General features: G+C 70.5%; 48 protein-coding genes and 2 riboswitches (1 of these 50 running past the window's edge). Of the genes, 19 read left to right on the forward strand and 29 right to left on the reverse strand.

Going from position 1 to position 57,671, the window contains the following annotated elements:
* The 8 genes from E1161_RS21055 to E1161_RS21090 form a co-directional block, all read right to left on the reverse strand.
* A partial coding sequence (locus E1161_RS21055; protein WP_132625962.1) for an eCIS core domain-containing protein occupies positions 1–2,498 on the reverse strand: 2,498 nt, incomplete at its 3' end.
* The gene (locus E1161_RS21060; RefSeq protein WP_132625964.1) at positions 2,495–2,761 is read right to left on the reverse strand and encodes a hypothetical protein; all 267 of its coding nucleotides are present in this window, start codon (positions 2,759–2,761) and stop codon (positions 2,495–2,497) included. The genes E1161_RS21055 and E1161_RS21060, both read right to left, overlap by 4 nt.
* A complete protein-coding gene (locus E1161_RS21065; RefSeq protein ID WP_132625966.1) occupies positions 2,752–4,626 on the reverse strand; it encodes an ATP-binding protein in 1,875 nt (624 codons plus the stop codon). Before E1161_RS21065 ends, E1161_RS21060 begins: the two co-directional genes overlap by 10 nt.
* Positions 4,623–5,330, reverse strand: coding sequence for a DUF4255 domain-containing protein (locus E1161_RS21070; protein WP_132625968.1), 708 nt, complete (start codon positions 5,328–5,330; stop codon positions 4,623–4,625). The genes E1161_RS21065 and E1161_RS21070 overlap by 4 nt, the downstream gene beginning before the upstream one ends.
* The gene (locus tag E1161_RS21075; protein ID WP_132625970.1) at positions 5,327–5,977 is read right to left on the reverse strand and encodes a hypothetical protein; all 651 of its coding nucleotides are present in this window, start codon (positions 5,975–5,977) and stop codon (positions 5,327–5,329) included. The genes E1161_RS21070 and E1161_RS21075 overlap by 4 nt, the downstream gene beginning before the upstream one ends.
* Positions 5,970–6,698: a T4 family baseplate hub assembly chaperone gene (locus E1161_RS21080; RefSeq protein ID WP_132625972.1), complete on the reverse strand. Its 729-nt coding sequence runs from the start codon at positions 6,696–6,698 to the stop codon at positions 5,970–5,972. Before E1161_RS21080 ends, E1161_RS21075 begins: the two co-directional genes overlap by 8 nt.
* A 22-nt stretch (positions 6,699–6,720) precedes the next feature.
* Entirely contained in the window at positions 6,721–7,245 is a 525-nt protein-coding gene (locus E1161_RS21085) for a phage tail protein (protein ID WP_132625974.1), read from the reverse strand.
* Between the two features lies 1 nt (position 7,246).
* Complete coding sequence (locus tag E1161_RS21090; protein WP_132625976.1) at positions 7,247–9,094, reverse strand: phage tail sheath family protein; 1,848 nt, start codon at positions 9,092–9,094, stop codon at positions 7,247–7,249.
* 528 nt (positions 9,095–9,622) lie between these two features.
* A riboswitch (cobalamin riboswitch) is annotated at positions 9,623–9,870 on the forward strand.
* A 129-nt stretch (positions 9,871–9,999) separates the two neighbouring features.
* On the opposite strand from E1161_RS21090, the gene metE reads away from it, so the two are divergent.
* Entirely contained in the window at positions 10,000–12,273 is a 2,274-nt protein-coding gene (metE, locus tag E1161_RS21095) for a 5-methyltetrahydropteroyltriglutamate--homocysteine S-methyltransferase (protein WP_132625978.1), read from the forward strand.
* A 123-nt stretch (positions 12,274–12,396) separates the two neighbouring features.
* On the opposite strand, the gene E1161_RS21100 is transcribed toward metE, so the two are convergent.
* The 4 genes from E1161_RS21100 to E1161_RS21115 form a co-directional block, all read right to left on the reverse strand.
* On the reverse strand, positions 12,397–13,455 hold the full coding sequence (locus tag E1161_RS21100; protein ID WP_132625980.1) for a ribonucleotide-diphosphate reductase subunit beta: 1,059 nt from the start codon (positions 13,453–13,455) through the stop codon (positions 12,397–12,399).
* A gap of 20 nt (positions 13,456–13,475) precedes the next feature.
* The gene (locus E1161_RS21105; protein WP_235875186.1) at positions 13,476–15,869 is read right to left on the reverse strand and encodes a ribonucleoside-diphosphate reductase subunit alpha; all 2,394 of its coding nucleotides are present in this window, start codon (positions 15,867–15,869) and stop codon (positions 13,476–13,478) included.
* Positions 15,870–16,000: 131 nt separating this feature from the next.
* Positions 16,001–16,226: riboswitch (cobalamin riboswitch) on the reverse strand.
* 60 nt (positions 16,227–16,286) lie between these two features.
* A complete protein-coding gene (gene rox / locus E1161_RS21110; RefSeq protein WP_132625982.1) occupies positions 16,287–17,705 on the reverse strand; it encodes a rifampin monooxygenase in 1,419 nt (472 codons plus the stop codon).
* 148 nt (positions 17,706–17,853) lie between these two features.
* On the reverse strand, positions 17,854–18,240 hold the full coding sequence (locus E1161_RS21115; RefSeq protein ID WP_132625984.1) for a VOC family protein: 387 nt from the start codon (positions 18,238–18,240) through the stop codon (positions 17,854–17,856).
* A 75-nt stretch (positions 18,241–18,315) separates the two neighbouring features.
* Here E1161_RS21115 and sigJ point away from each other — a divergent pair, with 75 nt between their 5' ends.
* Complete coding sequence (gene sigJ / locus E1161_RS21120) at positions 18,316–19,272, forward strand: RNA polymerase sigma factor SigJ (protein ID WP_132625986.1); 957 nt, start codon at positions 18,316–18,318, stop codon at positions 19,270–19,272.
* Here sigJ and E1161_RS21125 read toward each other — a convergent pair.
* Positions 19,226–19,735 carry an AAA family ATPase gene (locus tag E1161_RS21125; protein WP_132625988.1) on the reverse strand — a complete coding sequence of 170 codons (510 nt, stop codon included), beginning with the start codon at positions 19,733–19,735 and terminating at the stop codon, positions 19,226–19,228. The two genes, sigJ and E1161_RS21125, sit on opposite strands and share 47 nt — an antisense overlap.
* Positions 19,732–20,166, reverse strand: a complete 435-nt coding sequence (locus tag E1161_RS21130; RefSeq protein WP_132625990.1) for a VOC family protein — start codon at positions 20,164–20,166, stop codon at positions 19,732–19,734. Before E1161_RS21130 ends, E1161_RS21125 begins: the two co-directional genes overlap by 4 nt.
* A 152-nt stretch (positions 20,167–20,318) precedes the next feature.
* Between E1161_RS21130 and E1161_RS21135 the strand changes: the two genes are divergently transcribed.
* On the forward strand, positions 20,319–20,717 hold the full coding sequence (locus E1161_RS21135) for an NUDIX hydrolase (protein WP_235875193.1): 399 nt from the start codon (positions 20,319–20,321) through the stop codon (positions 20,715–20,717).
* Between the two features lie 427 nt (positions 20,718–21,144).
* Here E1161_RS21135 and E1161_RS21140 read toward each other — a convergent pair whose 3' ends face one another.
* The 6 genes from E1161_RS21140 to E1161_RS21170 form a co-directional block, all read right to left on the reverse strand.
* The gene (locus E1161_RS21140) at positions 21,145–21,903 is read right to left on the reverse strand and encodes an SDR family NAD(P)-dependent oxidoreductase (protein ID WP_132625994.1); all 759 of its coding nucleotides are present in this window, start codon (positions 21,901–21,903) and stop codon (positions 21,145–21,147) included.
* 17 nt (positions 21,904–21,920) lie between these two features.
* Positions 21,921–22,910 carry a transketolase family protein gene (locus E1161_RS21145; RefSeq protein ID WP_132625996.1) on the reverse strand — a complete coding sequence of 330 codons (990 nt, stop codon included), beginning with the start codon at positions 22,908–22,910 and terminating at the stop codon, positions 21,921–21,923.
* The gene (locus E1161_RS21150; protein ID WP_132626036.1) at positions 22,907–23,716 is read right to left on the reverse strand and encodes a transketolase; all 810 of its coding nucleotides are present in this window, start codon (positions 23,714–23,716) and stop codon (positions 22,907–22,909) included. The genes E1161_RS21145 and E1161_RS21150 overlap by 4 nt, the downstream gene beginning before the upstream one ends.
* A 10-nt stretch (positions 23,717–23,726) precedes the next feature.
* Positions 23,727–25,067 carry an MFS transporter gene (locus tag E1161_RS21155; RefSeq protein WP_132625998.1) on the reverse strand — a complete coding sequence of 447 codons (1,341 nt, stop codon included), beginning with the start codon at positions 25,065–25,067 and terminating at the stop codon, positions 23,727–23,729.
* A gap of 115 nt (positions 25,068–25,182) precedes the next feature.
* Entirely contained in the window at positions 25,183–25,824 is a 642-nt protein-coding gene (locus E1161_RS21160; RefSeq protein WP_132626038.1) for a GntR family transcriptional regulator, read from the reverse strand.
* 322 nt (positions 25,825–26,146) lie between these two features.
* Positions 26,147–27,718 carry a GMC oxidoreductase gene (locus E1161_RS21170; protein ID WP_132626000.1) on the reverse strand — a complete coding sequence of 524 codons (1,572 nt, stop codon included), beginning with the start codon at positions 27,716–27,718 and terminating at the stop codon, positions 26,147–26,149.
* A gap of 134 nt (positions 27,719–27,852) precedes the next feature.
* On the opposite strand from E1161_RS21170, the gene E1161_RS21175 reads away from it, so the two are divergent.
* Positions 27,853–28,386, forward strand: coding sequence for a TetR/AcrR family transcriptional regulator (locus E1161_RS21175; protein ID WP_235875187.1), 534 nt, complete (start codon positions 27,853–27,855; stop codon positions 28,384–28,386).
* Here the strand turns inward: E1161_RS21175 and E1161_RS21180 are convergent, their stop codons facing one another.
* Complete coding sequence (locus E1161_RS21180; protein ID WP_408012006.1) at positions 28,387–29,928, reverse strand: helix-turn-helix domain-containing protein; 1,542 nt, start codon at positions 29,926–29,928, stop codon at positions 28,387–28,389.
* A gap of 155 nt (positions 29,929–30,083) precedes the next feature.
* Between E1161_RS21180 and adh the strand changes: the two genes are divergently transcribed.
* The 5 genes from adh to E1161_RS21205 all read left to right on the forward strand — a co-directional run bounded on the left by adh (position 30,084) and on the right by E1161_RS21205 (position 35,501).
* Entirely contained in the window at positions 30,084–31,607 is a 1,524-nt protein-coding gene (gene adh, locus E1161_RS21185; RefSeq protein WP_132626002.1) for an aldehyde dehydrogenase, read from the forward strand.
* The gene (locus E1161_RS21190; RefSeq protein ID WP_132626004.1) at positions 31,607–31,981 is read left to right on the forward strand and encodes a DUF779 domain-containing protein; all 375 of its coding nucleotides are present in this window, start codon (positions 31,607–31,609) and stop codon (positions 31,979–31,981) included. The genes adh and E1161_RS21190 overlap by 1 nt, the downstream gene beginning before the upstream one ends.
* A gap of 249 nt (positions 31,982–32,230) precedes the next feature.
* Positions 32,231–33,469, forward strand: coding sequence for an iron-containing alcohol dehydrogenase (locus tag E1161_RS21195; protein WP_132626006.1), 1,239 nt, complete (start codon positions 32,231–32,233; stop codon positions 33,467–33,469).
* The gene (locus E1161_RS21200; protein WP_235875188.1) at positions 33,466–34,836 is read left to right on the forward strand and encodes a MadS family sensor histidine kinase; all 1,371 of its coding nucleotides are present in this window, start codon (positions 33,466–33,468) and stop codon (positions 34,834–34,836) included. The genes E1161_RS21195 and E1161_RS21200 overlap by 4 nt, the downstream gene beginning before the upstream one ends.
* On the forward strand, positions 34,833–35,501 hold the full coding sequence (locus E1161_RS21205) for a MadR family response regulator transcription factor (RefSeq protein WP_207920329.1): 669 nt from the start codon (positions 34,833–34,835) through the stop codon (positions 35,499–35,501). Before E1161_RS21200 ends, E1161_RS21205 begins: the two co-directional genes overlap by 4 nt.
* A 433-nt stretch (positions 35,502–35,934) precedes the next feature.
* On the opposite strand, the gene mftM is transcribed toward E1161_RS21205, so the two are convergent.
* From mftM to mdo, 4 genes are all read right to left on the reverse strand, one after another.
* Entirely contained in the window at positions 35,935–36,840 is a 906-nt protein-coding gene (gene mftM / locus E1161_RS21210) for a mycofactocin oligosaccharide methyltransferase MftM (RefSeq protein WP_235875189.1), read from the reverse strand.
* Positions 36,837–38,357, reverse strand: a complete 1,521-nt coding sequence (locus E1161_RS21215; RefSeq protein ID WP_132626008.1) for a VWA domain-containing protein — start codon at positions 38,355–38,357, stop codon at positions 36,837–36,839. Before E1161_RS21215 ends, mftM begins: the two co-directional genes overlap by 4 nt.
* Before the next feature lie 10 nt (positions 38,358–38,367).
* Complete coding sequence (locus E1161_RS21220; RefSeq protein ID WP_235875190.1) at positions 38,368–39,537, reverse strand: AAA family ATPase; 1,170 nt, start codon at positions 39,535–39,537, stop codon at positions 38,368–38,370.
* 95 nt (positions 39,538–39,632) lie between these two features.
* Positions 39,633–40,925, reverse strand: a complete 1,293-nt coding sequence (gene mdo / locus E1161_RS21225) for an NDMA-dependent methanol dehydrogenase (protein WP_132626010.1) — start codon at positions 40,923–40,925, stop codon at positions 39,633–39,635.
* A 305-nt stretch (positions 40,926–41,230) separates the two neighbouring features.
* Between mdo and mftD the strand changes: the two genes are divergently transcribed.
* Positions 41,231–42,403 carry a pre-mycofactocin synthase MftD gene (gene mftD, locus E1161_RS21230; RefSeq protein WP_132626012.1) on the forward strand — a complete coding sequence of 391 codons (1,173 nt, stop codon included), beginning with the start codon at positions 41,231–41,233 and terminating at the stop codon, positions 42,401–42,403.
* A gap of 309 nt (positions 42,404–42,712) precedes the next feature.
* On the opposite strand, the gene E1161_RS21235 is transcribed toward mftD, so the two are convergent.
* Positions 42,713–43,996, reverse strand: coding sequence for a DUF1479 domain-containing protein (locus tag E1161_RS21235; protein ID WP_235875194.1), 1,284 nt, complete (start codon positions 43,994–43,996; stop codon positions 42,713–42,715).
* Positions 43,997–44,104: 108 nt separating this feature from the next.
* Between E1161_RS21235 and E1161_RS21240 the strand changes: the two genes are divergently transcribed.
* Positions 44,105–45,208, forward strand: coding sequence for an ROK family transcriptional regulator (locus tag E1161_RS21240; protein ID WP_132626016.1), 1,104 nt, complete (start codon positions 44,105–44,107; stop codon positions 45,206–45,208).
* A gap of 527 nt (positions 45,209–45,735) precedes the next feature.
* On the opposite strand, the gene E1161_RS21245 is transcribed toward E1161_RS21240, so the two are convergent.
* On the reverse strand, positions 45,736–45,900 hold the full coding sequence (locus E1161_RS21245; protein ID WP_328591294.1) for an SDR family oxidoreductase: 165 nt from the start codon (positions 45,898–45,900) through the stop codon (positions 45,736–45,738).
* Positions 45,901–46,004: 104 nt separating this feature from the next.
* Between E1161_RS21245 and lexA the strand changes: the two genes are divergently transcribed.
* Complete coding sequence (gene lexA, locus E1161_RS21250; RefSeq protein WP_132626018.1) at positions 46,005–46,664, forward strand: transcriptional repressor LexA; 660 nt, start codon at positions 46,005–46,007, stop codon at positions 46,662–46,664.
* Between the two features lie 26 nt (positions 46,665–46,690).
* Here lexA and E1161_RS21255 read toward each other — a convergent pair whose 3' ends face one another.
* Positions 46,691–47,599, reverse strand: a complete 909-nt coding sequence (locus tag E1161_RS21255; RefSeq protein WP_132626020.1) for a helix-turn-helix domain-containing protein — start codon at positions 47,597–47,599, stop codon at positions 46,691–46,693.
* Between the two features lie 122 nt (positions 47,600–47,721).
* Between E1161_RS21255 and E1161_RS21260 the strand changes: the two genes are divergently transcribed.
* Entirely contained in the window at positions 47,722–48,597 is an 876-nt protein-coding gene (locus E1161_RS21260) for an alpha/beta fold hydrolase (protein ID WP_235875191.1), read from the forward strand.
* A 45-nt stretch (positions 48,598–48,642) separates the two neighbouring features.
* Positions 48,643–48,843 carry a hypothetical protein gene (locus tag E1161_RS21265; RefSeq protein ID WP_132626022.1) on the forward strand — a complete coding sequence of 67 codons (201 nt, stop codon included), beginning with the start codon at positions 48,643–48,645 and terminating at the stop codon, positions 48,841–48,843.
* Between the two features lie 61 nt (positions 48,844–48,904).
* Here the strand turns inward: E1161_RS21265 and E1161_RS21270 are convergent, their stop codons facing one another.
* Entirely contained in the window at positions 48,905–49,594 is a 690-nt protein-coding gene (locus E1161_RS21270) for an HAD family hydrolase (RefSeq protein WP_132626024.1), read from the reverse strand.
* Between the two features lie 481 nt (positions 49,595–50,075).
* Here E1161_RS21270 and E1161_RS21275 point away from each other — a divergent pair, with 481 nt between their 5' ends.
* The 5 genes from E1161_RS21275 to E1161_RS21295 all read left to right on the forward strand — a co-directional run.
* On the forward strand, positions 50,076–51,269 hold the full coding sequence (locus E1161_RS21275; RefSeq protein WP_165939896.1) for an FAD-dependent oxidoreductase: 1,194 nt from the start codon (positions 50,076–50,078) through the stop codon (positions 51,267–51,269).
* A 45-nt stretch (positions 51,270–51,314) separates the two neighbouring features.
* Positions 51,315–52,589 carry a helix-turn-helix domain-containing protein gene (locus tag E1161_RS21280; RefSeq protein ID WP_235875192.1) on the forward strand — a complete coding sequence of 425 codons (1,275 nt, stop codon included), beginning with the start codon at positions 51,315–51,317 and terminating at the stop codon, positions 52,587–52,589.
* A gap of 113 nt (positions 52,590–52,702) precedes the next feature.
* Entirely contained in the window at positions 52,703–54,508 is a 1,806-nt protein-coding gene (locus tag E1161_RS21285; RefSeq protein ID WP_207920330.1) for an NAD(P)/FAD-dependent oxidoreductase, read from the forward strand.
* A 272-nt stretch (positions 54,509–54,780) separates the two neighbouring features.
* Positions 54,781–57,561 (forward strand): ATP-binding protein, encoded by a 2,781-nt coding sequence (locus E1161_RS21290; RefSeq protein WP_235875195.1) that lies wholly within the window; start codon positions 54,781–54,783, stop codon positions 57,559–57,561.
* Between the two features lie 56 nt (positions 57,562–57,617).
* On the forward strand, positions 57,618–57,671 hold the 5' end (the start) of the coding sequence (locus E1161_RS21295; protein ID WP_328591296.1) for an amidase. Its footprint extends 1,506 nt past the window's final position; 54 of the gene's 1,560 nt are visible here — the first part of the coding sequence; it begins with the start codon at positions 57,618–57,620; its stop codon lies beyond the right edge, outside the window.

Raw genomic sequence — 57,671 nt, forward strand, 5'->3', positions numbered from 1 at the left:
GACTTGGCGGGTTCGGGGGCGGGTGTGTCGTCTTCCTTCTTGGACGCCGGTTTCGGCTCTTCCGCCGGCTTGGGGACATCGGGCTTCGGCGGGTCCTTCTTCTCGGCAGCGGCCGGGGCCTTCGGAGACGGGTCGGCGGGCCGCGCGGGTTGTTCGGTCTTCCTGGGTTCGGGCGTCTCGGTCTTCGCCGATTCCTGCTTTTCCGGAGCGGGTTCCTGCGCCGGGGGATTCGGGCTGGAGTCGCCGCCTTGACCGGTCTGCTCGTTCTTGCCGCCGGAGACGTGGGAATTCTTCGAATCGGACGGCGAGCCGGTGTCGGCCGTGTCGGTCTTCCCGCTGTCCTGCTTCTCGGAGTCACCGGTGCTCTTCTCCGATTCCTTGGTCTCGGAACCGGACTCCTTCTTCTCGGCCTCGGCGTCCTTCTTGCCGTCGGCCTCCGGCTTCGTTCCGCGTGCGGTGTCCTTGGCGTCCTTGTCCCCGGTTGGCTTCTGCTTCTCCTCCTTGGCCGCGGACTCCTTGACCGCACCACCGGGTTCGTCCTTGGCGCCCTCGGTCTTGCCCGCTGCGTCCTGTGCAGCCCGCTGCGCTTCGACCGGGCCCTTCTCGGTGTCGTCCTGGGCCTTCGGGTCCTTCGGCTTGTCGCCCGGGGACGCGGCCTCGGTGGCCTTCTCGGTGGCCAGGTCGCTCGCCGTCTCGGTCAGCGGCGGTGTGTCGGTCTCGATCGACGGATCGGATTCCAGCGGCGGCTCCGTGTCCTCGTCGGGTTCCTGCTCGGCCGCCTCGTCCTCGGCGTCCTCGGCGTCGCGCTCGGCCTGGATCTGATCGGCCTTGGTCGGCGGCGGAGCAGCGGGCGAGGCGATGTTCGCGCTGGGCTGCGCCGCCCCGGGCTCGAGCTTGTCGGCGGTGGGCACGCCGGAGACGTCGAGGTCCTCCTTCGGCAGGAAGTCCTCGGGCCGGATCTTCTTGTCCCAGGCGCTCTCCTCACCGCCACCGACCTCGACCTCGGAGTCTCCGCCGTTGTCCGGTGACTCCGGTTTCTCCTGCGGCCCTTCGGCGTCCTGGTTGCGGACGCCGTCGAGGGTGCCGGGGGCGCCGGGCTGCGGTTCGTCCTTGCCCGACGGCTTCGCCGAACCGCGCAGGCCTTCTCGCGCCTCGTCCTGATCCTGCTTCCCCCCGACGAGCGGATCGACCGCACCTTCGCGGTTCTGCGCCTCGGACTCCTCCTCATCGGGCTCGGTCTTGCGCTCCTCGTCCTGGCCCTGCTGGTCCTCGCCCTTCTGGTCCTGCTTCTCGCCTTCGCCGCCTTCCTTCTTCTCTTCCTGCGCGGACTTCTCGTCCCCGGAAGCTTCCTGCTTATCGCCCTGCTCTTGCTGCTTCTCCCCGTCGGGCTGGTCCTGCTCTGGGGAGTCCTGGGGCTTCTCCTCGGACTTGTTCTCGGACGCGGCCTCGCCCGATTGCTCGGACTCCTCCTTCTCAGGAGCATCGCCGCCGGAAGGTTGCTCGGAGTCCTGCTCTCCTTCGGCGGGTGCGTTCGACTCGTCCTGCTCTGACGGGCCCTCGTTCTCCGGCGTGCTCCCGGGGGCTGCGCCGCTGTTCTCCTGGTCCTTGTCCGGCCCGGCGGCCTCTGCGGGGGCATCGCGCTCCTGCCGCCGCTGACCGGCCTCCTGCTGCCGCGTCTCGACGTCGAGCTTGCGCGCTGCCTCCAGATCGGGCTCGATCGCCGGAGTGGACATCGCGCTGCGCTCGACGTCGCCGTCGTTGTCCAGGTCCTCCACCAGGTCGACGAGCCGGTCCTGCTCGGAAGACAGCAGGCGGGATTCGAGCCGGTTGAGCACCAGTTCCCGCATCTCCGAGGACATGCGGGCCAGCTGCTGGCGGGAACGCTTGGAGCGGTCCTCCGGGTCGCCGCGCAACGAGCGGAGCAGGCCGTTGGCGAGCCGGTCGACCAGCGTCGCCGGGTTGAGGACCTCCAGTCGCGTCCGGTCGGCGTCGACCTTCGCGTAGCGGAGCCAGCCCGGCGTTGCCTGATGCGAGGTGACCTGCGGGTTCTGCTCGCGCGCCCCCGACTCCGCTTCGCGCTCGGCGGGCTGGTGCGGGAGGCTCACCTCACCGAGGTCGCGGCCGGCGCGCAGCGCGCCCAGGCCGTGCGGGTTCTGCACGGTGTGCAGGAGCTCGTGGGCGAGCAGCCGGGTGCCCTCGGCCGTGCCGGGGCGGAACTTGCCGGGGGCGAACAGGATGTCCTGGCCGACGGCCACGGCGTCGGCACCCAGCAGACCGGTGAGCTCACCGGCGTCGCGGTCGGTGTGCAGGCGGACTCGGCTGAAGTCGTGGCCGAGCCGTTCCTCCAGTTCCCGCCGCGTGCTGTGGTCGAGCGGCTGGCCGGCGCCGCTGATGATGTTCTTCGGTTCCGGGGCCCGGTTGCGGGCCGTGCGGTTCTTGCGCTTGCGCCGCTTGTCCTGCGACGAACGCGAACCGTGCTCCGGAACCGGGCCGCTCATCTCGAATTCCCCCTCCCGGTCAGCCCCGCGTGCACGGCACGCGCCAGCGCTTCGCCGAGCCGGGCGGGCGAGTTCGTGCGCGGCAGCTCGGGAAGCCCGGTGAGCTCGCCGACCTGCCGCGCTTCGGCGGGCACACCGCGCTCGCGGACCAGCCGCACCAGCTCAGACCGGAAAGCGGCGGCCAGCAGGTCCCGGTCAACGTGCTCGAAGCCGTCGAGGACCAGTTCGCCGACGTGCACCCGCACGTCCCGGTTCACGCCCATCCCCGCACCTCCGAAGGCGTCAGGGACCGCTCCAACTTGAGGTACTCGGTCTGCGCGGCGGCCTGCATGTGCCGCATCTGCAGCCGCTCGCCCTCCTCGGCGGCCAGGAACGCGCCGGACAGGGCGATGTTGCGGATCGACCCGCCCGAAACCGTCAGCTGCGCCAGCAGTTCCGGGTCGAGGTCCTTGACCGGCGCTTGCTCGGGCACCACGTGCCGCCAGATCTCGGCGCGCTCCCGCTCACCGGGGAACGGGAAGTCGACCACGAACCTGATGCGCCGCATGAACGCCGTGTCCAGGGCCTTCTTCATGTTGGTGGTGAGGATCGCCAGGCCCCGGTAGGCCTCCATGCGCATCAGCAGGTAGCTGACCTCGAGGTTGGCGTAGCGGTCGTGGCTGTCCTTGACCTCGCTGCGCTTGCCGAACAGCGCGTCGGCCTCGTCGAACAGCAGCAGCGCGCCGCCGCGCTCGGCGGCGTCGAAGACCTTGCGGAGGTTCTTCTCGGTCTCGCCGATGTACTTCGACACCACCTGCGAGAGGTCGATGATGAACAGGTCCAGGCCCAGCTCGTGGGCGATGACCTCGGCGGCGAGCGTCTTGCCGGTGCCGGACCCGCCCGCGAACAGCGCGGTGACGCCGAGACCACGTCGCAGCGTCGCCGAGAAGCCCCAGTCGTGGTGCACGGTGGCGCGCTGGCGGACGTGCGCGACGATCTCCCGCAGCACCCGCATCTGCCGTTCGGGCAGCACCAGGTCGTCCCAGCCCGCCTCGGGTTCGATGCGCCTGCCGAGCTCGTCGAGCCCCATGCGGGCCTCGTGCAGCCCGGCCCGCCACGCCAACCCGGCGGGGTCGTCACCGGGCTCGCGGCGAACGGAGGCGGCCGCCGCCGACACCACGTGCGGCGGCAGGGAGAACTGGGCGACCAGGTCGCCGATGTCAGTCTCGGAGACGTCCGGGACGTCGGCGAACGCCTCCCGCCACAGCTCCAGCTGCTCGTCGTCGCCGAGCACCGGCACCGAAACCCGGTGTCCGCGCACGCCGGACGACGGCTGCGGTTCCGGGCTGGAGAGCACCAGCGGCACGCCCGCGGACTCCACGAACGCCTCGGCCGCCGCGGCCTGCTCGCGGTCCGGCTCGTCGATGCGCAGCAGCAGCGCCGCCGGCAGCAGCACCGCCTCGCGCTGCCACAACCGGGCCAGCCGGTCGCGCTCGGCCGGATCGGAGGGCACGTCGGAGGCGTCCATCGCGTACAGCGCGAGATCGCACGCCGAGGCCGCGGCGGTGGCGATGTCGCTGCGGCTCCGGGCATCGCCGCCGACCAGCTCCACCCGCAGCGGGCTGTCCGCGTCACCGTCGGCCCACGACGAGGCGATGCGCTCGGCGGCCTGCTCGTAGGCAGGCGGCAACCGGTCCGGGGCCGGAGTGCGGCGCACCAGCCCGTGCAGCCTCACGTCCAGGTAGGGGGCGTTGAGCAGGAAGTGCAGGATGCGCTCGTCGATGCGCAGCCGGGCGCTCGTCAGCCCGGCCTGCTCGTCGAGCTCCACCAGCCGCCACCGCCGCAGCGGCGACACCGGCGCCAGCGCGCTCCAGTGCGGCTCGTGCAACGCCGCCAGGGCCAGCGAGAACGTCGGGTGGGCGAGACCGGAACCGCTCGCGGCCGCGCACCGGCTCGCGGTCGTGGCGTCGAGCTCCATCGCGGCGCACAGCAGCAGCACGTCGCGTTCGAAACCGCTGAGCCCGAAGCAGTCCCCGAGCGCCTCCAACGCCTCCGGGCAGGGCAGCGCCTCCTCGGCGGCCTGCCCCTCGGCGTGGCCGTCGAGCCGGTCCAGGACCGCCCGCACGGCCTGCGACATCACCTCGCTCATGCCGATCCCTTCCGGCGCCCGCTCGTGGATCGTCTGCGGGCGGCGGGTTTCGGCTTCGGAGGCTCGGGAGCCGGTGCAGGAGCGGGCGCGGGCTCGGCGCCGATCGGCGCGGCGGTCGGGTGCACCTGCTGCACCGGCGCGGACGGCCGCGGCTCCTCCCGGCCGTCGACGAACACCAGCGAACCCTGGTAGGTCACCGACACCGAGTACGGCGTCTGGTGCAGCATTCCCCACAACTTCGAGGTCTCGTCGATGTCCATCTGGATCGGCGTGAACCGCACCCGCTGCTCGGAGGCCGCGAGGTCGCTGCCGGCCAGGTGCGGGCGCTGCTGGGCCTGCTCGATGAGCTCGGTGGGCAGCATCGGAAGTTCCTGCAGCGTGCGCACGACGCAGCCGATCAGCCGCTGCCCGACCAGCTCGGTCTCCTCCCCGTAGGCGCTGATCAGGTAGTTGAGGTCCAGCGCCGCGGTCGGTCTGGTCCACAACCGCCCGTCCGGACCCCGACTCGGCAAACCGGTGTTGCGCATTGAGGGGTTCGGGGTGACCTGGTACAGGAACACCGTGATGGTCGGGTCGGTGGGCGGCTCGGCCGGTGGCTTGCGGGTCTCCACCGACACCGCCATGTCGATCTCGGGCCGCAGGTTGTTCTCGATCAGCAGCGCCAGCGCCTGCGTGACCGTGGCGATCGCGAGTGCGTTGCTCATCGGCTCGCTCGCTCACTGAGGTAGTCGGCCAGGTTCACGGCGGGCTCCCTGCGCTGGGCTGCGGGCGGGCGTGGCTGTTGCTGAGGCTGCGCGGAGGTGACCTCCAGGCGCCCGATCTCCACTCGCACTTCGGGTTCCGCGCGCTGCGGCGCCCGGGCGCGCGGCGTCGGTGCCGCGGCCGCGCGGGCGGCGGTGACCACCCGTGTGCGCGGCTGTTCCGCGGGAACCGGCGCGGCGGCCACCCGCAGCACGCCCACGGGATTCGGCGAAGGTGGCGCGACGGACTCGACCTGTTCGGGCGCAACGGGTTTCGGAGTTTCGGACGCCGGAACCCGCTGGGCAGGAGGGGGAGCCGCTGCGGGTTCCGGCGCCTCGACCCGCCGCACCGGCTCGGCCGGGCGCGCGGGCTCGGGTGGTGCCTTCTCGGTGTGCACGAAGGTGACGCGGTCGTGGGTGCGCACTTCGCGCTCGACCCGGACCACCTCGGTGGGCCGCACCGGCGGCGCAACGGGGGAGGGCGGGGCGAGCGGGTTGGCGTCCCCGGCGGGCGCGCGCAACGACTCGACGCGTTCGAACGGCCCCGGCAGGCGGGGCCGCAGGTGCGTGAGCGGAACCGAGCTCAGCAGCCGGTCGAAGTGGTCAGCCATCAGCGCACAACTCCAGGTAGTAGCGCCGCCGCAGCGGGCTGAGCGAGAGGATCGACGGCTCGGTCCAGCCGTAGGCGGAGGCCAGCAGGTGCACGTCCAGCAGCACGTCCCGGGCCCACGAGTCGAGCTCCGCCCACAGGTAGGAGGCGATGTCGAGCGCGCTGGGCGTGGTGCACCCGCATTCCGGGCACGACACGCTCAACGCCAGGTCCGCGGCCGGATCGGCGCGTTCGGCGGCCTCGGCCATCCGCCGCTGCACGCTCTCCGGCAGCACCTCGCACCCCACCGGCTCGCCGTGGTGCTCGGCGGCGACCGTGCAGCGCGACAGCAGCCGCAGTCGCCGTTCCTCGGCGCTCGAACCGGCCGCGGCGGCCTCCAGGTCGGCGACCGTGGGCAGCCGGAACTCCACCAGGTAACCGTCCGCGTCGATCTGGAGCTGATGTTCGGCCGGGCGTTCGGCGAGCCGCGCGACGTCGAGGTCGAACTCCATGTCGTCCCCGCACGACGCGCACGCCACGAGCACCTGCATCCGCTCGCCGAACAGCTCCCGGCGCAGCATCAGCAGGTCCGCTGCGCGCTCGCCCACCGGCAGCGCCCGCAGCTCGTCGTCGGACACCCCGGGACGGGCCGCGCGGTGCAGCAGCAGCGCGTGGCCCCCGGGTGTCCGCGGCAGGCCCGACTCCCACACCGCCAGCAGCTCAGCGGGTTCCGAGGTCACCATTGGCCCAGGCACCCCCGTCGTCTCAGGCGGGGTTGGTGAACGCCGGCTCGACCGGCTCGGCCACCTCGTAGTCGCGCTCCCAGCCCTCGCACTCGAGCTTGAGGCTCTGGATCGCGACCGCGTTGGCGTTGGCGTCCATCTCGCCGAGCACCTGGTACTCGCTGGGCCAGGTGCGGTAGAGCTTGTGCGCGACGGCGACCTGCCCGGCCTCGTTGAGGACCTGGACGACGATGTCCTTGCGGAAGTCGGCCAGCGACACCTCCGAGCCCAGCCCGGCCCCGACCTGCCAGACCTTGTTGGCCCAGCGATCGAACTCGTGGTCGTGGGTGACGCCGCGCTCCAGCGTGATGCCCTCGAACTCGGAACGGCCCGGGGCCTTGCGCGGCGAGCTCGGATCCCCGCCGTGGCGGTGCTTGACGACCTCGGTGGTGCGCTTGAGGGGGCTGATCTTGCTCACGCCCGCGACTGTCCGGCCGTCCCACAGCACCAGGAACTTGAAGTTCTTGTAGGGGTCGAAGCGGTGCGCGTTGATCTGGAACTCGGCCATGTCACACCTCCGGCTGTCCGGTCATCTGCTGGATCGTCACGACCACGAACTCGGCGGGTTTGACCGGCGCGATGCCGACCACGACGTTGACCACGCCGCGCTCCACGTCGGCCTCACCGGTGGTGTCGGAATCGCACTTGACGAAGTAGGCCTCGCGCGGAGTCCGGCCCTGGAACGCGCCGTGCTGGAACAGCCCGTGCAGGAATCCCGAGGCGTTGAGCCGGATCTGCTGCCACAGCTGGTCGTTGTTGGGTTCGAACACCGCCCACTGCAAGCCGCGCCGCAGGCTCTCCTCGACGTGCAGCGCCAACCGGCGCACCGGCAGGTACTTCCACTCGCTGTCGGCGGATTCGGCTCCGGCCAGCGTGCGCGAACCCCACACCAGCGGCCCGACGACCGGGAAGGTCCGCAGGCAGTTCACGCCCAGCGGGTTGAGCAGTCCGTTCTCCCGGTCGCTGAGTTGCACCGACAGCGAGCGCACGCCGAAGACCTTCGCCTCGGTCCCGGCCGGTGCCTTCCACACGCCGCGTTCGCCGTCGGTGCGCGCGATGACGCCGGCGACGGCCCCGCACGGCGGGAACGAGCGCAGCCGGCCGGTCAGCGGGTCGGGCAGTTGCAGGTGCGGGAAGTACAGGCCCGCGTGGTCGCTGCGCACCGGGTCGAACGCGGAGATCCCGGCGCGCACCGCATCCACCCCGCCCCACGCCGACGGCGCGTCGACGAGCTGGAAGATGCGCCGCTCGCGGCACAACCGATCCGCCGCCGAGACCACCGACACGATGTCTCCCGCGGACTCGTAATCGGCGAGTTCGGGCAGCGCCAGCAGGTTGACGTCGTGCATGTCGCGCAGGGCCTGGATACCGGTCTTGGCGGTCGGGTCGCCGATGAGATCGCGCGGGCCCGGCGGGTCGCCGTCCGCACCGCCCTCCAGCACGAACACCGGGGCGTTGACGGTCTCGTCCAGGCCGAGGTCACCGGCGCACTCGCCGGAGAAGCGGATCTCGTCGTCGGGGTCGGTGGACCCGGCCACGATCTGCAGCCGCCGCCCGAAGGCCACCACCTCGGCGTCGGCGAATCCGCGCTTGCCGGGCGCGTCGGGAGTCGCGCGCAGCTTGCGCTCCAGCAGCAGGGCCAGCTCGACGAGCGTGGTCGGCGCCGGGCCGTCCTGGTCGGGGTCGTGCAGGGTGAAGTCGCGTTCGACGTCGCCGATGCACGCGGTCAGCTCCACGTCCAGGTCCGGGAACTCCTCGCCGAACTCCTCCGACACCGTGCCGGAGGCGGCCGGGCGGCCCTCGTCGAGGATCTCCACGCGGATCAGCGCGGACCCGGAGTTGATGACGGTTTCGGCGCAGCGGCCGTGCTCGCGGTCCAGCGACAGGCCGGTGAACACCTCGTGCGCCCCGCCGCGGGAGTCCGAGACCCGCAGGTTGAAGGTCTGCTCCGGGTCGGCGGTGTCGTGGTCGACGGTCACGTGCAGCCCGTTGCCCCACACGCCGGGTTCCTTGGCGTGCACGGCCAGCACCGGGCAGTCCTCGCGCTCGTCCTCGGAGAGCAGCTTCACGCACGCCGCCTCGCCGGAACCGCGCTGGGCGGTGCGCACGACGACCGCGACCCGGCCACCGTTGGCGAAGAACTGGTGAACGGCGTAGCCGACGGCGCTCCGCCTGGTCAGACCGCCGAACCGCTGCTCGAAATCGGCGAAGCTCGTGATGCGGACGGGGGTGTTCAGCGGCCCCCGCTTGGTGTGCCCCACGAACGCGGTCACCGAGGTGGTGACGGTGGTGATGGTGCGCGCGCTGCTGGGGATCTCCTCGACGTAGACACCTGGATAGGTCGTGATCGTCGGCATGCCCTTCCCATCCCTCGAAGGCGGCCGCACCGGGTGCGGCGTCAAAAGGGGGGACGCGCGGAGACACCGCGGCTCGGCCCGGGCGGACGCCCAGGGTCGCGGTGAATGGATCGGTTCCCGTTCCCCCAGCTTCGCAGAAGCGTTGGCGCCCTGCGATTTTCCTGCGCGAGGAGCTGTTCCGGGATCCCCTTCCCGGCAGCGGAGCCGCTGAGCTCGGTGCGCGATGCTCAGTGTCATGAGTGGCATTCGCGAGGTCAAGGGAAATCCCCGAATGGACTAGCGAAACGGTAATTCCGGGAAAGGGCGGTAGAAGTCAGGCGAGATCATTCGAATTCGGCAGCAGATTAAGTGGTTCGAAATGTTCCCGCGCGCGATTCGAGAAATGATCACGGATAATCGCGCCTTCCTCGCACACGCGGCTCGAGCCGGTTGCGTGATCGGGATCTCCCGGAGCGTCGAACAGGTGCTCAGCGCACTCCCGAGACCCCGCAGCCGGGCATTCGGGGTTGTCAGGAGCGTGCTCGCGGCTAACCTGGAGGTGCTGGTGGTTCGTCCGGTCGAGCGGTGAGCGCGGTCGGGCGAGGCAAGAGGGAACCCGGTGGGAATCCGGGACTGCCCCGCAGCGGTGAGCGGGAACGACCGCCGTCATGAGCACTGGGTCGCACGACCTGGGAAGCGACGGCCAGTAGGGCCGGTTGGGCGAGGTGTCGACTGAGACTTCGCGACGCGACCGGACGCCCGCGAGTCCGAAGACCTGCCACCGGCGCGCGCACCGACGGTGCGCGCTGGTCCGAGGTCTCGCGGGAGGACCTGGCGGACGATCAGCGGGCGACGTGCGTCGCTGGTCGACGCGCGCCTGTCGCGAAGTCCTCGACCGACCACGTCGAGCTCGCGAGGAGAGAGCGTTGACCACCAGCAAGATCGGATCCACCGTACTCGGACATCCCCGGATCGGCCCGAACCGGGAGCTCAAGCGCGCCCTGGAGTCCTACTGGGCCGGCCGCAGCGACGAGGCGGCGCTGCGGGAGGTCGCGCGGCGGCTGCGCGCGGACACCTGGCGAGGTCTGGCCGATGCCGGCCTCGACTCGGTGCCGGGCAGCACGTTCTCCTACTACGACCACGTCCTGGACACCGCTGTCACCTTCGGCGCCGTCCCCCGCCGCTACGCCGAGCTGGGGCTCGGGTCGTTGGACACCTACTTCGCGATGGCGCGCGGCAACGACGCGGTGCCGCCGCTGGAGATGACGAAGTGGTTCGACACCAACTACCACTACCTGGTTCCGGAAATCGGCCCGGACACGCGTTTCTCGCTCAGCGACCGCACCGTCGTCGAGCAGTACCGGGAGGCGCGCGAGCTCGGTGTGCAAACCCGCCCGGTGCTGGTCGGGCCGCTGACCTTCCTGCTGCTGTCGAAGCCGGCGGAGGAGGGCTTCGACCCGCTGGACGAGCTCGCCGAACTCACCGACGCCTACGAGCAGCTGCTCGCCGAACTCCACCGCGAAGGGGTGCGGTGGGTGCAGCTCGACGAGCCTGCGCTGGCCGCTGACCGCACGCCGCGGGAGCTCGACGCGCTGCGCAACACCTACCGCCGTCTCGGTGACCTCGCCGAACGCCCGGCGATCCTCACCGCTTGCTACTTCGGCGACCCCGGTGAGGCCCTGGGCGTGCTCGCCGCCGCGCCGATCGAGGGCATCGCGCTGGACCTCGTCACCGATCCGTCCACACAGGACCGAATTTCGGGAACGCCGGGGCTGAGCGAGAAGACCCTGGTCGCCGGGGTGGTCGACGGGCGCAACGTCTGGCGCGCCGACCTCGATCGGTGCATGGCCACCGCGGCGACGCTGCTCGGCTCGGCCGGTGAGGTGGCCATCGGCACGTCCTGCTCGCTGCTGCACGTGCCCTACGACGTCGAGGCCGAGCCTAACTTGGACCCGCAGGTCAGGCCGTGGCTTTCGTTCGCAGCGCAGAAGGTCCGCGAGGTCGTCGCCCTGGGCCGCGCGTTGCGGGAGGGCCGCGACGTCGTCGACTCCGAGCTGTCCGAGGCGCGGATCGCCATCGCCGCCCGAACCGAGGCCGAGCGGGTGCGCAACCACCGCGTGCGCGCCCGGATCGACTCGCTGCGACCGGCTGACTCCGGCCGCGCGGACTACGCGGAACGGCGAGCCGCGCAGCAGGAGTCGCTCCGGCTTCCGCCGCTGCCGACGACCACGATCGGGTCGTTCCCGCAGACGACCGACGTCCGCAAGGCCCGCGCGGCGCTGCGGGCGGGGCGCATCGACCAAGCCACCTACCGGCAGCGGATGCGCGACGAGGTCGAGCGGGTCATCGCCCTGCAGGAGGACCTCGGCCTGGACGTGCTGGTGCACGGCGAGCCCGAGCGCAACGACATGGTGCAGTACTTCGCCGAGCAGCTGGAGGGGTTCGCCGCCACCGAGAACGGCTGGGTGCAGTCCTACGGTTCGCGCTGCGTGCGGCCGCCGATCCTGTTCGGCGACGTGTGGCGGCCACAGCCGATGACCGTCGAGTGGGCCGAGCACGCGCAGCGGCTCACGAGCAAACCGGTCAAGGGCATGCTGACCGGACCGGTGACGATGCTCGCCTGGTCGTTCGTCCGCGATGACCAGCCGCAGGCCGACACCGCGCGCCAGGTCGCGCTGGCCATCCGCGACGAGGTCCGCGACCTGGAGGCCGCCGGGATCCGCGTGGTGCAGGTCGACGAACCCGCGTTGCGCGAGCTCCTGCCGCTGCGGGCCGAGCAGCGGCAGGCGTACCTGGAGTGGGCGGTGGAGTCCTTCCGGCTGGCGACCTCCGGGGTGTCGGAGGCGACGCAGATCCACACCCACCTGTGCTATTCGGAGTTCGGTGACGTCATCGACGCGATCGTGGCGCTGGACGCCGACGTCACGAGCATCGAGGCGGCCCGCTCGCGCATGGAGGTGCTGGCCGACCTCAACGCGGTCGGCTTCGACCGGGGCGTCGGACCCGGCGTCTACGACATCCACTCACCGCGGGTTCCCGACGTGCAGGAGCTCGTCGATCTCCTCGAGGCCGCCGTCCACGCCGTCCCGCCCGAACGCCTGTGGGTCAACCCCGACTGCGGCCTCAAAACCCGCGACTACCCCCAGATCGAACCAGCCCTCCGCAACATGACCCGTGCAGCCCACCACCTCCGCGCCTAACCGCCACCACGGGGACCGGGGTCGAGCCCGATTCGATGCTCGACCCCGGCCCTTCGGGTGGCTCACGGTGACAACGGTCGTTGGCAGTGGGCGGTTTCAGCCATGTTCACCCGTGATCCAAGGTCAGTCCCAGCTCAACGCCGCGCCCGACTGGTACTCCGTCACGCGGGTTTCGAAGAAGTTCTTCTCCTTCTTCAGGTCCATCGTCTCCGACATCCACGGGAACGGGTTGTCGGTCTCCGGGAACACCGGTTCCAGACCGAGCTGGGCGCAGCGGCGGTTGGTGATGAACCGCATGTACTGCTCGCACACCCCGGAGTTCAACCCGAGCATCCCACGCGGCATGGTGTCCCGGCCGTAGGCGTTCTCCAGCTCGCACGCCTCGCGGAGCATCGTTCGCGCCTCCTGCTGGAACTCCGGGGTCCACAGGTGCGGGTTCTCCAACTTGATCTGGTTGATGCAGTCGATGCCGAAGTTCAGGTGGATCGACTCGTCCCGCAGGATGTACTGGTACTGCTCGGCGATCCCGACCATCTTGTTCCGCCTGCCCAGCGACAGGATCTGCGCGAACCCGGTGTAGAACCACATGCCCTCGAAGATCACGTAGAACGCGATGAGGTCCCGCAGGAAGGCCTGGTCGGCTCCCGGCGTACCGGTCGCGAACCCCGGGTCCTCCAGGTTCTGGGTGTAGCGCAGCGCCCACGCGTCCTTGTCGGCGATCGACGGAATCTCCCGGTAGGCGTTGAACAACTCGCCTTCGTCGAGGCCGAGGCTCTCGCAGATGTACTGGAAGGTGTGGGTGTGCACTGCCTCCTCGAAGGCCTGCCGCAGCAGGTACTGCCGGCACTCCGGGTTGGTGAGGTGCCGGTAGACCGCGAGCACGATGTTGTTGGCCACCAACGATTCCGCGGTCGCGAAGAACCCGAGGTTTCGCTTGAGCATGGTGCGCTCGTCCTCGGTGAGCCCGTCGCGCGACTTCCACAGCGCGATGTCGGCCTGCATCGACACCTCGGTGGGCATCCAGTGGTTGTTGCACCCCGCGAGGTACTTGTCCCAGGCCCAGCCGTACTTCAGCGGCAGCAGCTGGTTCACGTCCGCGCGAGAGTTGATCATCGCCTTCTCGGAGACGTCGACCCGCCCGCCGTCGCGGTCGATGCTGCCGAGTCCGGTGGTGGTGGTCATGAGCTCCTCCTCCTGGGCGATCACTGGCAGGCCTCGCATTCGGGTTCCCCGACCGAGCAGGCAGCCGCGGGAACGGCGTTGAGCTTGCCGTCGGTACCGCGCAGCGTGGACTTCTCCACGTGGGTCGCGCTGGACGAGCGCAGGTAGTAGGTCGTTTTGAGGCCCTTGCGCCAGGCCAGCCGGTAGAGCTCGTCGAGCTTGCGCCCGCTCGGCGTGGCCAGGTACAGGTTCAGCGACTGCGCCTGGTCGATCCACTTCTGCCTGCGGGCCGCGGCCTCGACCAGCCAGTGCGGTTCGATCTCGAACGCCGTGGCGTAGAGGGCTTTCAGCTCGCCCGGGACGCGGTCGATCGGCCCGAGCGACCCGTCGTAGAACTTCAGGTCCGCCACCATCGCCTCGTCCCACAGCCCGGCCCGCTTGAGGTCGGCGACCAGGCGCGGGTTGACGACCGTGAAGTCGCCGGACATGTTCGACTTGACGAACAGGTTGCGGTACAGCGGCTCGATGGACTGGCCGACGCCGCAGATGTTGGCGATGGTCGCGGTCGGCGCGATGGCCATCACGTTGGAGTTGCGCATCCCGCTGCCGCGAACACGATCCCGCAGCGACGACCAGTCCAGCGTCGAGCTCCGGTTCAGGTCCGCGCTCCCGCGGGCTTCCCGCACGAACTCCTGTGAATCGATGGGCAGGATTCCCCGGCTCCACAGCGAACCCTCGAACGAGGCGTAACGCCCACGTTCCTCGGCGAGTCGGCTGGACGCGTCGATGGCGTGGTAGCTGATCTCCTCCATGCTGCGGTCGGCGAACTCCACGGCGTCATCGGAGGACATCGGGATCCGCAGCTCCAGCAGGGCGTCGGAGAAGCCCATCAGCCCCAGCCCCACCGGCCGGTGCCGGCTGTTGGAGCGCTCGGCCTCGGGGATCGTGTAGAAGTTGATGTCGATGACGTTGTCCAGCATGCGCACGGCCGTGCGCACGGTTGCGGCGAGCCGGTCGCGGTCCAGGCCGTCGGCGGTGACGTGCCGGGCGAGGTTCACCGACCCCAGGTTGCACACCGCGACCTCGTCGGCGGCGGTGTTCAGGGTGATCTCGGTGCACAGGTTCGACGAGTGCACCACGCCGGTGTGCTGCTGCGGCGAGCGCAGGTTGCACGGGTCCTTGAAGGTGATCCACGGGTGCCCGGTCTCGAACAGCATGGTCAGCATCCGCCGCCACAGGTCCACCGCGCGCACCCGCCGGAACACCCGGATCTCGCCGCGATCGGCCGCGGCCTCGTAGGAGCGGTAGCGCTCGGCGAACTCCGCGCCGTAGAGGTCGTGCAGGTCAGGGGTCTCGTCGGGGGAGAACAGCGTCCAGGACTCGTCGGCCTCGACGCGGCGCAGGAACTCGTCGGGAACCCAGTTCGCCGTGTTCATGTCGTGGGTGCGCCTGCGGTCGTCACCGGTGTTCTTGCGCAGGTCCAGGAACTCCTCGACATCGATGTGCCAGGTCTCCAGGTACGCGCACACCGCGCCCTTGCGCTTGCCGCCCTGGTTGACCGCCACCGCCGTGTCGTTGGCGATCTTCAGGAACGGGACCACGCCCTGGGACTCGCCGTTGGTGCCGTGGATGTGGGCGCCGATGCCGCGCACCGGGGTCCAGTCGTTGCCCAGCCCGCCGGAGTACTTGGCCAGCAGCGCGTTGTTCCGGTACGAGCTGAAGATCGATTGGAGGTCGTCGTCCACAGTGGTCAGGAAGCACGACGACAGCTGCGGTCGGGTGGTACCGGAGTTGAACAGCGTCGGCGTGGAGCACATGAAGTCGAACGACGACAGCAGCCGGTAGAACTCGATGGCACGCGCGTCGCGGTCCTCCTCGCGCAGCGCCAGGCCCATCGCCACCCGCATGAAGAACGCCTGCGGCAGTTCGAAGCGGATGCCGTCGTGGTGCAGGAAGTACCTGGCGTAGAGCGTTTGCAGCCCCAGGAAGTCGAAGGCCAGATCACGCTCGGCGTCCAGCGCCGCGCCCAGCCGGGACAGGTCGAAGCGGGCCAGTTCCGGGTCCAGCCGGCCCAGCTCGATCCCCCGTCGCACGTAGTCGGTGAAGTAGGAGGCGTAGCGGTCGCGCATCTGCTCCTGGTCGGTCTGCTGCGGCGAATCGGCCAGGTAGCTCAGCGCTTCGGAGCGCAGCTCGTCCAGCAGCAGCCTCGCGGTGACCAGGGAGTAGTTCGGCTCGGACTCGACCAGCGTGCGCGCCGACATGATCAGCGCCTCGCCGAGTTCGGCGTCGCTGATGCCGGGGTAGACGTTGCGCTCGACCTCGGTGAGCACCGCCGACGGGTCCACGTCGGCGAGCCCCGCGCAGGACTGCTCGACCACAGTGGACACGCGGCCGCCGGCGAGCGGAATGGGTTCGGACAGTGCGGTGTCGGTCACCGGGACTCTCTCCTCGCGAGCTCGGAAGGCATGCCCGGAACCGGCGGCGACAGCACGCGAGGACGCGACGGAAGCGAAGACCGCCGCAAGTCCGCGTGGACCCTCCCGCGAGGTCCCGGACGGCGCGCACGGGCGTGCGCGCGCCGATGGCAGGTCTTCGGACTCACGGGCGTCCGGTCTCGGTGATCCTCCAGACCGGTCCTACTGGCCGTCGCTTCCCGGACGCGTGGCGTCCAGTGCGTGATGACGGCGGTCGTTCCCGTTCACCGCTGCGGGGCAGTCCCGGATTCGCACCGGGTTCCCTGTTGCCACACCGGACCCGCGCGGGCCCGGTGAACCACCAGCGAGCGACACTCTACATCTTGGGTCCGACTCGTCGACCAACACCAACATGGGCGTGTCGGAGGGAGAATTGAGTCACTTCCCGAACCACTTCGACAGGTGGGGGAGGAGGTCCTGCTGATCGTCGCCGACCCACGCCACGTGACCGTCCGGGCGCAGCAGGACGGCGGGCGCGTCGAGCTCCTCGCCGACGTCGACGACGTGATCGACCCGGTCGGCCCAGTCCTCGACCGAGAACTCCCCGGTCCGGTCGAGCAGCAGTCCGCGCCCGGTCCTCATCAGCTCGTAGAGCCGGCCGCGCTCGAGCTCGACATCGCGCATGCGCCTGCCGATCAGGTCGTGCTCCCCGCCGAAGTCGTAGCGCACGTCGAGCGCGATGATCTTCTCGGTCAGGTGCCGGTTGACCTCGTCGAAGTCCATCAGCTCAGACACCAGCCGCCGCACCGCCCGCGCGCCCGGATCGGTGGACATCAGCTGGACCTGCGCGCGCGTGTTGTCCAGGACGGCGGCGGCCACCGGATGCCGTTCGTCCTGGTAGCTGTCGAGCAGCTCCGCCGGTGCCCACCCGGCGATCTCCGCGGCGAGCTTCCAGCCGAGGTTGAACGCGTCCTGGAGGCCCAGGTTGAGCCCCTGGCCCCCGACCGGCGGGTGGATGTGCGCGGCATCGCCTGCGAGCAGCACGCGGCCCGAGCGGTAGCGCTCGGCCTGCCGGGTCGCGTCGCCGATGCGGGCGAGGCGGCGAGGGGAGTGCGCGCCGAAGTCGGTGCCCGCGATCGCTTCCAGCTGGCTGGTGATCTCCCCGAGGGTCGGCGGCGTCGAACGGTCCTCGGCCACACCGGCGGCGGGCACGACGACCCGGCACCACTTGCCGTCGAGAGGTCCGACGCCGAAGCGCTTCTGGGTCTTGCGGACCTCGTTGGTCACCGCGGCCATCGTCTCCGGTGACGCGGTCACCTCCACCTCGCCGAGCAGCGTGTCCACTCTGGACGGTTCGCCGGGGAACCCGATGCCGCACAGCTTGCGCACGGTGCTGCGACCGCCGTCGCAGCCCACGAGGTAGCGCGCCCGCAACCGGGTGCCATCCGCGAGCTCGGCGGTCACCCCGTCCTCGTCCTGGTCGAGCCCGACCAGCTCACAGCCCCGCCGGACCTCGACGTCGAGCTCAGAGGCTCGCTCGGCCAGCAGCCGCTCGGTCGTGGTCTGCGGGATGCCCAGCACGTAGCCGTGCGCGGTGTCCAGGCGCTCGGGCGCGGGCTTGGAGATGGCGGCGAAGAACCCTCCGAGCGGGTACTTCGTCCCTTCAGCCAGGAACCGCTCCAGCATGCCCCGCTGGTCCAGGACCTCGATGCTGCGCACGTGCAGCCCCAACGCTCGCACGAAGTCCGTGGGCTCCGCGGCCTTGTCCAGCACGACCACGCCCACCCCGTGCAGCCGCAGCTCCGCCGCCAGCATCAGACCAGTCGGACCGGCACCGGCGACAACAACGTCGATCATCTTCCACCCCCGGTCACACCGTTGCCGCGAAGTCAGACCTTCGCAGCTCACGGCTTCAGAACGGAGATCCTGCGGCATGCCCGGGGGCTTGCCGCAAGCCCCCGGGTGCGCTATACGTTGAACACGGCGGGGAAACGACGCCGAAGCGTCATCGGGCCTGGAACAGCTCCACCACGTTGCCCGACGGATCTCGCAGCAGGACCTGCTGACCGCCCGGACCGCTGATGACGTCATTGCGGAAATCAACACCTGCGGCGCGCAGCCGATCCACCTCGGCGGCGAGATCGTCGACGATGAGGTGGATCCGGTTCCACCCGCCGGGCCCGGGAATCGCGCCGTCCGGCATCGCCCGACCTGCAGAGCTGGTCGGACCGCTCAGCAGCAAGCGGAGGCCACCCCTGGTGACGTCGGCGAACGCCGGCGCGAAGTCGCTCCGGACGGTGAAGCCGAGATGGCCCGCGTAGAAGTCGACGGCCTCGTCGACGTCATCGACCATGTACCTGACGCTGACGAAATCACTGGCTTTGTCGGGCATGGTCCTCTCCTTCGTCACATCCTGCGGCTCGGTGGGTTCACAGTGATGAGCCCGGCCGAAGGGACGGTGTGACAGGTGGCGGAAGACGACCAGCTCGCTCAGCGGTTCGAGCGGCACCGCGGGCAACTGCGCGCGGTGGCCTACCGAATGCTCGGGTCCGTGACCGATGCCGAGGACGCGGTGCAGAACGCCTGGCTGCGCCTCAGCCGAGCCGAGCCCGACGACATCGACAACCTCGGCGGCTGGCTGACCACCGTCGTCGCTCGCGAAGCGCTGCACATGCTGCGGTCGCGGCGACGTCGCCGTGAGGAGCTCGTCGACACCGCCGCCACCCCGCTGCCCGACCCCGTGGTCTCCGCCGTCGAGGGTGAGGACCCGGAGCAGCAGGCGCTGCTCGCCGACTCGGTCAGCCTCGCGCTGCTCGTGGTGCTGGAGTCGCTCAGCCCGGCCGAGCGGTTGGCCTTCGTGCTGCACGACATGTTCGACTTGCCCTTCGACGAGGTCGCGCCGCTTGTGGACCGCACCCCGGTGGCGGCCCGGCAGCTCGCGAGCCGCGCGCGGCGACGTGTCCGAGGTGCCCAGCCGCCCGCTCCCGACCAGGACAGCGCCAGTCAGCGCGCGGTCGTGGACGCGTTCTTCACCGCCGCGAACGCCGGCGACTTCGACGCGCTGGTGCGATTGCTCGACCCCGACGTCGTCTTCCGCACCGACTACGGCGGCACAAGGCCGCCCGCGGTGCACCGAGGGGCGGACAAGATCGCCCGGCAGTCCCGCGCGAGCCGCGGTGCGGAGCTCCACCCGGTGCTCGTCAACGGCCTGCCCGGCGTGGTCACCGCCCGGTCCGGACGTCCGGTGTCGATCATGGCGTTCACCGTGGTCGACGGCCGCATCGTGGAGATCGACGGCATCCGTGACGCGGACCGCGTGAAGCGACTGACGGCCTCAGCCGTCCCATCCCGCGAAAGACCGCGCGAACCTGGAACCGCTAGAACACCTCTCGCTGAATCCGCCGAACGATTTCATCCAGGCTGAGCCTCTCGGAGACCGTGCGTTCCCCGACCGGATCGAGCCGACCCGCCTGGCCGAACCACTCGCTCATCTCCGTTGCCCCGAACTCGGCGGATTGCGGCCGTGTCGCGTGCCGCCGCAACGTCTCGGACCAGCTGATGTCGAAGTAGTAGAACAAGCTCCGGCCCGCGTGGTCGTCGTGGAGGGACCGCAGCATCGCGCCGTAGCGGGCAGCCGGCATGATCCCTTCGAGGATCACGTGAAATCCGCGATCCAGCGCGAACCGCACGGTGTTCGAGATCAACTCGATGTTCGCCGCACCAGGCAGATCGTGTTCTCGCAGCAGGATCCGACGCAGGTAGTCCTGCTCCACCAGGGCCACGCCGCGCCCGACGCGCCGACGCAATTCCCGCGCTGCAGTGGACTTCCCAGCACCGGAGGGACCGCGAAGAACCACCAGCCGAGTGCCGTCGTCACCGGTCCTCATGGGCGCGGACCGGGTCCCACGCAGAACTCGTTGCCCTCCGGATCCGCCATGACCACGTGGTGTCCGTCCGCTGTGTCCAAGGCGGTGGCTCCCGCGGCTCGCAGGCGGTCGGCTCCGGCCCGGGCCCTCGCCCCTCTCTCGACGTCGGTGCGGTGCCCGGGGACCCGGATGTCGATGTGCAGGCGGTTCTTCGCCGTCTTGGGTTCGGGCACCCTCAGGATCGACAGCCGTGGGCCGGTGCCGTCGGGCGACCGGAGCCATGCGCCGTCCGCTTCGGGGCCTTCGGGTTCGCCGAAGCTGGCCAGCCACTCCGCTCGGGTCTTGGACGGCGCGGGCGGTGGTTGGTCGACGTAGCCCAGCGCGGTCTTGCAGAACGCGGCCATGACCACGGCATTGGCGCAGTCGAGCGTCGGGTCGAGTGCGATGTCCATGCCGGAACCGTACTGGCGATGTCCGACACGTCCGCCGCGCCCGGCCGGGCGCGGATCTCAACAGAAGTCGGGACGTTCCCGCGTCCGTCTTGGGGGTGGTGCGGGAAGATCGGGTGGTGGTTCATCGGACGGTGGTCGATGCTCACGTGATCATGGTGCGGAGCGGGCGTGTGCTGCTCAGTCGCAGGCGCGGGAGTTTCGGGGATGGGATGTGGCACCTCCCGTCGGGGAAGGTCGATGCCGGGGAGTCGCTGGTCCAGGCCGCGGTTCGGGAGGCGCGGGAGGAGGTAGGGGTCCGAATCGACGGGAAAGATCTCCGGCACGTGCACACGCTGCACGCGACCGCGACCGGTGTCGAGCCGCGCCTCGGCGTGTTCTTCGAAGTCCTCACCTGGCACGGCGAACCGGAGAACCGGGAGCCCGAGAAGTGCTACGAGCTGGGCTGGTTCGCGCTCGACGCGCTGCCCGCCGACATCATCGGCTACCCAGCCGCCGGCCTGCGCGGCTACCTCGAATCGCGTCCCTTCGGGACCCTCGGGTGGGACGGGTGATCATCGGGTGCTGCGGGAGTTGTCGGCTGGGACGTGGAGGGTTTCTCCAGTGGTGACGGTGATCTCGACTGCGTCGGGGAGCCAGCTGACCTCGCGGAGGGCCGGAGGTTCGGAGCCGGAGGCGAGTTCGACGGGGTAGTAGTAGGACGCGGCGTCGGGACCCGATCGGAAATCGCAGCGGGTGTCGGTGACCGTGCGGACCTCGACCAGGTAGAGGTCGCTGGGCCAGCCCCCGAGTGCTCGTAGGTCACCGCGTCCCCGGAGGTCTCGTGGTGCAGCACCTGCGTGTGCAGCGTGATCGACGGCCCCACGAGGGAGGTCGCGGCCAGCAGCGCGGCCGACACCGCGACGACTGATAACGTCCTGCGCATCGGCAGAAGTGCGCCAGCGGTGGAGCCCGCGTCAACGCGCGGACCCCACCGGCCGGTCAGTGGATGTGCGAGCCGCCGTTGATGTCGTAGGTGACACCGGTGAGGTAGCCCGATTCCGGTCGGCACAGGAACGCGACGACGTCGGCGACGTCCTCGACCCGGCCGGCCCGGCGAGTCGGGATGTCGGCGATCATCGCCGCCTTGCGCTCCGGGTCGAGCTTGCCCGCCGTGATGTCGGTGTCGATCAGGCCCGGCGCCACCGAGTTCACCGTGACTCCCGACGGGCCCAGCTCGCGGGCCAGCGCGCGGGAGAACCCGAGCAGCCCGGCCTTGGCCGCTGAGTAGGCGACACCGCCGAACACCCCGCCGCCGCGCTCCGCCGACACCGACGAGAGGTTCACGACGCGGCCGAAACCCCGCTCGGCCATGCCCCCGACGACCCGCTTGGTCATCAGGTAGCTGCCCCGGACGTTGACCTCGAAGACGCGGTCCCACTCCTCGTCGGAGACCTCCAGGAACGGAACCGGCGAGGTGATCCCGGCGTTGTTGACCAGCGCGCCGATCTCCGGCAGCTCCGATTCCACCACGGAAACGGCGGCATCCACGGCCACCTTGTCGGTCACGTCGCAACCAGCGCTGACGGCGGTCACGCCGTGGGCATCGGCGACGGCGTGTGCGGTGTCCTTCGCGCTGGTCTCGTCGAGGTCGAGGACGGCGATGTTCCAGCCCTGCCGGGCCAGCGCGTGCGCGATGCCCTGCCCGATGCCGCGACGGGAACCGGCTCCCGTGACGATGGCTGTGCGGTTGCTGTTCATGCGATCTCCTAGGTGGGTCAGCCGAGCTCGGCGAGCACGCGCTTGCGGATCTGCGGCACCGAGAGCCCGTAGCGGTCGTGCAGCGTGGGCAGCGCGCCCGCGGCCAGGAACTCGTCGGGCAGGCCGATCGGCACGATGCGCTCGCCCACCCCGGCGAAGGCCAGGCAGGACGCGACGGACTCGGCCAGACCGCCGACGACCGTGTGGTTCTCCAGCGTCACCACCAGCCGATCTCGTCCAACAGCGGCCAGGATCGCTTCCTGGTCGAGGGGTTTGATGGTCGGCACGTGCAGCACCGCCACGTCGACGTGATCGGCGGCGAGCTCGGCGGCCGCCGACAGGGCGCGCATCGTCATCAGCCCGCTGGAGATCATCAGCACGTCCCTGCCGGTGCGCAGCTCAGCGGCTTTGCCCAGCTGGAAGCGGTAGTCGTGTTCGTCGAGCACCGTCGGCACCGCACCGCGCAGCAATCGCAAGTAGGTGGGACCGGGGGAGTCGGCCAGCTGCGGCACCGCCTGCTCGATGTCCACCGAGTCGCACGGGTCCACGATGGTCAGCCCTGGGATGCCGCGCAGGATCGCGACGTCCTCGGTGGCCTGGTGGCTCGGCCCGTAGCCGGTGGTCAGCCCCGGGAGTCCGCCGATGACGTTGACGTTGAGCCCCGGTTCGGCGATGTCCAGGCACAGGAAGTCGTAGGCGCGCCTGGTCGCGAACACCGAATAGGTCGAGGCGAAGGGCGTCAGGCCGACCTCGGCCATCCCCGCGGCCGCCGCCAGCAGCGACTGCTCGGCCATGCCCATCTGGAAGAACCGCTCCGGGTGGGCGTCGCGGAAGACGTGCATGTCGGTGTACTTGGCGAGGTCCGCTGAGAGCCCCACGACGTCCTGGCGCTGCTCGGCGAGTCCGGCGAGCGCGTGCCCGAACGGGGCCTTGGTGGTCTTCTGGCCCTCGTCGGCGAACGAGGCGATCATCGCCGACGTGGTGGCCTTCTTGGTCGCGGTCGTCATGCCCCGGCCTCCTGCAGGTGGTCGCGTGCCAGTTGCCACTCGTGCGGTTCGACCCGCATGAAGTGCGCCTTCTCCCGGGTCTCCAGGAACGGGACGCCTCGGCCGACCCGGGTGTCGCAGATCAGCACCGACGGCGAGCCCCGGTGCTCGCGCAGCTCGTCCAGAGCTGCGACCAGGGCGTCGATGTCGTTGCCGTCGACGCGGACGGCGTTCCAGCCGAAGGACTCCCACTTGGCCTGGACCGGCTCGGTGCGCAGCACGTCGACCGTCGGGCCGTCCGCCTGCAGCGCGTTGACGTCGACGATCGCGATGAGGTCGTCCAGCCCGTGGTGCGAGGCGGCCAGCGCCGCTTCCCACGTGGAACCCTCGTCGAGCTCGCCGTCGGAGAGCAGGTTGTAGACGCGGGCCGGATTCCCCCTGTGCCGCAACCCGAGCGCCATGCCCACGGCCACGCCGAGCCCGTGCCCGAGCGAGCCGCCGGAGATCTCCACACCGGGGGTGTAGCTGGCCATGGCTGACATCGGCAGCCGCGAGTCGTCGGAGGCGTAGGTCTGCAGCTCGTCGGTGTCGATCACCCCGGCCTCGGCCAGCGCCGCGTACAGCGCGATCGCGTAGTGACCGATGGACAGCAGGAACCGGTCGCGCTCCTCCCACTCCGGATCTTCGGGCCGGAACCGCAGCTGGTCGGAGTACATCACCGCCAGCACGTCGGCGACCCCGAGCGCCTGGGCGATGTAGCCCTGGCCCTGGAGCTCGCCCATGTCCAGGGCGTTCTTGCGGATGCGGCGCGCCGACTCCGCGATCATGCGCGTTCGATCAAACAACTGCTTCCTCCTTGCCGGTGGCGGCGCGCTCGACGGCCGCGACCTCCGCCTTCTGGACCGGGCCCCACGTCTCCCGGGTGAGCACCGCCGCGACCAGGCCCAGCACGCCGTAGCCGCTGAACAGCAGCGCCGGTCCGAGCCAGCCGGCCTGCGCGTACAGGGCGGTGGCGATCATCGGTGTGAAACCCGAGACGACCGCGGAGATCTGGTAGGCCAGCGACGCCCCGGCGGTGCGGGTCTTGGTCTCGAACAGCTCCGAGAACCAGGCGCCCTGAACCCCGGCCAGCGAGTTCTGGCAGATCGCGTAGCTGATCACGAAGGCGATCACGATCAGCACCGCGGAGCCGGTGTTGGCCATCAGGAACATCGGCACGCCCCACACCACGGCGGCCACGCATCCCAGCAGGTAGACCGGGCGCCTGCCGAACACGTCCGAGCAGTGACCCCACAGCGTGGTGGCGAGGATGCCGATCCCGGCCGCGGTGGTCAGCGCGAGCAGGCTCAAAGACCCTGAGGTGGGCGAGGTGTCGAGCTCCAAGTAGGACAGCATGAAGGTCACCGACACCGCGTAACCGGCGGTCTCGACCACGCGCAGGCAGAAGGTGCGCAGCACGTTGCGCCAGTCGTCGCGCAGCACCTCCATGATCGGGTTGCGTGCGACCTCACCGGAGTCCTTGAGCTCCTCGAACTCCGGCGACTCGTCGATCTTGAGGCGGATCAGGATGCCCACGACGATCAGCACCGCCGAGAGCAGGAACGGCACTCGCCACGTCAGCGTGCCGCCGAGTCCGGCGCTGAGCAGGAACGCCAGGTTCGCCAGCAGCAGCCCGACGGGGAACCCGGCCTGGGTGATGCCGGTGTAGAGACCTCGTTTGCGCCAGGGCGCGTGCTCGAAGGTCATCAGGATGGCGCCGCCCCACTCCGCGCCGAAGGCGAGGCCCTGCACGATGCGGACGGCCACCAGCAGCACCGGCGCCCAGACGCCGACCTGCTGGTAGGTGGGCAGGCAGCCGATGAGCACGGTGGCGATGCCCATCAGCAGCAGCGAGGACACCAGCACCGGCTTGCGGCCGATCCGGTCGCCCAAGTGGCCTGCGATGATTCCGCCCAGCGGACGCGCGGCGAAGCCGACGCCGAGGGTCGCGAAGGACATCAGCGAGGCCGACAGGGGGTCGGAGCCGGGAAAGAACGCGTCGCCGAAGTAGAGGGCGGCGGCGGTTCCGAAGCCGATGAAGTCGTAGGTCTCGATGGTCGCGCCGACCCCGCAGCCGACGGCGACTCTGAACTTCTCCGGGCTGCCGTGCACCGACGCCCGGGATGGGGAGCTTGCCATCGCGATCCTCCTTGACCGGCTGGCTGAATGTTGAGTGTCAACAGTCAATGTTGACAGTCATCATAGGTACGGTCGAGGGCGTGTCAAGGGCGGATCTTCCGCCCCGCGCTCGGGCTCAGCTCTTGCTGTTGAGCAGCTTGACCGCGGCCTGCATGTGCTCGCGGAGCACGCGCACGGCGGTGTCGGCGTCGCCGCGTTCGACGGCCTCGACTATCGGCCGGTGGTGGTCGGCGGACATGGGGAAGCGCCGGTTCTCGGTGGACGCGCTCATCACGACCACCCGGATCGGGCCCTCCAGGTGCCGCCAGGTGTCGAGCAGGATCGAGTTGCCCGACAGCTCGCACAGCTGGGCGTGGAAGGCGAGGTCGGCTTCCAGCTGCTCGCCGAGGTCGCCGGTGGCCGCCTCGAGCCTCTCCAGCGCCGAGTGCAGCTCGCCGACCACCTGCGCCAGCCGGTCGGATTCGACGATCTCGGCGACCGCCTGGCCCTCCAGCGCGCAGCGGACCCGGAACAGCTCGTCGATCTCGTTCGCCGACAGGCTGCGCACCCGCAGCATGCCGCGAACACCCGGCGTGACGAGACCTTCCTGCTGAAGGTGGCGCAGCGCCTCGCGCACCGTGCCGCGGCTGATCGACAGCTGCGAGGCGATCTCGACCTCGCCGAGGTGATCACCCGGCCCGTACCGCCCGGTCAGGATCGCCTCGCGCAGCGCCACCAGCGCGCGCTCCCGCAAGGTCAAGCGATCCAAACTGCGCAAAGCCTCTTCCACCACGCCGAGATGATAGCCGTCTGTCGACAGTCAACGCGTGCGACGCCCACGAGAGCCCTTCGGAATCCGGAGGTGACGGGCACCTAGGCCTGCAACGCTTCCGACGACGGGGTGCAGCCGTACCGGTCGCGATGGCCAGTCCTGCCGGGGGCTCAGCGCGTTCGTGTGCGGTCCGCCGGCCATGATCGAGGCGGCGCTCAAGCGCCGGCGGATGGCTCCTCGCGAGATCCACCGGGAGGAGTCCTCGACGCCTCCCACGTCGCGAGGTGAGAACTCGCCCCGCGCCACGCCGGTGACGCGAGGCGAGGAGTCAGAAGACGACGCCGGAGTCCTGGGCGAGGAGCTCGTCGGTGGCGCGTTCGGCCACGGCCGCGATGGTCATCGACGGGTTGCAGGCGGCGGTGTTGCCGGGCATGAGGGCGCCGTCGAGGACGTAGAGCCCGCGGTGGCCCTGCACCCGGCCGGCGAGGTCGCAGACCACGTTCATCGACGCGCCGCCCAGCGGGTGCCAGGTGTTGGGCACCAGCGAGGTGGTGTCGAGCCGGACCGAGCCGTTGCCCGCGACCGCGGCGACGCGTTCGTCGATGCGCTCGGCCAGCGCCGAATCCGCCTGCGACGGCCAGTCCAGCACGGCGTCGTCCTTCGCCGAGTCGTAGACGAACCGGCCGCGCCCGGAGCTGACGCCGTAGCCGACCAGCATCGTGGTGCGCAGGTTCGGCGTCGGCGGCAGCGACGCCTGGATGACCGTGTTGGCCAGCGTCGGGTCGTCCCACTCCTTGCTGCCGTAGATCACCGGTCCGCCCTGCGGCGCGCCGAAGTCCTCGGCGAAGTTGGTCCAGGTGTAGATCCGGTCACCGTTGGAGCCCCAGTTGGAGCCGAGCCCGTCTGGCATGTCCGGGATCTGGTCCTTGGCGGCGGCGCGCATCAGCAACCGGGTGGTGCCCGCCGTGCCCGCCGCCATCACCAGCGCACCGGTGGTGATGATCTTCTGCTCCAGCACGGTTCCGTCGGTGGCGATGCGGTCGACGTGGACCTGCCAGCGGCCGTCGCGGGTCTTGGCCACGTCGGTGACGTTGTGCTGCTCGGCCACGGTGACCTTGCCTGTGGCCTCGGCTTGGGCGATGTAGGTGACGTCGACGGAGTGCTTGCCGCCGTTGTTCACGCCGAACGCGCAATCGCCGTTGGTGTAGGAGGGCTTCATCTCGCCGCGGAGCTCGCGCAGCGCGTAGTCCCAGTCGATCGGCATCGGGATCTTCTCCACCGAGCAACCGGCCCGCTCGACGTTGCGGGCGAAGATCCGCGAGGCGGCGTAGGTCTCGCTGTTGATCAACTCGTCCGGGGCGGTCGCGATCTTGAGCACCTCGGCCACCCGCCGGTAGTAGACGCCGTCCATCCGGGCGTAGTCGAGCCGCTCGGGCATGGTGGCGTTGAAGACCTCTTCGGTCGGTTGCAGCGTCATGCCCTGGTAGAGCAGGGATCCGCCGCCGACCCCGGCCGCGCACATGATGTCCATGCCGTTGCCCGTCACGCGCTCCAGCAGACCGGTGTAGCGCTCGAACGGCGGTGGGGAGATCCCGAACAACGACGGTCCCGAACCCAGCCAGAAGAACCGCTCGTCCGGTGCGGCCAGGGTGGGGAAGGTGTCGGCGTTCGGGCCGGTCGGCCAGCGCTTGCCCCGTTCCAGCACGAGCACCGGCACCCCGGCCTGGGCGAACCGCAGCGCCGTCACGCCACCCCCGAACCCGGATCCGATGACGACCACCCGGTGCTCCTCGCGGGTGAGGGGAACGCGGCCGGCCGCGTTCGCGTACGGGCCCAGCAGGGACAGGCCTGCCGCCGCGGCTGTTCCGGCGAGCAGGGTGCGGCGGCTGAGTTCGGGCATGCGGTACCTCCACGGCGCGCGTCCTCGTTGACTGAGCCGCGAGCCTAAGGAGCCAAAACGAGACATTGAACTGGTCGACGATCTCACTACTGGCGAGTAGGTTGGGGTTCCGTGTGGTCATGTGGAGGTAGTCGGTGCTGAGCTCTCGCCGTACTGACGCGCGCCGCAATCGCGAGGTCATCCTGCGGGCCGCCGACGAGGCGTTCGCCGAGGACGTCGACCTCGTGCCGCTGTCGGAGATCGCCCGCCGCTCCGGCCTGGGCCGGGCCACGGTCTACCGGCACTTCTCGGACCGCTACGCCCTCGGGATCGCGGTGGCCGAGAGCAAGCTGCACCTGCTGCGCGAGCTCGTCGCCGAGTGCGACTTCATCGAGGTGCTGGAGGAGCTGTTCGACGAGCAGATCTCGCGGCGTCCGCTGGTGCGGCTGTTCCGCGAGCTCCCGCCCGCCGACCAGCGCCGATACGCCGGTCAGCTGGTCTCGGTCCTGGCTCCGGGACTGCGCGAGGCGCAGGAGGCCGGTGCCATCCGCGGCGATGTCGGCCCGGACGACCTGGCACTCATCTGCGAGATGGTCGAGGGTGCGCTGTCGTCGCACCTGCCGGTCCCCGGCGGCGTGGAGTCGGTCCAGCGGGTCGTGGAGGTCATGCTCGCCGGTCTGCGGGCCTGATCAGGACTCGCCGGCGAGGACCTGCTGCATCCGGGCGGTGACAAGCGGCCGGCGGGAGTCGTGGTGGGGGAGCCGGTGCGCGAGCTGCCCCAGGACCTCCAGGTCGTCGGTCGGGTGGTCGCGGAACAGCGCCCAGAGCGCCGCCACGTCCCCGCGGTCGAGGACCGCGTTGCGCAGCGACGCGAACAGCTCCTCCCGCTCGTCGCGGATCGCCGGTGCCTCGCTGGCCTCCAGCAGCGGTCCCCGGTAGGTCTCCGAGGCGGTGCGGATGTCGCCGTCGTGCAGCGCGCGGCGCACGGTGAGGAAGTCCGCGTCGACCGCCGCCTGCAACCGGTAGGGCTTGGTGGCGATGACGTGCTCGCCCAGGTGCGTGCGCAACCGGTGGATCTCCGCGCGGGCGGTCACCGGGTTCCCGCGCTCGCCGTAGAGCTGGAAGGCCAACCGGTCGGCGGTCAGGCCCGCCGGACGCATCGCCAGCAGCGTCAGGATCTCCGCGTGCCGCAGCGACAGCGGGACCTCGCGCCCGTCGAGGACCGCGCGCGGCCCGGCGGAGTCCAGGAAGGACAACGACAGCACGGGCCGGGGACGCGTCCGCGCCGCCGGCGAATCGGGCAGCCGCAGCAAGTATCCCTCGGCGAGGCGTTCCAGCACCGCCTCGCGGCCGTCGGCGAGCGTGACCCGGCCGTCGGTGACGTCGACGCGCTCGGGCAGCAGCGACGCGCCCGGTTCCACCGCCAGCACCCGCCCGGTGCGGGTCAGCAGCGCGCCGGCCTCGCCCCGCAGCGCCCGCAGGTGCGGCATGTTGCGAGCCCGGAGCTGCTCGTCGCGTGCGGCCATCCGCGCGCGCAGGTGGCTCTCGGCAAGCTGCGCGGCGGCGCTGACCAGCGACACCATCGCCGGGTGCACGGTGCGCAGCGGGCCGCTGATGTCCACCGATCCCAGCACGTCACCGGTGTCGGGGTCGTGGATGGGGCTCGCCGCGCAGGTCCAGTCGTGGTAGGTGCGCACCAGGTGCTCGGCGGAGTAGATCTGCACCGGCTTCCCCACCGCGAGGGTGGTTCCCATGGCGTTGGTGCCGATGGCCTCCTCGGCCCACCGCGTTCCCTCGCTCAGCCGCACCTGGTCGGCGCGCCGCTGCACCGCGGAGTTGCCCTCGCGCCAGAGGATCAGCCCGTCGCGGTCGGTCACGATCATCACGTGCATCGCCTCGTCGGCGACGTCGAGCACGGTCTGCCGCAGCACCGGAATCGCTGCGGCCAGCGGATGTTCGGTGCGCATGTCGCGGACTTCGTCGCGCTCGCAGACCACCGGTGCCTCGCAGGAGTCGGGGTTGATCTCGGCGGCCAGCGAACGCTGCCAGGACTCCGAGACCAGCGTCCGAGGTGAGCGGGGCGCGCGGTCACCGCGCAACACCGCGTCCCACACGCGTCCCAGCAGCGAGGCGTACTCCAGCGGGTCGGCGAGCATCGTCGCGGTGGTGGGTTCCTCCTCGGTGCGCACCCTGCCTCCAGTCCCGACGTCGGCGTCGACGCGTGGGGTCATGATGACCACGCGCAGCACCGGGGACAAGAGCGCTGCCCGCCATCAGGACCAAAACCGTCCGTTCGGTCAGGCGTCCGGTGGGTGCAACCTCGTTGCAACGTGAGGCGCGACACGATTCCGCGCGACAACGGAAATTCTCGTGCAGGAGGCAACGCATGACCAAGTACGCAGCGCCGGGTACGCAGGGCAGCGTCGTGGCCTACGAATCCCGCTACGACCACTACATCGGCGGTGAGTACGTGGCCCCGGCCAAGGGCGGGTACTTCGCGAACCCGACGCCGGTGACCGGTGCGGACTTCACCGAGATCGCCCGGGGCACCGCCGACGACGTCGAACGCGCGCTGGACGCCGCGCACGGCGCGGCCCCGGCATGGGGCCGCACCTCGGTCGCCGAGCGGGCCAACGTGCTCAACCGGATCGCCGACCGCATGGAGGCGAACCTGGAGAAGCTGGCCGTGGCCGAGAGCTGGGAGAACGGCAAGCCGGTCCGCGAGACCCTGGCCGCCGACATCCCGCTGGCCATCGACCACTTCCGCTACTTCGCCGGAGCGATCCGCGCGCAGGAGGGCAGCCTCGGCGAGGTCGACGACGACACGGTGGCCTACCACTTCCACGAACCGCTGGGCGTGGTCGGCCAGATCATCCCGTGGAACTTCCCGATCTTGATGGCCGTCTGGAAGCTGGCGCCCGCGCTGGCCGCCGGCAACGCCGTGGTGCTCAAGCCGGCCGAGCAGACCCCGGCCTCGATCCACGTGCTGGTCAGCATCATCGGTGACCTGCTGCCCGCGGGCGTGCTCAACGTGGTCAACGGCTTCGGCGTGGAGGCGGGCAAGCCGCTGGCCTCCAGCAACCGGATCGGCAAGATCGCCTTCACCGGTGAGACCACAACCGGGCGGCTGATCATGCAGTACGCCAGCGAGAACATCATCCCGGTGACGCTGGAGCTGGGCGGCAAGAGCCCGAACATCTTCTTCGACGACGTGGCCGCGGCCAACGACGCCTTCTACGACAAGGCGCTCGAAGGCTTCACGATGTTCGCGCTCAACCAGGGCGAGGTGTGCACCTGCCCATCGCGGGCGCTGATCCAGAGCGGCATCTACGAGGAGTTCCTCGGCGAGGCCGTGGAGCGCACCAAGGCGGTCAAGCAGGGCAACCCGCTGGACACCGACACCATGATCGGCGCGCAGGCCAGCAACGACCAGCTGGAGAAGATCCTGTCGTACTTCGACATCGGCAAGCAGGAGGGCGCCAAGGTCCTCACCGGTGGGGAGCGGGCCGACCTCGGCGGCGAGCTCTCGGGCGGCTACTACGTGCAGCCGACGGTGTTCGAGGGCCACAACAAGATGCGGATCTTCCAGGAGGAGATCTTCGGCCCCGTCGTCTCGGTCGCTCGCTTCGACGACTACGCCGACGCGATCAAGACCGCCAACGACACCCTCTACGGCCTGGGCGCCGGGGTGTGGTCGCGCGACACCAACACCGCTTACCGCGCCGGTCGCGAGATCCAGGCCGGCCGGGTGTGGGTGAACAACTACCACGCCTACCCGGCGCACGCGGCCTTTGGCGGCTACAAGCAGTCCGGCATCGGCCGCGAGAACCACAAGATGATGCTGGAGCACTACCAGCAGACCAAGAACCTGCTGGTCAGCTACTCGCCGGACAAGCTGGGCTTCTTCTGATGGAGCTCGCCAGGGTCGCCGTGACACCGGAGGCGGCGCAGCTGCTGCGCCGCCTCCGGGCCGACCACGGTCCGCTGATGTTCCACCAGTCCGGCGGGTGCTGCGACGGCAGCGCCCCGATGTGCTACCCGGCGGGGGAGTTCCGCACCGGCGGCTCGGACGTGCACCTCGGAGATCTGGAGGTGGACGGGGATGCGGTTCCGGTGTGGATGTCGGCGGCGCAGCACGAGTACTGGAAGCACACGCACCTGACCATCGACGTCGTGCGCGGCCGGGGCAGCGGGTTCTCGCTGGAAGCCCCCGAGGGTGTCCGGTTCCTGATCCGCTCCCGGCTGCTCACCGACGACGAGCTGGAGGCGTTCGGCCTCGCCTGATCGGCGGCGTCGTTCGAGGGGGGCGATGGACGGGGCCCGCCCCACCGGGTGGGCCCCGCTCACTCCCACCTCATTCCCCCGCCACGCGGACCGCCCGACCCCGGTCAGTGGGATCTGGTCGACGGCGGTCGAGGTGTGGTTCAGGTCACTCCTCGGGCTAGGATGGGTCGGGGTTCGGCCCGTCGGCCGATCGGTGATCGTCGAGGTCCGCGCCGCGCACACCCCGCTCCGGTGCCTGGAGGATGCCTGATGACAGTGCGAAGCCGGGTGCCCAGCTCGCGTGAACCAGCGGTCGCCGAGCTGGCCGGGCCGCAGATCGCGCCGCCGAACGGCGACTCGCCGGGGCTGGCGAAGTTCCACGTCCCGGAGGTCGTGTTCGGGCCCGGCGCGCTGGCCGAGCTCGGGCACTGCGCGCGTCGGCTGGGCGCGCGCCGGCCCTTCCTCGTCACCGACGGCGGCATCACCGAAGCCCGGTGGGCCGCCGAAGCCGCCGGACATCTCGACGCGGTCGGGTTGAGCGCGGTCGTGTGGGACGCCGTCACGCCCAATCCCAAGGATCACGAGGTCGAGGCCGCGCACCAGCGCTACGCCGAGTCCGGTGCCGACGTGATCATCGGCGTCGGCGGTGGTTCGGTGATCGACGCGGCCAAGGGCGTGGCGATCCTGTCCGGCAACGGTGGCCGGATCCTCGACTACGAAGGCGTGGACCAGGTGGTGAACCCGATCCCGCCGCTGGTCATGGCGCCGTCGACGTCGGGGACCGGTGCTGATGTCTCGCAGTTCGCGATCATCACCGACACCGCGAACGCCACCAAGATCACCATCCTCAGCCGCGCCCTCGTCCCGGAGATCTCGGTGGTCGACCCTCGGCTGCTGACCAGCATGCCGGACTGGCTCAACGCCGCGACCGGCCTGGACGCGCTCACCCACGCCATCGAGTCCTACGTCTCACGCGCGCACAACACCCTCACCGAGCAGCACTCGCTGCACGCCGCGAAGCTCATCACCGGCAACCTCGCCCGCACCCTGTTCCGCCCCACCGAGGCCGAACCGCGCGTGGCCATGGCGCAGGGCGCGCTGGAAGCCGGGATGGCCTTCACCAATGCCATCCTCGGCGCCACCCACGCCATGAGCCACCAGGTCGGCGGTCTGCTCGACGCCCCGCACGGGGTCATCAACGGGGTGCTGCTGCCGCACGTGATCCGCTTCAACGCCGAGGCCGACCCCTCGCGCTACGTGCCGGTGGCCGCGGCGATCGGGATCGACACGGCAGGAGTTCCCCCTGTCGAGGTGGCCTTCACCCTCGCCGACCGGGTGCGGGAACTGGCCGACGTCGTCGGTGTCCCGCAGACGCTGCGCTCGCTCGGGGTGTCCGATGTGGACATACCGGTGCTCACTCGCAACACGCTCAAAGACGCCTGCCTGACGACGAATCCGCGCGAAGCGCGGGCGACCGACATCGCTGGACTGTTCCGGGCGGCGCTGTGAGCGGTGGTGCCGGCACCTCAGGCGGCGACTTCGGCGACGACCTCGGCGTCCTGACCGGGCTGCGGTCCGGCAAACGCTCGTTCTACCCGGAGTACGTGCGCTCCGCCGAACGCCTCGAATGCGCGGTGCAGGCGCTCGACCGCATCTCCAGGGCACTGGTGCGCACCGTCGAAGGCCCCCGCACGCTCGTCGAGGCCGTGGTGCGCGCCGCCGCCGAACACCTGCAGGCCGACCGGCTGCTGCTGGGAATCGCCGACGGAGCCCTGCGCGCGGCCCGGCCCCGGTTCCTGCTGCTGGACCACGGCGAACTCGTCGACGACGAGGACCGGCTGCCGGCGGAAGCGCAAGATCAGCTCGACGTGATCCGAACTCGGCCGTGGGAGGTCGAACTCGCTCCCGACGGCCCCGGCTGGGTGCGGGCGCCGATGACCCTGGACGACGAGCCCGTCGGCGGCATCGTCGGCTGGCCGGGCGACGTGCAGGTCGCCGACACCGACCTGGCGATCATGCGGGTGCTGGCCAACCAGGCCGCCGTCGCCGTGCACAACTCGTTCCTGTTCCACGCCGCCGCCCAGTTGCGCGGGCGCACCGAACAGCTCTCCGAGGCCGCCGCACAGCAGGCCAGGGACCTCGCCGCCCGCAACGCCGAACTGCAGGAGACCCAGCGACGTCTCGTGGAGGCGATGCAGCGCCAGGCCCTCGACGACGAACGCCACCGCATCGCCCGCGAGCTGCACGACACCGTCACCCAGTACGTCCTCAGCGCCGGCATGACCGTCGAGGTGTGCCGCTCCGAACTCGCCGAGATGGGTCCTGAAGCCCAGCACGTCGCGGAGAAGCTCGCACCTGCCAAGGGACTCACCCAGCAGGCCGTGGAACGCCTGCGCGCGGCGATCTACGCGCTGCACCACGGCGCCGAAGAACCCCCGGGCTCGCTGCCGATCCTGCTCAAGCAGCTGTCCACCGTGCACCTGTCCAGCGAGTTGAAGGTGGAGGTGCGGGTAGCGGGCAGCCCCGCTCCGCTGCGACCGGAGGACGAGAGCTCGATCTTGCGGCTCACCGGTGAGGCGCTGTTCAACGTCGTCTCGCACGCGGGAGCCACCCGTGCCGTCGTGCAACTCGTCTACCAGCCCGAGCAGCTGCGGCTGACGATCTCCGACGACGGGACGGGCGATCCCGCGCAGCTGCGGCGATCGCTGAAGCTGTCCTCGGCGACCGATCTGGCGGGCCGGCACCGCGGCCTGGCCAACATGGCCGCCCGCGCGCAGGAGCTCGGCGGGACGCTGGGCATCCGTCGTTCGCGGATGGGCGGAGTGGCGTTGCAGCTGCGGGTGCCGCTGTCATCGACCCGGGAGGTCATGCCGTGAACCCACCGGGCTCAGGCCAGCGCACGCCGAGCGAGCAGGTGCGGATCGTGCTCGTCGACGACCACGCGATCGTCCGGCACGGGCTGCGCTCTGTGCTCGAACGCGAGGAGGACCTGCACGTGGTCGGCGAGGCCGCCACCGCTGCCGAGGCGGTGGACGTGGTCGCCGCCACCGGCCCGCACGTCGTCCTGCTGGACCTCAAGCTCTCCACCGGCGACAACACCGAGGGACTGCACCTGTGCGGGCAGCTCACCGAGCTGCACCCGGGACTCGGGGTGCTGGTGCTGACGACCTTCCTCGACGGCGGACTGGTCGTCGAGGCCATCCACCGCGGTGCGCGGGGTTACGTCGTCAAGGACGTCGACACTACCGAGCTCGTCGGCTCCATCCGCGCAGTGGCCCGCCGGGAGAGCTCCTTCGACTCCCGCTCGGCCGCGGCCATGGTCGAGACGTTGAACTCGCCGTCCAGCGACCCGCGCCTGACCGAACGGGAGCTCATCGTCCTGCGCCAACTGGCCCACGGGCTCAGCAACCGCGACATCGGAGCGAAGCTGTTCATCTCCGAGACCACGGTCAAGTTCCACGTCCGCAACATCATGCGCAAGCTCACCGCCACCAGTCGTGCCGAAGCCGTCTACGAGGCCAGCAAGCTCCACCTCATCTAGCGCCGCCCTTCGCGAGGGGGACGCGGACGTGTGGACGGTCGTGGTGCGCTGTGCCGGATCAGTTTTCGAGTGTGGCCGGTGATGTGGTGCTCGTGAGCGGCCCGCCGGGGGCGGGGAAGGCACCGCGGGCGGCTCGTTGGCGGCCGGGAGCCGGTGCGACGGTGCACCTGGCGACGGACTTCTCCTCCCGGTCCAGCCGCAGCGGTTGCGTGGCCCCGTTCCTGCCCGAGTCGCAGCGGCACGACGAGGTGATCATCGAGTCGATCGCGCCGCGTCCGCGACGGCGTTCGCGCGGCGGAACCGGGTCGTGTTCACGGCATCGTGGCTCCCTGGTTCCTCGACCCGTTCCGGGAAGCCGCGGAGCCCGCTGTCCCACGTGGTGCTGCGGCCTCCCGCGGCCGGTTCCGCCTCATCTGGGATTCGCCGGAGCGGATCAGGGGGCCGTGCGGATCTCGAGCCAGCCGCCGTGGTGGTCGGTCACTTCGTAGGCGAATCCCGTGCTGTCGCCGAGGTGGTGGAGGTCGGTCGGGGTGAAGGTCCGGACGTGGCCGAACGCCGCGGTGGGCTCGTCCTCGTAGGGGACGGCGATGATCACTCGGCGTCGGGCGAGGCGGAGGGCTTCGGCGAGGACCGCGTCTCCCCGGCCGGGGTCGAGGTGTTCGAGCAGGTGCACGGCCGTCACCGTGTCCACGGTGCCGTCGGGCAGCGGAACCTGGGCGGCATCGCAGACCAGCGTGTGCATGCGATGACCTCGGGTGGCCGCGACGGTCTCCAGCAGGCGCATGCTGCCCGGGGCCAGGTCGGAGGCGATGACCGAGTGCTCGCCGCGTTCGGCGAGCAGCAGCGGCAGGAACCCGAAGCACGAGCCCAGGTCCAGCACCCGCCCGGGCGGGGCGAGCCGCAGGACGCGCCGGTACAGCGGGGCGAAGTCGGCGATGGAGGAGTGCGGCGCGCATCCCGCCGGAGTCGACCAGCGCTCCCGGATGCGCGACAAGGTGTTGTCGTAGAACGTCGTCCACGCTCGCAGCGGGTCGTCGATCACCGACTGCACCACTTCGGTGAAGACCCGCTCGAAGACCTCGACCCCGCTGAGCCAGCCGGGGGCGAACAGCTCGTCGGCGAGGATGCCAGCCAGGTTGTTGTCCAGCTGATCGGGCCGCAACCAGTGGCTGATCTCCATGTGGTGATCGCGTCGGTGCAGGCAGAAGTGCCCGGTGCGGGTCACCTGCACGCGCGCGTCGCACGGCGATTCGTGCCGCGAGACGGTGACCAGCGGGTCGTGGCCGTGCGGGGCCAGCGGATCGATGTGGTGCAGCGCCGAGCGCTCTCCGGCGCTCACCGCCCGGTCACCTCCGTCGCGATGGACTCGGCCGCCTTCGCCAGCCCCGACAGGTCGCGCACCACCTGCACCCGGTCGCAGTGGTCGGCGTAGTCCGGCAGGTCGCAGCGCCCCAACCGCCACGAGTAGCGCGGTTCCGGGGTGAGCCAGATGGTTTCCCGCGCCCGGCGCGCGATCTCGGCCAGCGCTTCGACGTTCGGGTCGTTGCCGTTGCCGCGTCCGTCACCGAGGACCAGCACGGTGGTCCGCCGGTTGAGGCTGTTGCCGAACTCGTCGAGGAACGTCGCGAAAGTGGCTCCGTAGTCGGAGTTCCCGTCCACGTCGAGGATCCCGCCCTGCGGCAGCCCGTCGAAGACCAGTCCGAGCGCGCGTTCCAAGGGGTGGTCGGTGAACAGCTCCGAGATCTCAACCGGGTCGTCGACGAACGCGAACGTGCGGACCTGCGTGAACAGCGACTGCAACCCGTGCACCAGGTGCAGCGTGAAGCGCGCGGTGGAACGCACCGACAGCGACACGTCGGCCAGCACGATCAACCGCGGCTTGTCCTCCGCCCGCGTCACGGTGACCGGCCGGAACGGGACGCCGTCGTAGCGCATGTTGCGCCGCATCGTGCGAGCCGGGTGCACCCTGCCGCGCGGGGTGTTGCGGCGCTTGCTGATCGGCGCGCCGCGCAGGCTGTGCACGATCCGGCGCAGCGACTCCTCCAGCTGCTGGCGCTCGCCCTCGTCGACGCGGTCGAGCCGGCCGGTGGTGACCTCTCGGGACTCCTTGGCCGTGCGCTCCAGCTCGGCGAGCTTGGCCAGGTGCTGCTTGAGCAGTTCGGGCAGGTTCTCCAGCACCCCGGTGAGCTGCCCGCGCGGCGTGGAGTCGTCCGCTCCCTCGTCGTCGGCGAGCCAGTCCAGCAGCGTCTGCTCCTCGGCGATGCTCAGCCGGGTGTCGATGCGGTGACCGGTGTGCTCGGCCAGCGATCCGGGCGTGCCCGCGTTGTGCAGGTGCTCGGTCTCCAGCTGCACCGACGGCACCGATCCACCGCCCGCACTGCTGTTGTCGCTGGAGAACACCACTTCGTCGGTCATCGACGCCAGGTCGATCTTGTTGCTCTCCTGGTGCAGGTTGTACTGCTGGGCCAGGTCCTCGGGGTCGAAGTAGTCCCGGATGTCGGCGGGTTTGGCGTGGGTGTGGCCCTCCTGCGGTGTGTCGGCCGGCTCCTCGGAGACGGTGAACGACTGGAGCTCGCCGGTGTCGGAGAGGTCGTCGTGCTCGTGGGTGTGCTCCTGCTCGTGGTCGTCGGGAACCACCGGTCGCAGCGTGAAGAAGGTGTCGAAGACCTCGTCGAAGACCTCCTCGTCGCGCCGGTCCTTGATCATCGCGACCTTCAGGGCGTCGCGCAGCGCGTTGCGGTCGTCGAGCATCCCGGGCTGGGCGGCGCAGCGCATCGCGTCGGTGGCCTCGGACACCGAGATGCGAATGCCGAACAGGCGCAGCAGGCGGACGAACCGGTGCAGAGCTGATTCCACGGCCCGCTCCTCACGACTTGCGCCGGGTCACCGATGAGAACGAGCGATGTCCCTGACCGCCCGTCGGCCGCTGGCCGGAACCGCTCGATCCCGGTGCGCCGTAGTAGGATTCGTCGTGCCGACCGGGTGCGTCCTTGGCCGCGCGGACCTCCCGGCCGTCGGCCTCGCCGTGGTCATGCCCGTGACCGTGCCCATGTCCGTGCCCGTGGGCCGGCAGCTGCTGCGGGATCTCGCGGTTCGGGTCGGCCATGTGCCCGATGACGTCGAGCGCCTGGTGCAGGTCGCGCTCGTACTTCACGACCACGTTCACCGTCTCGGCCAGCACGTCCGAGCCGAGCTCGTCGGCGCCGAGGACCGCCAGCGTGCGGGCCCAGTCGATGGTCTCCGAGATCGACGGGGCCTTGCGCAGCTTCAGCGCCCGCAGCTGCCGCACCACCGCGACCAGCTGCTCGGCCAGGTTCTCCGGCAGTCCGGTGTTCTTGGAGCGGACGATCTCCAGCTCGCGGTCGTGATCCGGGTAGTCCAGGAAGAGGTGCAGGCAGCGGCGTTTCAGCGCCGCCGACAGGTCGCGCGTGTTGTTGGAGGTCAGCACCACGTACGGCGGAGTCGTCGCGGTGTAGGTGCCCACCTCGGGAACCGACACCTGGAACTCCGCCAGGCATTCCAGCAGCACCGCTTCGAGTGCTTCGTCGGCCCGGTCCACCTCGTCGACCAGCAGGACAGCCGGCTGATCGCCGCGGATGGCCTCCAGCAGCGGTCGCGCGGCCAGGAATCGGTCGGAGAAGAACAGGCTGTCCTGCGCGCCGATCCGGTCGATCGCGGTGGACAGGTCCGGCGCGTCGGCGATGATCTCGCCGATCTTGTCCCGCAGCATCTGGGTGTAGAGCAGCTGCTTGCCGTAGTCCCACTCGTAGAGCGCCTTGCTCTCGTCCTGACCCTCGTAGCACTGCAGCCGCAGCAACTTCCGGCCGGTGGCCTCGGCCAGCGTCTTGGCCAGTTCGGTCTTGCCCACGCCGGCCGGGCCTTCCAGCAGCAGCGGTTTGTCCAGCCTGGACTGGAGGTAGACGGTGGTGGCCAACCTGCGGTCGGCGATGTACCCGTGCTCGCCGAAGCGGCTGATCACCTCCTCCACCGACTCGAAGGGCTTGTCGCCGGGCTGATCCGCGATGTCGTCGAGCACTGCGATACCTCCGGAGTTCGAGCGGTGCGGTGGTGGGAAGGCCGTGGTGCCGCGCGGTCGGAGGGCGCGGCACCACGGCCGGTCCGGGGGAGGGATCAGGTCAGCAGATCGTCCAGATCCCCGGTCATGCAGTGCTCGACCACCGGGCGCACGGTGTCGAAGGTGCACTCCTTGGCGTTGCCCGGGGTGCAGGCGTCGCCGAGGACGTGGTTGGTGATGCGGTCGACGTCGCCGGAGTCGCCCTTGATCTCCTTGGCCTGCTCGTAGAACTTCGTCGGGCCCTGGCCGAGCCGGTTCTTCGAGTAGCTGTCGGCGTTGACGTCGACGAACCGCTCCGGGATGCCCACGTCGCGCAGCAGCCGGATCGCGGCGTTGAGCGCGGCGTCGGCCGCCTGCGGGTCGGTCATGCCGTGGGTGTCGATGCCCATCGCCTCGGCGATGTCGGCGAAGCGCCTGTAGGCCACCGGCATGTTGAACGCCCACACGCGCGGCAGCGCGACGGCGTTGTTGAGCCCGTGGTGGGTGTCGTAGAAGGCGCTCACGGCGTGCGAGATCGAGTGGATGATGCCCAGACCGCCCGAGTTGAACGCCTGGGCGGCGATGTACTGCGCGTACATCATGCCCTCGCGGCCGGGCAGGTCCTGGCCGTTCCACACCGCCTGGCGCAGGTTCTGGGCGGTCAGCTTGATCGCGTGCAACGCGTTGCCCAGCGACGGCGGGAAGTTCAGCCGCGACACGTAGGGCTCGGAGGCGTGCGCGAGCACGTCGAAACCGCACTGCGCGGTGTAGTCGACCGGGCAGTCGTAGTAGAGCACCGGGTCGTCGACGGCCAGCGAGGCCACCGAGTTGTCGTCGAAGGCGACGTACTTGTGCGGGTTGCCGGGGTCGGTGGTGGTGTCGGTGATGACGTAGGCCCAGGACGTCTCCGAACCCGTGCCCGCCGTGGTGGACACCGCGATGTGCGGCGGGTTCTTCGGGTTCTCGGACTTGTTGAAGCCCTCGAACTCGTTGACGTTGCGGCCGTCGTGGGCCACCGAGATGCGCGCGCCCTTGCAGGCGTCGTGCGAGGAGCCGCCACCGATCGACACGAACGAGTCGCAGTGGTTCTCCTGGTACATCGCGACGGAGTCCATCACGTTGTAGTCCTTGGGATTGGACTCGACCTGGTCGTAGACCACCACTTCCAGGCCGTGGTAGCGCATCGACTCGACGATCTTGTGGACGATGTCGGTGCCGCGCAGGCCGGAGGTCATCACCAGCGTCTTCTTGAAGCCCAGCTTCAGCGCCTCCGGGCCGATCATCTCGTGCGAACCGGGTCCCAGCAGTGCGCGGGGGAACGGGTGGAACTCCTTGATCGGGAACGGCTTGAGCAGCTCATCGACCTGCATGTCGCTGTCCTTTCCACGCGCGTCGTTGCACGTTGCTCTCCGGCCGGGGGAGGGGAGCGCCCGGCCGTTTCCGGGGGACGTCGGCGTCGAACCCGGCCATGCCCGGGAAGCTAGTGCCCGAGATCGCGCGGGGAGAACGGCTGCGACCCAGAACCCCTCGTCCGAGAACCCATGTCCGGACTGTCGGGGAGGGACGCACCCGTCCGAACGGTCAGGTACCCGCGCTGACCCGTTCGATCGGACGGGTGTGAGTGGACCCGGTCGCACGGTGCTCTCGCTGGCACTTGGCCCTAGCGTGGTGCGGCATGGCGGAGTGGTTCGAAACAGTGGCGGAGGCGCACCGGCGCGCCCGCAGACGACTGCCCAGGTCGGTGTACCTGGCGCTGGTGGCGGGCAGCGAGCGCGGCGCCACGCTCAACGACAACATCAGTGCCTTCGGCGAGCTCGGCTTCGCGCCGCGCGTGGCGGACCTGCCGGCCGAGCGCGAGATGTCCACGACTGTGATGGGGCAGGAGCTGTCGCTACCGGTGCTGGTGTCGCCGACCGGTGTGCAGGCCGTGCACCCGGAGGGCGAGGTAGCGGTCGCGCGGGCGGCGGCCGAGGTCGGCACGGCGATCGGTTTGTCCTCGTTCGCCAGCCGATCCGTCGAGGACGTGGCCGATGCCAACCCGAAGACGTTGTTCCAGGTCTACTGGGTCGGCGACCGGGAGAAGGTGCTGGCTCGCGCCGAGCGCGCCCGAGCGGCCGGAGCGAAGGGCCTCATCGTCACGCTCGACTGGTGCTTCGCCACCGGGCGCGACTGGGGGAGTCCCCCGATCCCGGAGAAGCTGGACCTGCGCACGAAGCTGAGCTTCGCCCCGCAAGGACTGCTGCGGCCCCGGTGGCTGCGCGGGTTCCTGCGGCACGGGCTGCCGGACCTGACCACCCCGAACATGGTGCCGCGCGGGGAGCCCGCGCCGACCTTCTTCGGCGCCTACGGCGAGTGGATGTTCACCCCGCCTCCGACCTGGGAGGACATCGCCTGGTTGCGGGAGCGCTGGGGCGGACCGTTCATGATCAAGGGCATCACGCATCCCGACGACGCCCGCCGCGCCCGGGACATCGGCGCCACGGCGATCTCGGTGTCCAACCACGGCGGTAACAACCTCGACTCCACGCCGGCCACCATCCGTCTCCTCCCGGCGATCGCCGACGCCGTCGGCGACGACGTGGAAGTCCTGCTGGACGGCGGGATCCGGCGAGGCAGCGATGTCATCAAGGCGCTCGCGCTGGGCGCCCGGGCCGTCCTCATCGGCCGCGCCTACCTGTGGGGCCTCGCGGCCGAGGGGCAAGCCGGAGTCCGCAACGTCTTCGACATCCTCCGGTCCGGCATCGACTCCTCCCTGCTGGCCCTCGGCCGTCCCTCGATCGACGACCTCACCCTCGACGACCTCATCATCCCGAGGGATTTCACCCGGCACCCCGTCTCCGAGCACTGATCTCGCACGGTCCCCGACACGGCCCACCGCGTCACCTCCCCGGGTGGAGTTCCCGATTCCAGTGGAAATCAGAACCCCGAGTTCCATTGAAATCCGGTGCTCATGACGGGACCACGTCGAGGGGAGAGGGGTGACTGCGGTGCCCGGTCCTCGGGAGGACGGGGCACCGCAGTCGGTCGGGGAGGTGGAGCAGGTTTCGCCGCCCTCGCGGTGGCGGTCGCGATCACGTTGCACCAGCTCATCCGAAACCCCTTGCCCGAGTACCGGACTCGTGCGAACGTGGCTAGTCAGCCGTGACCGGACGCTTGCTCAGGGCTCGGTGAAACCCATCCCCCGGCGGCCGGTCTCGTTGAGCTGGTCGTAGGTGAAGCGGCCTTCCCAGTCGCGTTCGTAGTGCTCGGCGGGGAAGTCGGTCGGGCTGGACCCGGTCAGGAAGGCCTGGCGGACGCGCGCTGCGTACTCCTCGTTGCGCGGGCACCACGGCGCTGCCGGGATGTACATGACGTTGCCCCACCCCCGCTGGTCGGCGACCGGCGCAACGCTGTGGACCATGTCGCAGTGCCACCACACCGAGTCGCCCGCCTCGACGTCGGGAATCCCGACCAGGCCGTCGAGGAGGTCGGAGTGCCACTTGTGGTCGGCGGGGAAGACCTGGTTGGTGGTCACCCCGCACATGTCGTCCTCGGGGACGTCGGGCAGCAGCGGGCGCAGCATGAGGTAGGCCATGGCCTCCGGTATCGGCACGGTGTGCAGCACGCCCTGGTCGTGGTCCATGTCCGACAGCGCTGTCCAGCCCTGGAACGTGCGGAACGCCGAGCACATCGTCGATCCCGGGTACTGGCCTGCCGAGGTGCGGTGCGCGGCGTCCCACGGGTCGTACTCCTCGACGCTGCCGTCGAAGAGGTGCCGGAACGCCCGCTGGTAGGACGCGGTCATCCACAGGTCCAGGGTGCCCGGGTCGCTGTGGGTGCCCAGGCCCGCCGAGTCGGCGCCCTCCGGTCGGCGTCGGATCCGGTCGGGGTACAGCGCGTCGCGGTCCGGATCGAACCAGCGCACGCCGTGCGACTCGTGCTTCCAGAAGGAGTTCAGGAACGACTGCACCCGAGCCATCCGGTCGCTCTGCCGTGCCCGCATCTGGGCCTGAGACCAGTAGATCGGGTAAATCTCGGGTTCCGAGCCGACGCTGCCGAAGAAGTCGTCGCCCGGGCCGCGGTAGTTCTCGAAGAACGCGTTGCGCTCGACGTAGTGGACGATGCTCTCGTCCCAGAGCAGCGCTTGCGCGCGCTCGAAGTGCCCGCGCACCACCGCGCAACCGCGCCTGCGCACCGCCTCGACCTGCTCGGGCGGCACGGTGCCCGCTGCGATGTCGGCGTAGTCGATCACCGGCCAGACCCCTTCGCCGCGTTCCCGCAGCTCCCGGACCTCGGCCACTCGCGTGCGGACCCGGTCCTCCACGACGGCGAAGACCTCTTCGACGCTGCGTCCGGACGACTCGATGCGAGCGCGCAGCCCGGCTTTGACCTCCCGGATCGCGCCCGTGAGATCGGCGGGTGGAGTCTCCCAGTGCGGTAGCGACGGCAGTGTCCTGGGCATGGTGGTCACCCCTGAACTCCTTTGGTCAGGAACCCTTACTAAAGAAGTGGTGGGCCGAAGGTAGTCGGCGTCGAGCATTTCGGCAAGACTCCTGACTAAACTGGCTCGATGCCGACCTCCAAGCCCTCGCTGGAGCTGCTGCGCTCCATGACCGATGAGCACGTCCTGCGGGCGATCATGGACAGCGAGCGGCTGACCCGCACCGAGATCGCCGCGCTGACCGGGATCTCGAAACCCACGATCTCCGACAGCGTCCGCAGGCTCACCAAGTCCGGCGTGCTCGCCGACACCGGGGAGCGCACCACCGGCAGGGGCAGGGCTGGCTCCTACTACTCGCTGGCCCCCGAGTCGGGTGCAGCACTGGTCGCCGAGATCACCCCGCGCGGTGTGCGGGCCGAGGCCGTCGACGCCTTCGGCGCCGTCGTGGCCGGTGCTCGGGCCGCGCTGGGGCGCGCGGTGGGCCAGGAGGAGGCGGCGGCAGCGCTGGGCGATGTTGCCGGGCAGCTCGCGGGCAGCGTGCCGCTGCGCTGCGCGGTGATCAGCGCAGCGGACCCGGTCGATCGCGAGACCGGCCGACTGGTCCGACTGCCCGAGGAGCCGTTCCTCGTCGGTGACCTCGACCCGGTCGCCGTGCTGGCCCCCTTCGTCTCCGGCGACGTCCTGGTCGACAACGACGTGAACTGGTCGGCTCGCGCCGAGCGGGAGGACGGCTCCGCGTGCGGTGTCGACAACTTCGTCTACCTGCACCTCGGCGAGGGGCTCGGTGCAGCGGTGGTCGCCGACGGCGAGGTCCGCCGCGGCGGCAGCGGACTGATCGGCGAGATCGCCCACGTGATCACGACCGGTCCGGACGGCTCGGCCATCCACTTCACCGAGTTCTTCCGCGAGACCAGCCTCCGCCAGTCCGCCACGGCAGCCATCGACGTCGACGCGCTCCGCGCCCGCTACGGCGATGTCCTCCCGCAGCTGGCCGACGCCATCCGCGGAGTGGTCCTGGCAATGATCGCCTTCGCCGACCCGCAGCTCGTCGTCCTCGGCGGCACCTGGGGCCGCGACCCAGAGGTGCTCGACGCGCTCACCGGAGCTTCGGCCGCACCACGCGAGGTCGCCTACACCAGGTCGACGCTCGACGACCCGGAACTCGCCGGAGCCCGAGCGCATGCGATCGACGTTCTTCGCACCCGGATCATCCAGCACGCCACCGAGCAGTAGCGCGACCAGCGCGGCTCCCGTCCGACTGCCCTCGTGAACGCCACCCGGGAACCTGGAACATGTTCCAGGGGATCGGTTCGTGCGGGTGGTCTTCGGCGTGCTGCCTGCTCGCGAGGAGGTGGGCGCTGTGGGGGTTCGGGTCGCTCACATCGGCACCGGGAACCTGGGAGGACTGGCTTCGCGGGCGTTCTCGACGCCGCCGAGTGTCGAGCTTGACCGGCGTGTGGGTCTTCAACGCGTGCAAGATCGGCCGGGACGCCGGTGAACTCGCCGGGTTCGACCGCCGCACCGGCATCGCCGCGACCGGTGACCTCGACGAGATCCTCGCCGCACGACCGGATTGCGCCGTTCGCTGCGCCATGGGCGAGACCCGTCCGGTCGAGCGATGGCCGACGTCGAGCGGCTGCTCGGCGCGGGGATCAACGTCGTCGGATCGTCTCCCGTGGCGCTGCGGTACCCGTGGGAGGTGTTCGCGCAGGAGGTGATCGACGGTGTCGAGCGAGTCGCGCTGGACGGTGGCGCGAGCGTCATCCGTGCGGCACGTCAGCGACGAGGCCGCCGTCGACGACGAATTCCGAACCCGTGGCGAACGACGACTCCTCGCTGGCCAGGAACACGACGAAGGTCGCCACCTCCTCCGGGGCCGCGGCCCGGCCCTGCGGCGTTCTCACCATGTCCGCGGGCAGGTTCACCCGAGCAGTAGAACATGTTTCAATCTTGCGCCCGGGTCGGCGACGGCCGGGGCGGCGGTGACCAGGTAGGTCATCCCGCCGACGGGGCGATTACGATGCTCCGGATGACCGCATCCGACGATCTCGACCTAGAACACCTGGACACCTCGATCCTGCCGGAGCGCCAGCAGCGCATCCTGGCCACGATCCGGGACTGGGTGGTCAAGCACGGCTACGCGCCGAGCACTCGGCAGATCGGTGAAGCGGTCGGGCTGCGCTCGGCCTCCTCGGTGTCGCGCCACCTGGCGAGCCTGGAGGAGAAGGGCTTCCTGCGGCGCAGCGAAACCCTCTCCCGGCCCATCGACGTGCGGGTCTTCCTGCAGGACCGGCAGTCCCGGCCCACTGACGAGCAGTCCGTTCCGGTCCCGGTCGTCGGTGACATCGCCGCCGGCGTGCCGATCTCCGCGGAGGAGCACGTCGACGACGTGCTGACGTTGCCGCGCGAACTCACCGGGCGCGGCAACGTCTTCGGACTGCGAGTGCGCGGTGACTCGATGGTCGACGCCGCGATCTGCGACGGCGACATCGTGGTCGTGCGCCAGCAGCCCGAGGCGCACTCCGGGCAGATCGTCGCCGCGATGCTCGACGACGAGGCCACGGTCAAGGTGTTCCGCCGCCGCAACGGCCACGTCCACCTCGAACCGCGCAACCCCGCCTACGAGGTCATCGACGGCGACGACGCCGTCATCCTCGGAGCCGTCGTCTCGGTCCTCCGCAACGTCTGACCCCCCGGCGCCCGGCACTCGGCAGGTCAGGCGTGGGCACGCAGTGCTTCGATGAGCCACTCGAAGTTGGGGACGTGCGGGTCGGAGGCCGGCCAGCCGTTGAGCACTCCCAGCAGTTGCCAGTAGCGCTCCACCCGGCGATCGGTGAAGGTCTCGACCGCATCGGCCAGCGCGCGCCGGTCATCGGAGCTCAAGTCCGGATCGACGATGCGGTCCAGGACCTCCTTGCCGCGGGCGGATTCCGGCGTGATCCCTTCGCGCAGCGCCGTGGCGGCGTGCTCCATCGTCTTCTCCGGCGAGTAGCCGCCGGGCTGCTCGATGCCCTGCGAGCCGGTCACCGCCATCTCGCGGCAGCGTCGCCGGAAGTCCTCGTCGCTGACCAGCTCGGCGAGCTCGATCCACGCGTCCACCTGCTCGGTGGACGGATCGGCCGGTAGTGCGGCGGGCATCGAGCGCATGCCCTGGGCGATGCTCGCGCCCGGAGCGTCGTCGTCGATGCCGTCGAAGGTGCGCTGGACGAAGTCGTCGATGATGCGCTGCCGCTCGTCGGCGGACATCTTCGCCACCTCGTGCATGGTCCTCATCTCCTCGGTAGTGGTTCCACGTCGAGCGATCCACCGCAGCACCGAGCGCCTGGCCTGCAGCGTGCGCAATTCCGCGTCGAGCGCCGCGAGGTGCGCATCGGCCACGTCCTGGACCGTCACCTGGCTGGTCAGCACCCGCCGCACCGACGGCAGGTCGAGGCCCAGTTCCCGCAACGTGCGGACCAGGTCCAGGCGCGCGACGGCTTCGGCGTCGTAGAGCCGGTAGCCGCCGGTCGAACGCCCGCTGGGCACCACGACGTCGCTGTCGGACCAGAAGCGGATGGTGCGCACCGCCAGTCCGGTGCGTTGCGCCAGCTCACCGATGGTGAACAGCTCGGGTTCCTCGCTCACGGGATCCACCTTCGACCTTCCAGCGGCTGGAGACTCAAGACATTTTCCATGGTTACGAGGAAATCGATGTAAGATTACTCAAACGCACGCAACATGCGCTTTGTGGAGTAGTATAGGGAGCAATGGGGCAAGAGATGGACGAAGCGGAGATCTACAGGTCCGAGCGGGGGAGGCTGGCGATCCAGCTCTCCTACCGGAAGCTGCTCGACGACTGGCCGGTGCCCGCGATGCGGCGAACCGTCCACACCTCGCTCGGCGAGGCGTTCGTGCTCGAGAGCGGGTCGCCGGACGCCCCGCCGCTGGTGCTGCTGCACGGTTCCGGGACCAACACCGCGATGTGGCGGGCGGAGTTCCCGGAGTGGTCGAGGCACTTCCGCGTGCTCGCCCTCGACCTGCCCGGCGAGCCCGGCCTGAGCGCTCAGGTGCGTCCGCCGCTCGACTCCGACGCCCACGCCCGCTGGCTTGACGGGGTCTTCGAAGAACTCGGCCTGGAGGACGCGGCGGTGGTCGGCGCCTCGCTGGGTGCCTGGGTGGCGCTCGACCACGCCGTGCGGCGACCGAGCCGGGTGAGTCGGCTGGTCCTGCTGTGCCCGGCGGGAATCGGCAGGCAGACCTACGGCTGGCTGCTCCCGGTGATCCTGCTGCGGCTGCTGGGGCCGTGGGGTCAGCGCCGGTCGGCGGCGAAGGTCGCCGGGTTGGACGACCCGCCGTTCCTGGACTACCTCACCGAGATCCACCGCGCGTTCCGGCCTCGGACCGAACGGCTTCCGGTGTTCACCGATGCGCAACTGGCAGGTCTGCCGATGCCGGTGCTGGCGATCGCGGGGGAGCGCGACGCCATGTTCGACACCACTGAGACGCGCCGCAGGCTCCGGAACGCGCCCCGCGCGACGGTGCGGGTGCTGCCCGACATCGGGCACTCCGTGGTCGGGCAAGCGGAGCGCGTGTCGGCGTTCCTCGTGATGAATTCCGGAGTGGAGCAGCCGGGCGAGCTGTGACGGGTCATTTCGGTTGCTGCGCGGCCGGGTGATCCTCTGGCGATCATGTTCACGGCGAAGCTTGAGATGAAGCCCGATCGGTGCACGGCTTTGATCGTGCCTCTTCAGCTTCGCTCGGGGCTGGACCGATGCAGGCCGGCGCTGGAAGGCCTGGCGCTGCACTGTCCACTGTGCACCGAAGGGGTCCGCTGGCTGGAGGTGGTCACCGTCGAGCGCGAGCGCTTCTACCGTCGGCTCGGCCGATGAGCTGAGGTCTGGACGCGACCTGCTCGTCGCCGACGGGGCAGGCCGCCCAGGATTGAAGACCTCAGCCCAGCGCCAGGCGGAGTTCGTCCGGTGCGGGCAGGGTCTCGAAGACGACCTCGGCGCCGGCGTACCGCAGTTCGTCGGCGCTGTGGGAACCGGTGGCGACCGCCACGAGGTGCGCGCCGGACTCCTGGGCCGCGCGCACGTCGTTGAGCGTGTCGCCGATCAGCACGGTCCGCTCCGGCGCGAAGTCGATCCCGAGCTTGTCCGCGGCGCGCTCCCGAGCGATGGGCACCAGACCGCCTCTCCGCAGGTGGTCGTCGCCGAACGCGCCGATGTCGAGGTCGACGTGGTCGAGGAGACCGAACGCGCCGAGCTTGATCCGCGCTACGTCCGCGGTGTTGCCGGTCAGCACGCTCTGGTGCACCAGCGGGTCGGCGTCGAACGCGGCCAGGGCTTCCCGCGCTCCGGGCAGGACCCGGCCGTTGTCGGCCAGCACCACCCGCACCTCGTCGAAAACCCCGGCCAGTGCGGTGGTCATCGCCGCCACCAGCTCACCGGTCGGCTCGATGTCGTGCGAGCGCAGCATGTGGTCGATGGTGCCGAGGTCCGTGCGGCCGTCCAACAGCGCAGGCTGGCGCACCGGCTGCCCGGTGACCTGCGGGAAGATCCGCTGGTAGGCCGCCCTGCCCAAGCCAAGCGAGTCGATCAGCGTGTGGTCGACGTCCCACAGCACCAAGCGCTCGTCCACGTCGTGGCTCCTCACTACCGGAGTTGTGCAGGGCTTTCACCGGCGCGCACCGGGCATGTCGTGCGTGGTCGGCGGTCCGGAGCGGGGAGGAGTCCCCACCAGTTCGTCGGTGGTGATGTCGGAACCGTTCTCGCGCACCAGCATTCCGAGCACGTCCTCCCCCGGATCGGTCTGGGCGGGGCGACCGGACCGGCCATGTGGGCGCGGTTGCCCGCCCGAGTGGCAGGCTACAAGCACTTGGGCGGATCCCGCTGAGAGGCGGGGCAGGAGATCGCGCGGTTCTGCCGAACTGACCGGGCAGGGAGGACGTTCATGATGGGCGGTTCGGACCACAACCGCCCACTGGTGGTGCCGGGAATCCGCGGCCGGGCGGGGAGTTCCGGACAGTTCGAGGTTCTGGGGCGATCCGTGGTGAGCGGCCGACTAGGGTCGGACGGTGGTGAGTCGCCGGCCGTCGCCGGTTCGAGTTCGGCTGGGGGATGTGTTGGAGCACGTCGTTGTCAGCGGGGGAGGGATCGCCGGGACGGCCTTGGCGCTGGCCCTGCGAACCGCGGGAATCGCCGTGACCGTGGTGGAAGCGCGACCGGCCGACCACGGTGAGGGTGCCGTGGTCCGGCTCAACCCCAACGCGATGGACGCGCTGCGGGCCGTGCACGCCCACCAACCCGTGATCGCCCGGTCGTTCCCGCTCGTCCGCACCGAGCGGATCAACCCCGACGGCAGCCGGATGGGGTACTCGCTGGGCGCCGACCCGAGTTCGCAGCGCGGTCTGCCGCGCGTGATGCACTGGCCGGTGCTGGCGTCGGTCCTGCGGGAGCAAGCCCTCGAACGCGGTGCCGTGTTCCGCCACGGCAGCCGCGTCGTGGACGCCGAGGTCGGCGCGAAGACGGCGCTGTCGCTCGCCGACGGCAGCCGGGTCGGTGGCGACGTCCTCGTCGGTGCCGACGGCGCGAACTCCATGGTGCGCGGGAAGATCGACCCCGACGGGCCGGAGCCCGAACGGCTGGGCACCCGCACCGTCTACGGCTACGCCTCCGAACCGGGCTGCGAACCGCCGCCTCCCGAGGTGATGCGCTCCTACGTGGGCGCGAAGGCGTTCTTCGCCGCCACCCGCGATTCCCACTCCGGCGGCTGCTTCTGGTTCACCAGCCTGCGAGCACCGGTTCCGCGCGGCGAGGACCAACCGCAGGACCCCGACGCGCTGCGCGCCGAGATGGGCGAACTGTTCGCCGGCGACGCCACGATCGCGCCGACCGTCATCGGCAACTCCGAACGCGTCCTGTCCTTCGACGACCACGCCCTGCCGAGCGTGCCGCGCTGGCACACCGACCGGGCGATCATCATCGGCGACGCCCTGCACGTCGCCCCTCCGGCGTCCGAGCAGGGTGCGGCGATGGCTCTGGAGGACGGCGTCCAACTGGCCCGCTGCCTGCGCGACCACCCCACCCCGGCGGCAGCGCTCGCCGCGTTCGAGCGGATGCGCCGGGACCGGGTGGAGGCCGTCGTCGCCGCAGGCCGGATGGGCACCAGCCGCGCGCACCACAGGCCGCTGGCCCGCCGCCTGCGCACCCTCAGCACCAAGACCAAGCGCCACTTCACGTGGCAGCGCACGCCCCCGATGGGCGGGGGCTGGGCCTACGACCACCACATCGACTGGCCGGAGAGCACCGCGTAGTCGCTGGTCCTTGGCCTGGCGTGAGATGTGGGACACACTGTGGCGGTGCGTCAGGAGAGCTTCGGGGCAGCGCTGCCGGTCGGGGAAGACCCGCACCGCCACGCGCGGCTGCTCGCCCGCGTGCACGACGCGGCGGTGGCCGGTGAGGTGCCGCCCGCACGGCCCCGCCCGGTGATCGGCGCGTCCTGGACGCGCATGCGCTCACGCGGCATCGACCCGGAACGCGGCCGCACCGGCCGACCGCTGCGGGCCGACGAGCTCGTCGAGCGCAGGCGGGAGTCCGGGTTGTCGGAAGTGCTGCCGCTGCTGCGCGGCAAGCTCGCCGGTGTCGCCGAGCAGACGGCCAACATCATGGTGATCACCGACGCGGACGGGCACCTGCTGTGGCGAGATGGGAGCACCGCGGTGCGCCGCAACGCCGACGCGCTCGGGTTCGTCGAGGGCATGAGCTGGGGCGAAGACGTCGTCGGCACCAACGCCATCGGAACCGCGCTGGTCACCGGCCTGCCGATCCAGGTGTACTCCGCGGAGCACTACGTGCGCACCCACCACGCCTGGACCTGCGCGAGCGCACCCGTGCACGATCCCCGGACCGGCAGGCTGCTCGGCGCGGTGGACCTCTCCGGGCCCGCCGCCACCGTCAGCCCCACCACCCTCGCGCTGGTCGAGACCGTGGCCCAGCTGGCCGAGTCCCAGCTGCGCACCGCGCACCTCGAGGCGCTAGAAGCGTTGCGCGGCAGCGCCGTTCCCCTCCTGTCGCGGGTCACCGGGCCGGCGGTGGTGACCGACTCGCACGGGTGGGTCGCCGCGTCCACCGGCATCGCACCGGTCAACCACGTCGCGCTGCCCGCCGCGTGCGGCGCCGGTCGCTCGTGGCTGCCCGCGCTCGGCGACTGCGCCGTGGAACCCGTGCCGGGCGGCTGGCTGGTTCGGCTGATCGACGACGACCCGGCCTCCGCGCTCGACGAACGCACCGCGGTGCGCCTGGACCTGCGCTGCTCGCAGGCCCGCATCGAGGTCGCCTCCGCTTCGGGCGGGTGGGACCACCCGCTGACCCCGAGGCACGCGGAACTGCTGTTCCTGCTGGCCGCGCACCCGGGCGGGCGCACGGCCGCGCAGCTGGCCGCAGACGTGTTCGGCGACGAGCTGCGCACGGTCACGGTCCGGGCCGAGATGTCCCGGCTGCGTCGCAACCTCGGCGGCCTGCTGGCCAGGCGGCCCTACCGGTTCAGCCAGAACGTCGAGGTCGAGGTGCTGCGGCCGGACGACCCGGGCTCGCTGCTGCCGCACTCGATCGCCCCGGCGGTGCGCGGCGGCTGACCGCCGTTGCAACCCCCTGCAACCCGTGCGCCGCGGAGTTCGGTGTGGCTCCATGACCGTGTCATGTGATCGCCACCATTGAGGGCAACGACGCCCGCGCGGGAGGTATTTCCGTGAGCCAGACCGTGGAGCACAACGCGACCCGGACCCGGGTCGAGCAGTGGATCTCCCAGTTCTCCGAGGCCATCGCCGCCCGGGACGCCGACCGGGTCGTGTCGATGTTCGGCGAGGACAGCTACTGGCGCGACCTGATCGCGCTCACCTGGAACTTCAAGACTTCCGAAGGGCGCCAGGACATCGCCGCCATGCTGCGTGCGACGCTGCAACACGCTGCGCCGAGCGGTTTCACCGTGCTGGGGGAGCCGACCGAGAACGACGGCGTCACCGAGGCCTGGTTCTCCTTCGACACCGCCGTGGGACGCGGCACCGGCCACCTGCGCCTCGTCGGCGGCGAGGCGTGGACCCTGCTGACCACCCTCGACGAGCTCAAAGGGCACGAAGAGCCGAAGAACCACCGCAGGCCGAGGGGTGCCGAGCACGGTGCCAACCGGAACCGGGTGACCTGGCGCGAGCAGCGCGAGAGCGAGCTCGCCGAGCTCGGCCACACCCGCCAGCCGGAAGTCGTCATCGTCGGCGGCGGGCAGGGCGGCATCGCACTCGGCGCGCGGCTTCGCCAGCTCGGCGTGCCGACGATCATCGTCGAGCGCAACGAGAAGCCGGGGGACTCCTGGCGCAGGCGGTACAAGTCGCTGGCCCTGCACGACCCGGTCTGGTACGACCACCTGCCCTACATCGATTTCCCGGACAACTGGCCGGTCTTCTCGCCGAAGGACAAGATCGGCGACTGGCTGGAGATGTACACCAAGGTCATGGAGCTCAACTACTGGGGCTCCACGACGGCGCTCAGCGGCAAGTACGACGAGGACGAGGGCAGGTGGGAACTCGTCGTCGACCGCGCGGGCGAGCAGGTCACGCTGCGACCGCGCCAGCTGGTGATGGCCCTGGGCGTGTCCGGCAAGCCCAACGTGCCGGTCCTGCCAGGTCAAGATCGCTTCCGCGGCGATCAGCACCACTCCTCCCAGCACCCGGGACCGGACGCCTACCGAGGCAAGAAGGCGGTGGTCATCGGGTCGAACAACTCCGCGCACGACATCTGCGGCGCGCTGTGGGAGTCCGGTGCCGACGTCACCATGGTGCAGCGCTCCTCCACGCACGTCGTGCGGTCGGACTCGTTGATGGAGCACAGCCTCAGCCCGCTTTACTCGGAGGAGGCCGTCGCGGCGGGCGTCGACACCCGCACCGCCGACCTGACGTTCGCGTCCATCCCGTACCGGATCCTCCACCAGTTCCAGAAACCGGCGTTCGACGCGATCCGCGAGCAGGACGCCGAGTTCTACGAACGCCTGGCCGCGGCCGGTTTCCAGCTCGACTTCGGTGACGACGAGTCGGGGCTGTTCATGAAGTACCTCCGCCGAGGCTCGGGCTACTACATCGACGTGGGTGCGTGCGAGCTCATCGCCGACGGCAGCGTCAAGCTCGCGCACGGCGAGGTCGCCGAACTGACCGAGAACGAGGTGGTCCTCGCCGACGGAACCCGGCTGGAATCCGATCTCGTGGTCTACGCAACGGGTTTCGGGTCGATGAACGGCCTGGCCGCCGACATCGTCGGGCAGGAGGTCGCCGACAAGGTCGGCAAGGTGTGGGGCCTGGGCTCGGACACCACCAAGGACCCCGGCCCGTGGGAGGGCGAGGAGCGCAACATGTGGAAACCCACCCAGCAGCAGGGGCTTTGGTTCCACGGCGGCAACCTGCACCAGTCCCGACACTACTCCCTCTACCTCGCGTTGCAGCTCAAGGCCAGGGCGGAGGGAATCCCCACGCCGGTCTACGGTCTCCAGGAGGTCCACCACACCTCCTGACTCCCGGGGTCGGGTGAACCCATCCCGTTCGGTGAACTGTGCAAGACGTTCACCGAGTGACCGGCTCAGGCCGGTCACGTGGGCCCGTACCGGAATCCCGGTACGGGCCTTCTCGTGGCAGTACCCGCCGCCCGAGGGAGGAGGGGCCGTTGCGTCGAGCCGCTCGTCGGTGAAGGCGTCCCCAGTTCGCGCTGTGCGCGCTGTGCGCGCTCCAGGTGGCGAGGGTCGGCGATGGTCTCACCGGTCCACCAGGGCGCTAGGCTCTCGGCGTGATGGCGGCGGAACCGGTGGTCTTCGGCCGTGAAGCGGAGCTCGGCGAGTTGCGGCGAGCGGTGGCGTCGGTGGTCGACGGCAGCGGCGGCGCGCTGTGGATCGAGGGTGAGCCCGGGATCGGCAAGACGGCGCTGCTGAGCCAGGTCACCGCCGAAGCGGCCTTCAAGGGCTGCGCCGTTCGCAGCGCCGCCGCCGACCGGCTCACCCAGCAGTACCCGCTGCGGCTCGCGCTGGACTGCCTGGGCGTCGGACCCAAGTCGGAGGAACCGGAACTGCGGGCGTTGCACCAGCGGTTCTCCCGCGCGGCCGACGTGCCGTTGCCGTCGGTCGCCGACGAACTCGCCGGGCACGTCGCCCAGTGGTGCGCGAGCGCCCCGCTGGTGCTGGTCGTCGACGACGTCCAGTGGGCCGACGAGGCGAGCCTGCTGGTGTGGCAGCGGTTCGCGCGGGCGGCCGAACAGCTGCCGCTGCTGCTGATCGCGGCCGCGCGCCCCACGCGCAGAAACACCCAACCGCGCACCGAGGTCCGGCGGATCGCGCTGCCACCGCTGGACGAGGCGGCCGTGGCGAGCATGGCCGCGAAGCTCACCGGCACCGCGAGGATCGGCCCCGGTCTGCGCCAGGTGGTGGCCGGAGCGGCTGGGAACCCGCGCTACGTCGGCGACGTCGTGGCCGCCCTGACCAGCGAGCGCAACCTGGTGGTCGCCGACGGCAGGGCCGAACTCGCCCTCGCCGGAGCCGGGGTGCCGCGCCAGCTCGCCGAGACCGTCGTCGATCGGCTCGGCTTCTTCGACAGCCAGACCATCGGCCTGCTGCGCATGGCCGCGCTGCTGGGCCCCACCTTCTCCGTGACCGAGCTGTCCACCGTCTCCGAGCGACCGGTGCCGGCGCTGGTCGGCTACCTGGAGCAGGGGCTGGCCACCGGCGTGCTGGTGGAATCGGGGCCGCAGCTGAGCTTCCAGCACCCGCTGGTCCGCCAGGCCCTGTACGAGACAACGCCGACGGCTCTGCGGCTGGTCCTGCACAACCAGGCCGCCCGCGTCCTGCAGGACGCCGGTGCCTCGGTGGAGCGGGTCGGTGAGCAGCTGCTGTCCTCGGTCTCCCTCGGTGACGCCGAAGTCGACGACTGGGGTTTGGGCTGGCTGGTGCGCAACGGGCGAGCGCTGGCCCACCGCGCCCCCGCCTGCGCGGCAGAACTCCTCGAAGCCGCGCTCGTCCCGCTGCCCGCGAACGAGCAGCACCGCGACGTCCTGCTGGCCGCCCGCGCGCTCGCGCTGGTGCAGCTCGAACGCTCCGAACAGGCCCACGAGTTCAGCAGGCGCGCACTCGACGAGGTCGCCGACGCCTCCTGCGCGGCCGAGCTGACCTGGTACCTGGTGTGGTCGCTGACCGCGCGACGGATGGCCGACGAAGCCGCGGCGGTCATCACCGAAGCCGAGGCCACACCCGGGTTCGAACTCCGCTGGATGGCCCGCATGCGCGCCAAGCTCGCGCAGGCGAAGCTGATGAGCGGGAACTTCGCCGGAGCCGAGAGCACCGTGGACCGGGCGCTGGCCGAGGCCCACGAAGCCGACGACGACTACGCGCTGGGACTCGCGCTGCACGTCCGAGGCACCGCGCGAGCCCGCAACAACGACCTCGCCGAAGCCCTCGTGTGCTACCAGCAGGCCGGTTCGGCGCTCGGCGACGCCCTGGAGAACGCCGACCTGCTGCTGCAGGTGCTCAGCAACCGGATGATGCTGCTCTTCGCCCTGGGACACGCCGAAGAGGCCGGGTTCGCGCTGCACGAGATGTTGGCCGTCGCCGAGCGCAGCGCCACCCCGTCGCGGCTCGCGGTGGTGCGGCTGTCGGCGGCGAACCACTACTTCACCGTCGGCCGCTGGGACGACGCCGCGGCCGAGCTGCAGGCGGCCGGCGAGCTCACCGCCGAGATGAGTTCGCACCAACGCCGCTGGTTGCACGGACTGTGGGCGATGCTGGCCGGGTACCGCGGCGAGCGCGAGGTCTTCGAGCAGCAGCTCGCGGTGGCCGGGGAAGCGACGCCGGATGCCCAGGAGAACGCCGGATTCCTGATGGTGGCCGGCGTGCTGCAGGCCGAGATCGAGGGCGAACCCCGGCGCGCGACGGCCATCCTCGCCGAGGCGCTGGACACCAGCGAACGCTTCGGCAGCAACTACGTGTGGCTGCCGATCCTGGTCCGGCTCGCGCTGCAGACCGGTGACGAGGAGACCGCCGGCCGAGCCACCAACGCCTGCGTGCAGGGCGCCACGGTGGGCGCCGCGCCCAACATCCTCGCCGCCGCGCAGCACTGCCGTGGCCTGCTCGAACGCGACCCGATCACGCTGCGCGCCGCCGTCGAGCACTACGACAAGACCAACCAGCCGCCCAAGCGCGCGCGGGCGCTGGAAGACCTCGCCGCCGTCCTCGCCGAGCGGCGCGAGATCCCCGCCGCTCGCAAGGCGTACGTGCAGGCGGTGGAGATCTTCACCGACCTCGGCGCGAACTGGGACCTCGAGCGCGCCGCGGCCAGGATGCGCTCGCACGGAATCCGGTCGCCGCGCACCAAGCGGCTCCGCGCCACCACGGGCTGGGAAGCGCTGACCAAGACCGAACGGCAGGTCGCGCTGCTGGTGGGCGACGGGATGTCGAACCCGGAGATCGCGGCGCAGCTGTTCGCCTCGCGGCGGACCATCGAGGTGCACGTCTCGCACGTGCTGGCCAAGCTCGGCGTGCGCTCCAGGGTCGAGGTCGCGGTGGAGGCGACCGGGCGCCGAACCTGACAGCGCTCCCGGGACGCGCCTGCGGCCTGCGGGGAAGGATCGGCCCGTTGATATCGGTGAGCTGGGCGGAGATGCTGGGGCCGGTGTCGGCGCAGCGCGCGCTGCGCGGT

Origin of the sequence: Saccharopolyspora aridisoli (genome assembly GCF_004348445.1) — a bacterium.
GTDB lineage: Bacteria > Actinomycetota > Actinomycetes > Mycobacteriales > Pseudonocardiaceae > Saccharopolyspora > Saccharopolyspora aridisoli.

Bases quoted from the DNA above. Each gene is read 5' to 3' on its own strand.
- E1161_RS21060 (WP_132625964.1), bottom strand. From the start codon at position 2,761: ATGGGCGTGAACCGGGACGTGCGGGTGCACGTCGGCGAACTGGTCCTC.
- E1161_RS21065 (WP_132625966.1), bottom strand. From the start codon at position 4,626: ATGAGCGAGGTGATGTCGCAGGCCGTGCGGGCGGTCCTGGACCGGCTC.
- E1161_RS21070 (WP_132625968.1), bottom strand. From the start codon at position 5,330: ATGAGCAACGCACTCGCGATCGCCACGGTCACGCAGGCGCTGGCGCTG.
- E1161_RS21075 (WP_132625970.1), bottom strand. From the start codon at position 5,977: ATGGCTGACCACTTCGACCGGCTGCTGAGCTCGGTTCCGCTCACGCAC.
- E1161_RS21080 (WP_132625972.1), bottom strand. From the start codon at position 6,698: ATGGTGACCTCGGAACCCGCTGAGCTGCTGGCGGTGTGGGAGTCGGGC.
- E1161_RS21085 (WP_132625974.1), bottom strand. From the start codon at position 7,245: ATGGCCGAGTTCCAGATCAACGCGCACCGCTTCGACCCCTACAAGAAC.
- E1161_RS21090 (WP_132625976.1), bottom strand. From the start codon at position 9,094: ATGCCGACGATCACGACCTATCCAGGTGTCTACGTCGAGGAGATCCCC.
- E1161_RS21100 (WP_132625980.1), bottom strand. From the start codon at position 13,455: ATGACCACCACCACCGGACTCGGCAGCATCGACCGCGACGGCGGGCGG.
- rox (WP_132625982.1), bottom strand. From the start codon at position 17,705: ATGATCGACGTTGTTGTCGCCGGTGCCGGTCCGACTGGTCTGATGCTG.
- E1161_RS21115 (WP_132625984.1), bottom strand. From the start codon at position 18,240: ATGCCCGACAAAGCCAGTGATTTCGTCAGCGTCAGGTACATGGTCGAT.
- E1161_RS21125 (WP_132625988.1), bottom strand. From the start codon at position 19,735: ATGAGGACCGGTGACGACGGCACTCGGCTGGTGGTTCTTCGCGGTCCC.
- E1161_RS21130 (WP_132625990.1), bottom strand. From the start codon at position 20,166: ATGGACATCGCACTCGACCCGACGCTCGACTGCGCCAATGCCGTGGTC.
- E1161_RS21135 (WP_235875193.1), top strand. From the start codon at position 20,319: ATGGTGCGGAGCGGGCGTGTGCTGCTCAGTCGCAGGCGCGGGAGTTTC.
- E1161_RS21140 (WP_132625994.1), bottom strand. From the start codon at position 21,903: ATGAACAGCAACCGCACAGCCATCGTCACGGGAGCCGGTTCCCGTCGC.
- E1161_RS21145 (WP_132625996.1), bottom strand. From the start codon at position 22,910: ATGACGACCGCGACCAAGAAGGCCACCACGTCGGCGATGATCGCCTCG.
- E1161_RS21150 (WP_132626036.1), bottom strand. From the start codon at position 23,716: ATGATCGCGGAGTCGGCGCGCCGCATCCGCAAGAACGCCCTGGACATG.
- E1161_RS21155 (WP_132625998.1), bottom strand. From the start codon at position 25,067: ATGGCAAGCTCCCCATCCCGGGCGTCGGTGCACGGCAGCCCGGAGAAG.
- E1161_RS21170 (WP_132626000.1), bottom strand. From the start codon at position 27,718: ATGCCCGAACTCAGCCGCCGCACCCTGCTCGCCGGAACAGCCGCGGCG.
- E1161_RS21180 (WP_408012006.1), bottom strand. From the start codon at position 29,928: ATGACCCCACGCGTCGACGCCGACGTCGGGACTGGAGGCAGGGTGCGC.
- adh (WP_132626002.1), top strand. From the start codon at position 30,084: ATGACCAAGTACGCAGCGCCGGGTACGCAGGGCAGCGTCGTGGCCTAC.
- E1161_RS21190 (WP_132626004.1), top strand. From the start codon at position 31,607: ATGGAGCTCGCCAGGGTCGCCGTGACACCGGAGGCGGCGCAGCTGCTG.
- E1161_RS21195 (WP_132626006.1), top strand. From the start codon at position 32,231: ATGACAGTGCGAAGCCGGGTGCCCAGCTCGCGTGAACCAGCGGTCGCC.
- mdo (WP_132626010.1), bottom strand. From the start codon at position 40,925: ATGCAGGTCGATGAGCTGCTCAAGCCGTTCCCGATCAAGGAGTTCCAC.
- mftD (WP_132626012.1), top strand. From the start codon at position 41,231: ATGGCGGAGTGGTTCGAAACAGTGGCGGAGGCGCACCGGCGCGCCCGC.
- E1161_RS21235 (WP_235875194.1), bottom strand. From the start codon at position 43,996: ATGCCCAGGACACTGCCGTCGCTACCGCACTGGGAGACTCCACCCGCC.
- E1161_RS21240 (WP_132626016.1), top strand. From the start codon at position 44,105: ATGCCGACCTCCAAGCCCTCGCTGGAGCTGCTGCGCTCCATGACCGAT.
- lexA (WP_132626018.1), top strand. From the start codon at position 46,005: ATGACCGCATCCGACGATCTCGACCTAGAACACCTGGACACCTCGATC.
- E1161_RS21260 (WP_235875191.1), top strand. From the start codon at position 47,722: ATGGGGCAAGAGATGGACGAAGCGGAGATCTACAGGTCCGAGCGGGGG.
- E1161_RS21265 (WP_132626022.1), top strand. From the start codon at position 48,643: ATGTTCACGGCGAAGCTTGAGATGAAGCCCGATCGGTGCACGGCTTTG.
- E1161_RS21290 (WP_235875195.1), top strand. From the start codon at position 54,781: ATGGCGGCGGAACCGGTGGTCTTCGGCCGTGAAGCGGAGCTCGGCGAG.